61 protein-coding genes (2 of these 61 cut by a window edge) are annotated in these 53363 nt (G+C 72.0%); 32 read left to right on the top strand and 29 right to left on the bottom strand.

The window, feature by feature from the left end:
• A protein-coding gene (locus IE97_RS0125200) for an NAD(P)/FAD-dependent oxidoreductase (protein ID WP_030244865.1) crosses the window boundary here: on the top strand, positions 1-844 show its 3' portion. It extends 527 nt beyond the left edge of the window; the window shows 844 of its 1371 coding nt (coding positions 528-1371); its start codon lies off the left edge, out of view; its stop codon occupies positions 842-844.
• A gap of 84 nt (positions 845-928) precedes the next feature.
• Complete coding sequence (locus IE97_RS0125195) at positions 929-3166, top strand: FUSC family protein (RefSeq protein WP_030244863.1); 2238 nt, start codon at positions 929-931, stop codon at positions 3164-3166.
• A gap of 25 nt (positions 3167-3191) precedes the next feature.
• Here the strand turns inward: IE97_RS0125195 and IE97_RS0125190 are convergent, their stop codons facing one another.
• The 5 genes from IE97_RS0125190 to IE97_RS0125170 form a co-directional block, all read right to left on the bottom strand.
• Positions 3192-3626: a hypothetical protein gene (locus IE97_RS0125190; RefSeq protein WP_030244861.1), complete on the bottom strand. Its 435-nt coding sequence runs from the start codon at positions 3624-3626 to the stop codon at positions 3192-3194.
• A gap of 28 nt (positions 3627-3654) precedes the next feature.
• A complete protein-coding gene (locus IE97_RS0125185) occupies positions 3655-4494 on the bottom strand; it encodes a DUF1206 domain-containing protein (protein WP_030244858.1) in 840 nt (279 codons plus the stop codon).
• Between the two features lie 288 nt (positions 4495-4782).
• Positions 4783-5049, bottom strand: coding sequence for a DUF5133 domain-containing protein (locus IE97_RS0125180; RefSeq protein ID WP_030244855.1), 267 nt, complete (start codon positions 5047-5049; stop codon positions 4783-4785).
• 29 nt (positions 5050-5078) lie between these two features.
• Positions 5079-5942 (bottom strand): SigB/SigF/SigG family RNA polymerase sigma factor, encoded by an 864-nt coding sequence (locus tag IE97_RS0125175; protein WP_030244852.1) that lies wholly within the window; start codon positions 5940-5942, stop codon positions 5079-5081.
• Between the two features lie 201 nt (positions 5943-6143).
• Positions 6144-6578 carry an ATP-binding protein gene (locus IE97_RS0125170; protein WP_030244851.1) on the bottom strand — a complete coding sequence of 145 codons (435 nt, stop codon included), beginning with the start codon at positions 6576-6578 and terminating at the stop codon, positions 6144-6146.
• Positions 6579-6857: 279 nt separating this feature from the next.
• Here IE97_RS0125170 and IE97_RS0125165 point away from each other — a divergent pair, with 279 nt between their 5' ends.
• The 3 genes from IE97_RS0125165 to IE97_RS0125155 all read left to right on the top strand — a co-directional run bounded on the left by IE97_RS0125165 (position 6858) and on the right by IE97_RS0125155 (position 9343).
• Complete coding sequence (locus tag IE97_RS0125165; RefSeq protein WP_030244847.1) at positions 6858-7079, top strand: hypothetical protein; 222 nt, start codon at positions 6858-6860, stop codon at positions 7077-7079.
• 69 nt (positions 7080-7148) lie between these two features.
• Positions 7149-8627, top strand: a complete 1479-nt coding sequence (locus tag IE97_RS0125160; RefSeq protein ID WP_030244844.1) for an aminotransferase class I/II-fold pyridoxal phosphate-dependent enzyme — start codon at positions 7149-7151, stop codon at positions 8625-8627.
• Positions 8628-8887: 260 nt separating this feature from the next.
• Positions 8888-9343, top strand: coding sequence for a cyclic nucleotide-binding domain-containing protein (locus IE97_RS0125155; protein ID WP_030244840.1), 456 nt, complete (start codon positions 8888-8890; stop codon positions 9341-9343).
• A gap of 53 nt (positions 9344-9396) precedes the next feature.
• Here the strand turns inward: IE97_RS0125155 and IE97_RS0125150 are convergent, their stop codons facing one another.
• Complete coding sequence (locus tag IE97_RS0125150; RefSeq protein WP_030244837.1) at positions 9397-10014, bottom strand: LysE/ArgO family amino acid transporter; 618 nt, start codon at positions 10012-10014, stop codon at positions 9397-9399.
• 70 nt (positions 10015-10084) lie between these two features.
• Between IE97_RS0125150 and IE97_RS0125145 the strand changes: the two genes are divergently transcribed.
• Positions 10085-10984 carry a LysR family transcriptional regulator ArgP gene (locus IE97_RS0125145; protein WP_030244833.1) on the top strand — a complete coding sequence of 300 codons (900 nt, stop codon included), beginning with the start codon at positions 10085-10087 and terminating at the stop codon, positions 10982-10984.
• Here the strand turns inward: IE97_RS0125145 and IE97_RS0125140 are convergent.
• Positions 10973-11695 (bottom strand): TetR/AcrR family transcriptional regulator, encoded by a 723-nt coding sequence (locus IE97_RS0125140; protein WP_030244831.1) that lies wholly within the window; start codon positions 11693-11695, stop codon positions 10973-10975. The two genes, IE97_RS0125145 and IE97_RS0125140, sit on opposite strands and share 12 nt — an antisense overlap.
• A gap of 103 nt (positions 11696-11798) precedes the next feature.
• Here IE97_RS0125140 and IE97_RS0125135 point away from each other — a divergent pair, with 103 nt between their 5' ends.
• Both IE97_RS0125135 and IE97_RS0125130 read left to right on the top strand, forming a co-directional pair.
• Positions 11799-13016, top strand: coding sequence for a saccharopine dehydrogenase family protein (locus tag IE97_RS0125135; RefSeq protein WP_030244829.1), 1218 nt, complete (start codon positions 11799-11801; stop codon positions 13014-13016).
• A 103-nt stretch (positions 13017-13119) separates the two neighbouring features.
• Complete coding sequence (locus tag IE97_RS0125130; RefSeq protein WP_030244825.1) at positions 13120-13371, top strand: WhiB family transcriptional regulator; 252 nt, start codon at positions 13120-13122, stop codon at positions 13369-13371.
• 21 nt (positions 13372-13392) lie between these two features.
• Here IE97_RS0125130 and IE97_RS0125125 read toward each other — a convergent pair whose 3' ends face one another.
• Positions 13393-13836: a DUF6098 family protein gene (locus IE97_RS0125125; protein ID WP_030244823.1), complete on the bottom strand. Its 444-nt coding sequence runs from the start codon at positions 13834-13836 to the stop codon at positions 13393-13395.
• 160 nt (positions 13837-13996) lie between these two features.
• Here IE97_RS0125125 and IE97_RS0125120 point away from each other — a divergent pair, with 160 nt between their 5' ends.
• Entirely contained in the window at positions 13997-14347 is a 351-nt protein-coding gene (locus IE97_RS0125120) for a DUF488 domain-containing protein (RefSeq protein ID WP_030244820.1), read from the top strand.
• A gap of 22 nt (positions 14348-14369) precedes the next feature.
• Here IE97_RS0125120 and IE97_RS0125115 read toward each other — a convergent pair whose 3' ends face one another.
• The gene (locus tag IE97_RS0125115) at positions 14370-16043 is read right to left on the bottom strand and encodes an FAD-binding dehydrogenase (RefSeq protein WP_030244818.1); all 1674 of its coding nucleotides are present in this window, start codon (positions 16041-16043) and stop codon (positions 14370-14372) included.
• A 17-nt stretch (positions 16044-16060) separates the two neighbouring features.
• Positions 16061-16699: a TetR/AcrR family transcriptional regulator gene (locus IE97_RS0125110; RefSeq protein ID WP_030244815.1), complete on the bottom strand. Its 639-nt coding sequence runs from the start codon at positions 16697-16699 to the stop codon at positions 16061-16063.
• Positions 16700-16800: 101 nt separating this feature from the next.
• Here IE97_RS0125110 and IE97_RS0125105 point away from each other — a divergent pair, with 101 nt between their 5' ends.
• Together IE97_RS0125105 and IE97_RS0125100 are read left to right on the top strand one after the other, a co-directional pair.
• Positions 16801-17424 (top strand): alpha-ketoglutarate-dependent dioxygenase AlkB, encoded by a 624-nt coding sequence (locus IE97_RS0125105; protein ID WP_030244813.1) that lies wholly within the window; start codon positions 16801-16803, stop codon positions 17422-17424.
• 103 nt (positions 17425-17527) lie between these two features.
• Positions 17528-18499, top strand: coding sequence for an alpha/beta fold hydrolase (locus tag IE97_RS0125100; protein ID WP_030244811.1), 972 nt, complete (start codon positions 17528-17530; stop codon positions 18497-18499).
• Positions 18500-18570: 71 nt separating this feature from the next.
• Here the strand turns inward: IE97_RS0125100 and IE97_RS0125095 are convergent, their stop codons facing one another.
• The 9 genes from IE97_RS0125095 to IE97_RS0125055 all read right to left on the bottom strand — a co-directional run bounded on the left by IE97_RS0125095 (position 18571) and on the right by IE97_RS0125055 (position 25639).
• Positions 18571-18945, bottom strand: coding sequence for a hypothetical protein (locus IE97_RS0125095; protein WP_030244809.1), 375 nt, complete (start codon positions 18943-18945; stop codon positions 18571-18573).
• Between the two features lie 87 nt (positions 18946-19032).
• Entirely contained in the window at positions 19033-19554 is a 522-nt protein-coding gene (locus tag IE97_RS0125090) for a roadblock/LC7 domain-containing protein (protein WP_030244806.1), read from the bottom strand.
• Positions 19555-19592: 38 nt separating this feature from the next.
• A complete protein-coding gene (locus tag IE97_RS0125085) occupies positions 19593-20390 on the bottom strand; it encodes a hypothetical protein (RefSeq protein ID WP_051705097.1) in 798 nt (265 codons plus the stop codon).
• Positions 20387-20791 carry a hypothetical protein gene (locus IE97_RS0125080; protein ID WP_030244801.1) on the bottom strand — a complete coding sequence of 135 codons (405 nt, stop codon included), beginning with the start codon at positions 20789-20791 and terminating at the stop codon, positions 20387-20389. Before IE97_RS0125080 ends, IE97_RS0125085 begins: the two co-directional genes overlap by 4 nt.
• Positions 20792-20943: 152 nt before the next feature.
• Positions 20944-22002: a threonine aldolase family protein gene (locus IE97_RS0125075; RefSeq protein WP_030244799.1), complete on the bottom strand. Its 1059-nt coding sequence runs from the start codon at positions 22000-22002 to the stop codon at positions 20944-20946.
• Positions 22003-22258: 256 nt separating this feature from the next.
• The gene (locus tag IE97_RS0125070; RefSeq protein WP_051705096.1) at positions 22259-22933 is read right to left on the bottom strand and encodes a TetR/AcrR family transcriptional regulator; all 675 of its coding nucleotides are present in this window, start codon (positions 22931-22933) and stop codon (positions 22259-22261) included.
• Positions 22934-23012: 79 nt separating this feature from the next.
• Positions 23013-24170 (bottom strand): acetyl-CoA C-acetyltransferase, encoded by a 1158-nt coding sequence (locus IE97_RS0125065; RefSeq protein WP_030244792.1) that lies wholly within the window; start codon positions 24168-24170, stop codon positions 23013-23015.
• Positions 24171-24208: 38 nt separating this feature from the next.
• A complete protein-coding gene (locus IE97_RS0125060; RefSeq protein ID WP_030244789.1) occupies positions 24209-24835 on the bottom strand; it encodes a TetR/AcrR family transcriptional regulator in 627 nt (208 codons plus the stop codon).
• 15 nt (positions 24836-24850) lie between these two features.
• Positions 24851-25639: an SDR family oxidoreductase gene (locus IE97_RS0125055; protein ID WP_030244785.1), complete on the bottom strand. Its 789-nt coding sequence runs from the start codon at positions 25637-25639 to the stop codon at positions 24851-24853.
• Positions 25640-25753: 114 nt separating this feature from the next.
• Here IE97_RS0125055 and IE97_RS0125050 point away from each other — a divergent pair, with 114 nt between their 5' ends.
• Both IE97_RS0125050 and IE97_RS0125045 read left to right on the top strand, forming a co-directional pair.
• Positions 25754-26923, top strand: a complete 1170-nt coding sequence (locus IE97_RS0125050) for an acyl-CoA dehydrogenase family protein (RefSeq protein ID WP_030244780.1) — start codon at positions 25754-25756, stop codon at positions 26921-26923.
• Positions 26923-27981 (top strand): acyl-CoA dehydrogenase family protein, encoded by a 1059-nt coding sequence (locus IE97_RS0125045; protein ID WP_078603367.1) that lies wholly within the window; start codon positions 26923-26925, stop codon positions 27979-27981. Before IE97_RS0125050 ends, IE97_RS0125045 begins: the two co-directional genes overlap by 1 nt.
• On the opposite strand, the gene IE97_RS0125040 is transcribed toward IE97_RS0125045, so the two are convergent.
• From IE97_RS0125040 to IE97_RS0125025, 4 genes are read right to left on the bottom strand one after another with little or no spacing between them, the layout of a single operon-like run.
• On the bottom strand, positions 27932-28996 hold the full coding sequence (locus IE97_RS0125040; protein WP_030244774.1) for an NAD(P)H-dependent flavin oxidoreductase: 1065 nt from the start codon (positions 28994-28996) through the stop codon (positions 27932-27934). The two genes, IE97_RS0125045 and IE97_RS0125040, sit on opposite strands and share 50 nt — an antisense overlap.
• The gene (locus IE97_RS0125035; RefSeq protein ID WP_030244772.1) at positions 28993-29766 is read right to left on the bottom strand and encodes a CoA-transferase subunit beta; all 774 of its coding nucleotides are present in this window, start codon (positions 29764-29766) and stop codon (positions 28993-28995) included. Before IE97_RS0125035 ends, IE97_RS0125040 begins: the two co-directional genes overlap by 4 nt.
• Positions 29763-30632, bottom strand: a complete 870-nt coding sequence (locus IE97_RS0125030) for a CoA transferase subunit A (RefSeq protein ID WP_030244769.1) — start codon at positions 30630-30632, stop codon at positions 29763-29765. The genes IE97_RS0125035 and IE97_RS0125030 overlap by 4 nt, the downstream gene beginning before the upstream one ends.
• Positions 30629-31396 carry an enoyl-CoA hydratase family protein gene (locus IE97_RS0125025; RefSeq protein ID WP_030244766.1) on the bottom strand — a complete coding sequence of 256 codons (768 nt, stop codon included), beginning with the start codon at positions 31394-31396 and terminating at the stop codon, positions 30629-30631. The genes IE97_RS0125030 and IE97_RS0125025 overlap by 4 nt, the downstream gene beginning before the upstream one ends.
• Positions 31397-31474: 78 nt before the next feature.
• On the opposite strand from IE97_RS0125025, the gene IE97_RS0125020 reads away from it, so the two are divergent.
• The 3 genes from IE97_RS0125020 (at position 31475) to IE97_RS0125010 (ending at position 35115) form a co-directional block, all read left to right on the top strand.
• Positions 31475-32251, top strand: a complete 777-nt coding sequence (locus IE97_RS0125020) for an SDR family oxidoreductase (RefSeq protein ID WP_030244763.1) — start codon at positions 31475-31477, stop codon at positions 32249-32251.
• Positions 32252-32339: 88 nt separating this feature from the next.
• Entirely contained in the window at positions 32340-33248 is a 909-nt protein-coding gene (locus tag IE97_RS0125015) for an SDR family oxidoreductase (protein WP_030244760.1), read from the top strand.
• A gap of 247 nt (positions 33249-33495) precedes the next feature.
• Positions 33496-35115 (top strand): glycoside hydrolase 43 family protein, encoded by a 1620-nt coding sequence (locus tag IE97_RS0125010; RefSeq protein ID WP_037836277.1) that lies wholly within the window; start codon positions 33496-33498, stop codon positions 35113-35115.
• Positions 35116-35152: 37 nt separating this feature from the next.
• On the opposite strand, the gene IE97_RS0125005 is transcribed toward IE97_RS0125010, so the two are convergent.
• Entirely contained in the window at positions 35153-35704 is a 552-nt protein-coding gene (locus IE97_RS0125005) for a DUF488 family protein (RefSeq protein WP_051705098.1), read from the bottom strand.
• A 124-nt stretch (positions 35705-35828) separates the two neighbouring features.
• Here IE97_RS0125005 and IE97_RS0125000 point away from each other — a divergent pair, with 124 nt between their 5' ends.
• The 4 genes from IE97_RS0125000 (at position 35829) to IE97_RS0124985 (ending at position 39086) form a co-directional block, all read left to right on the top strand.
• The gene (locus tag IE97_RS0125000) at positions 35829-36923 is read left to right on the top strand and encodes a carboxylate-amine ligase (RefSeq protein ID WP_030244752.1); all 1095 of its coding nucleotides are present in this window, start codon (positions 35829-35831) and stop codon (positions 36921-36923) included.
• Positions 36924-37022: 99 nt separating this feature from the next.
• Positions 37023-37436 carry an SRPBCC family protein gene (locus IE97_RS0124995; protein WP_030244750.1) on the top strand — a complete coding sequence of 138 codons (414 nt, stop codon included), beginning with the start codon at positions 37023-37025 and terminating at the stop codon, positions 37434-37436.
• A 15-nt stretch (positions 37437-37451) separates the two neighbouring features.
• A complete protein-coding gene (locus IE97_RS0124990; protein ID WP_030244748.1) occupies positions 37452-37760 on the top strand; it encodes a hypothetical protein in 309 nt (102 codons plus the stop codon).
• 54 nt (positions 37761-37814) lie between these two features.
• A complete protein-coding gene (locus IE97_RS0124985; protein WP_030244746.1) occupies positions 37815-39086 on the top strand; it encodes a cytochrome P450 in 1272 nt (423 codons plus the stop codon).
• Between the two features lie 83 nt (positions 39087-39169).
• On the opposite strand, the gene IE97_RS0124980 is transcribed toward IE97_RS0124985, so the two are convergent.
• Positions 39170-40159, bottom strand: a complete 990-nt coding sequence (locus IE97_RS0124980; RefSeq protein ID WP_030244744.1) for an SDR family oxidoreductase — start codon at positions 40157-40159, stop codon at positions 39170-39172.
• 359 nt (positions 40160-40518) lie between these two features.
• Here IE97_RS0124980 and IE97_RS0124975 point away from each other — a divergent pair, with 359 nt between their 5' ends.
• The 4 genes from IE97_RS0124975 (at position 40519) to tgmB (ending at position 43960) form a co-directional block, all read left to right on the top strand.
• Entirely contained in the window at positions 40519-41634 is a 1116-nt protein-coding gene (locus IE97_RS0124975; RefSeq protein WP_030244741.1) for a hypothetical protein, read from the top strand.
• A gap of 691 nt (positions 41635-42325) precedes the next feature.
• A complete protein-coding gene (locus IE97_RS38665) occupies positions 42326-42637 on the top strand; it encodes a YkvA family protein (protein ID WP_037836274.1) in 312 nt (103 codons plus the stop codon).
• Between the two features lie 132 nt (positions 42638-42769).
• Entirely contained in the window at positions 42770-42961 is a 192-nt protein-coding gene (gene tgmA, locus IE97_RS0124960; protein WP_030244739.1) for a putative ATP-grasp-modified RiPP, read from the top strand.
• Positions 42962-42976: 15 nt separating this feature from the next.
• On the top strand, positions 42977-43960 hold the full coding sequence (tgmB, locus tag IE97_RS0124955; protein WP_030244738.1) for an ATP-grasp ribosomal peptide maturase: 984 nt from the start codon (positions 42977-42979) through the stop codon (positions 43958-43960).
• 11 nt (positions 43961-43971) lie between these two features.
• On the opposite strand, the gene IE97_RS0124950 is transcribed toward tgmB, so the two are convergent.
• Together IE97_RS0124950 and IE97_RS0124945 are read right to left on the bottom strand one after the other, a co-directional pair.
• Entirely contained in the window at positions 43972-44175 is a 204-nt protein-coding gene (locus IE97_RS0124950; protein WP_030244736.1) for a hypothetical protein, read from the bottom strand.
• A gap of 139 nt (positions 44176-44314) precedes the next feature.
• Positions 44315-44788, bottom strand: a complete 474-nt coding sequence (locus IE97_RS0124945) for a membrane protein (protein WP_030244728.1) — start codon at positions 44786-44788, stop codon at positions 44315-44317.
• 186 nt (positions 44789-44974) lie between these two features.
• On the opposite strand from IE97_RS0124945, the gene IE97_RS0124940 reads away from it, so the two are divergent.
• Positions 44975-45946 carry a GlxA family transcriptional regulator gene (locus IE97_RS0124940; RefSeq protein WP_030244726.1) on the top strand — a complete coding sequence of 324 codons (972 nt, stop codon included), beginning with the start codon at positions 44975-44977 and terminating at the stop codon, positions 45944-45946.
• A gap of 41 nt (positions 45947-45987) precedes the next feature.
• On the opposite strand, the gene IE97_RS0124935 is transcribed toward IE97_RS0124940, so the two are convergent.
• Positions 45988-46239 (bottom strand): DUF5133 domain-containing protein, encoded by a 252-nt coding sequence (locus IE97_RS0124935; RefSeq protein ID WP_030244724.1) that lies wholly within the window; start codon positions 46237-46239, stop codon positions 45988-45990.
• Positions 46240-46534: 295 nt separating this feature from the next.
• On the opposite strand from IE97_RS0124935, the gene IE97_RS41640 reads away from it, so the two are divergent.
• From IE97_RS41640 to IE97_RS0124910, 6 genes are all read left to right on the top strand, one after another.
• On the top strand, positions 46535-46666 hold the full coding sequence (locus IE97_RS41640) for a hypothetical protein (RefSeq protein ID WP_420706137.1): 132 nt from the start codon (positions 46535-46537) through the stop codon (positions 46664-46666).
• 122 nt (positions 46667-46788) lie between these two features.
• Positions 46789-48009, top strand: a complete 1221-nt coding sequence (locus tag IE97_RS0124930; RefSeq protein ID WP_030244722.1) for a PucR family transcriptional regulator — start codon at positions 46789-46791, stop codon at positions 48007-48009.
• Positions 48010-48148: 139 nt separating this feature from the next.
• Positions 48149-48790, top strand: coding sequence for a cutinase family protein (locus IE97_RS0124925; RefSeq protein ID WP_030244720.1), 642 nt, complete (start codon positions 48149-48151; stop codon positions 48788-48790).
• Between the two features lie 262 nt (positions 48791-49052).
• On the top strand, positions 49053-49283 hold the full coding sequence (locus tag IE97_RS0124920; RefSeq protein WP_030244717.1) for a hypothetical protein: 231 nt from the start codon (positions 49053-49055) through the stop codon (positions 49281-49283).
• 100 nt (positions 49284-49383) lie between these two features.
• Positions 49384-49800 carry a VOC family protein gene (locus IE97_RS0124915; RefSeq protein WP_030244715.1) on the top strand — a complete coding sequence of 139 codons (417 nt, stop codon included), beginning with the start codon at positions 49384-49386 and terminating at the stop codon, positions 49798-49800.
• A gap of 289 nt (positions 49801-50089) precedes the next feature.
• Complete coding sequence (locus IE97_RS0124910) at positions 50090-51094, top strand: sugar ABC transporter substrate-binding protein (RefSeq protein ID WP_030244713.1); 1005 nt, start codon at positions 50090-50092, stop codon at positions 51092-51094.
• Positions 51095-51133: 39 nt separating this feature from the next.
• Here IE97_RS0124910 and IE97_RS0124905 read toward each other — a convergent pair whose 3' ends face one another.
• The gene (locus IE97_RS0124905) at positions 51134-52141 is read right to left on the bottom strand and encodes a LacI family DNA-binding transcriptional regulator (protein ID WP_030244710.1); all 1008 of its coding nucleotides are present in this window, start codon (positions 52139-52141) and stop codon (positions 51134-51136) included.
• A 405-nt stretch (positions 52142-52546) separates the two neighbouring features.
• On the opposite strand from IE97_RS0124905, the gene IE97_RS0124900 reads away from it, so the two are divergent.
• Positions 52547-53363: the 5' portion of a sugar porter family MFS transporter gene (locus tag IE97_RS0124900; protein WP_030244708.1), read on the top strand. It continues 623 nt past the right edge of the window; only the first 817 of its 1440 coding nucleotides appear in the window; the start codon lies at positions 52547-52549; its stop codon lies off the right edge, out of view.

The following is a 53363-nucleotide window of genomic DNA, read 5'->3' as shown; positions in this document are numbered from 1 at the left end:
GGGCACCGAGACCGCGGCGTGCCTGCAGCGGCTGACGCATGCCGCCGTCAAGCGTTACCCCCGGCTGGACCCGGGGCTGATCAAGTGGCATCTGATCGACATCGCGCCGAAGCTGATGCCGGAGCTGGGCGAGAAGCTCGGCAGCAGCGCGCAGGAGATCCTGCGCCGGCGCGGTATCGAGATCTCCCTGGGCACCTCCATCGCCAAGGCGGGCCCCGAGGAGGTCACCTTCACGGACGGGCGGGTGGTGCCGACCCGCACGCTCATCTGGACCGCCGGGGTCGTCGCCAGCCCCCTCATCGCCACGCTCGGCGCGGAGACGGTCAAGGGCCGGCTCGCGGTCGCCCCCGAGATGAACCTGCCGGGCGACGACGGAGTGTTCGCGCTCGGCGACTCGGCGGCCGTGCCCGACCTGGCCAAGGGAGACGGGGCCATGTGCCCGCCCACGGCACAGCACGCGCTGCGGCAGGGCAGGCACGTCGCCGACAACGTCATCGCCTCGCTGCGGGGCGCGGCGATGAAGCCGTACGTCCACAAGGACCTCGGGCTCGTCGTCGACCTCGGCGGGACCGACGCGGTCTCCAAGCCGCTGGGCATCGAGCTGCGGGGGCTGCCCGCGCAGGCCGTCGCCCGTGGCTACCACTGGTCGGCGCTGCGCACCAACGTCGCCAAGACGCGGGTGATGACGAACTGGCTCCTCAACGCCGTGGCCGGTGACGACTTCGTGCGGACCGGCTTCCAGGCCCGCAAGCCCGCCACGCTGAAGGACTTCGAGTACACGGACGCCTACCTGACGCCGGAACAGGTGCGGGAGCGCGTCGAGGGAGCCGGCCGGCGGGAGTAGGACCGGGCCGGACGGGAGCTTCCGCCGGCGGCATGACATGCTGAGACGCGGATCTTGGTGTGAGTCGGGAGAGAGTGCGGCGGCGTGAGGGCAGCGGGACGCTCGGTGCGGACACGACTGCGGGACCGGATCGCGGCGTCCGACCCCGGGCTGCTGCGCCTGACCGCCGGGCTGCGGACGGTGGGCGCCATCGCCCTCACCCTGGCCGTGCTCGCCCTGCTGCGGGTGGATGTGCACCTGTTGGTGGCGGGGGCCATGGCGGCGATGGTCGCCACTTTCGCCATCCGGGAGAAGCAGCTCGGCGCCCAGGCCGTGACGCTGGCGCTGGGCCTGCCGGTGGCGCTGGTCTCCGTCTCCCTGGGCGCGGTGCTCAACGCGCGTCTCGCCGGGGACGTCTTCTTCGTCGTCCTGATCTTCTGCGCGGTCTACGGCCGCCGGTTCGGCGACCGCGGCACCGCGCTGGGGATGATCGGCTTCCAGGTCTACTTCCTGTCCCTGTTCGTCGGCGCCACCGTCTCCTCGCTGCCCGCACTGTGCGGGGCCATCGCCCTGGCGTTCTGCTCCAGTGCCCTGCTGCGCTTCGCGGTCGTGCCCGCGACGCCCGCGCGCGTCCTGATGAGGCTGCGGCTGGCCTTCCGCGCCCGGCTGGCCCAGCTGGTGTCCGCGCAGCTCGACCTCCTCGACGCCGGCCCGGACGAGATGGACAAGGCCCTCGACGCCGTGCGGGAGGGCACCGCGCGGCTGCACGAGACGGCGATGATGATCCAGGGGCGGCTGGAGGAGGGCACCCCGGACGAGTCGGCGGCGCGGCTCGTGCAGCGCCGGATCGCGGACGCCGAGATCGCCGCCGAGCGGCTCGGTCTGCTGCTGCTGACCGCCCGCAGTGCCGAACGGGCCGACACGCTCACCCTGCACCTGCCGGGCGCCCCGGCGCCGTCGGTGGGACAGACGGCGGTGCCGGACGAGTCCACCGCCACGCTCCGCCGTGATCTGCAGGCGCTGCGCACCCTCGTGCTGCGGGCCGGAAGCGGGGATGCGGGGACCGCGCTGGCCCACGTGCGCAACCGGCTCCTCGGCTACCGGGACGAGGAGAACCTGCCGTCCGCGCCAGCCGCCGTCCAGGACGTCTTCCGCGGCATCGGCGAGTCCGCGCGGTCGGTGCTGGGGCTGCGGATCGCGCTGGACGGTCCGCAGGACGAGTCGGACGACACTCCCGCCACGGCACGCTCACGCGAGGAACTGGACGCCGAGGACGCCGCGATCGACGGCGGCGAGGAGTCGGAGCCGGAGGAGCAGACGGGGCTGCGGCGGCCCACCACCCGCGCGGCGGTGCAGGTGGCGGTCGGGTCGACGCTGGCCATCGTGGGTGGCGAGCTGCTGTCCACGCAGCGCTGGTACTGGGCGGTGCTGACGTGCTGGATCGTTTTCCTCAACACCGAGTCGACAGGCGAGATCCTGGTCAAGGGCTATCGCCGGCTGCTGGGCACGGTGTTCGGGGTGGTGGGCGGCATCATCCTGGCGGGCCTGGTCGGGCAGCACACCTGGACGGCGTTCGCGCTGGTTCTGGTGCTGATCTTCGCGATGTTCTACACGGCGCCGCTGTCGTACACGCTGATGTCGTTCTTCGTCACCGCGATGCTGGGGCTGCTGTACACGCTGTTGCACACCTACAGCCTCGAGGTGCTGCTGCTGCGGGTGGAGGAGACGGCGCTCGGTGCGGCCTGCGGCGTCGTCGCGGCGGCGCTGGTCCTGCCGGTGCAGACGGACCGCCGTACGAACGAGCTGCTGGGCACCGTGCTGGACCGTCTGGCCGACGTCACCGAGGCCGCCGTCGGACAGCTCAGCGGCGGGCCGGCGGACGAACTGCTGGACAAGTCGCGCGATCTGGACCAGGCGCTGGCCGATCTGCGGGCCGCGACGCAGCCGCTGACGCATCCGGTCACGCCGCTGCGGGCCCGGCGGAACACGGCCCGGTACGTGGTGGCGCTGCTGGAGACCTGCGCGTATCACGCGCGGACGCTGGCGGCGACCGCGGAGCTGCTGCCCACGCATCCCTCGATCGCGGCGGACCCGCGGCTGCGCGGCGCCGCGGCTCGCACCGTGCGCAACATCGAGACCATCGCGGCCCGGGTCGCGGACCAGCACGCCGCCGCGCGGGTGGAGACCGGGCCGAGCATCGCCTCGCTGCTGGGGTCCGACGCCGGCACACCGCGCTACGGCCGGATCACCGACCGCGTGCTGCGGCACCTGGAGCGGCTGGACGAGGCCGTGGTGGGTCTCGCCCGGCCGCTGGGCGTTCCGGTGGCGGGGCCCCGGGGGTGAGCGGGTCCGGAGAGCACGGGCCGCCTCAGAAGTCCGTGGGCAGTCCGCTCACCTCGGCGATGCCGCGCAGCTCTTCCGTCTGCCTGTTGCGCTCCTTGATGTAGTCGGCGATCTCACCGAGGCGGACCGGGTCGGACGCCGTGGTCGCGTCCGTGACGATCCTGACCGGGCCGGTGTCGTCGACGTCGAGTTCGATCACTTCGTTGTCCAGGCGGCCGGTGACCGCGGTGGCGATGACGAGGGCCACCTCATCACGGACCTCCTGGGGCAGCTCGTCATTGGCCCCGGAGTCGAGCGCGAAGTCGAGGCTGGACAGGCGCTCCTCGTCGATCGCCTCGAGGACCGGTTCCACCACACGCATCAGGAGGCGGTAGTCCTCCGTGTCCATCCGGATGCGCAGGAGCTCCAGGTACACGTCCACGGGACGGCCGTCGTCTTGCGGAATCTCGGAATCGCTCATTCGTCTCGTGTTCCCCGCGCGGAGCCGATCAGACCCGTCGCCAGCGGGCCATGGCGAACGAGAAGACCCCGAAGAGCACGAGCCCGGCCGCGACGCACACCAGCAGCCAGGGGCCCAGCGGAGTGTCGGCGAAGGTGCGCAGGGTGTCGTCGAGGCCCTTGGCCCGGTCGGGCTGGTAGTCGATCGCCGCGCGGACGGCGAAGACGCCGGCCACGGCGAACACCAGCCCGCGGGCGGCGCCGCCGACCACGCCGGTGACGTCCACCAGCTGCCGGGTCCGGGGGCTCATCTGCCCCATGCGCAGCTTGTCGTGGTACTTGCGCAGCACCGCCCGTACCCCGATCCAGCCGCCGGCCGCGACGATCGCGATCCCGGCCGCGCCGACCAGCCACTGACCGGCGGGTATCTCCAGTGCCCTGGCGGTGACGTCCCGGGACTGCCGGTCGCTGGATCCGCCGCCGCCCTGGTCCCGGCTCGCCGCGAACGACAGCACGGAGTAGGCGACGAAGACGTAGAACGCGAAGCGAACCGCCGCCAGCAGCCGCTTGCGGGCGCTACGGCCGTCCTGGCCGACGGAGCCGAAGAGCGCCTCGGAAAGCCGCCACAAGGCCATGCCGACGAGCCCGATGCCCAGCACCCACAACAGAACCGCGCCGAAGGGCTTCTGCGACAGCTCCGCGAGTGCGCCGCCGCGGTCGGCCTGCTCGCCCGTGTCGCCGAAGGCGATCTGCAGGGCCAGCGCACCGACGAGCAGGTAGATCACGCCTCGGGCGGCGAGCCCCGCCCGTGCCGCCCCCTCGGTCACCGAGCCCCGCGCCGCCCGCCGGGCCTGGAATCGTCCGGTACGTGCTATCGCACTCGTGTTCATGTAGACCTCCCGGAGTCCGGATGCCCCGGGTTCGTCGCCGCATACGCGGTGTAGCCGCCGGGCCGGCGCCTTCCGGTCGGTGTGGGGTCAGAACGGCTGGAAGCCGGAACCCCGGCCGGCCCCCCTGCCCGGGGTGGGCCGGCCGGCTGGATGTCGCCCATGCCGGTGCCGACGCTGAGGGAGCCGGGGGGAGGCTCCGGGCACGCAAGAGGGCCCGGCCACGGCTGTCGCCGTCGGCCGGGCCCTGATGTGCCACCCGTTCCCCGTCGTGTCACCCCGACACGTACGTCACGCGGGCTCCGGGGTCGCCAGGCGGTTCTCGGTGGCGGTGAGCGGGGCGGTCCCGCGGGCCGCTGCCGGGGTGCTCGCGAGCCACTGGTGGGCGCGCTCGAGGGCGCCCTCGACGTCCCGGGTGCCGGTGGACACGCACAGCGTGTACGCCAGGTCGCGGGTCCGTGCGCTCCGGCCGGCCGGTCCGCCTGCGGCCTCGGCGGCCGACAGGGCCTCGTACTCGTCGACGAGGCGGCGCAGCACGGCGGGGTTGGGCCTCAGCATGTCTGGGTCGCTCCTGGTGGGTCGGTTGGTCAGGCCGTGGTGGAGGTGCCGCCGGTGCCCCGGCCGGCCGCGCGCTCTCCGAGGACTTCGTCCCGCACACGGGCGCAGCTGCGGCTGATGAGGCGGGAGACGTGCATCTGGGAGATGCCCAGCCGGTCGGCGATGCGGCTCTGTGTCATGTCCTCGAAGAACCGCATGTAGAGGATGGCCCGTTCGCGTTCCGGCAGTCGGCGCAGGCCTTCCTTGGCGGACTCGCGGTCGACCACGACGTCGTAGGACGAGTCCGACGCGCCGAGGGTGTCCGCGAGGCTGTAGCCGTCGTCGTCGGCCGAGAGCTCGGCGTCCAGCGACAGGGTGCTGAAGCTTTCCAGGGCCTCGATACCGGCACCGACCTCCTCCTCGGTCAGGCCGGTGTGGGCGGCGATGTCCGCCACCGAGGGCTCGGGGCTGCCCGGGTTCTGGGTGAGTTCACGGCGGGCCACCCGCACCTTGTTGCGCAGTTCCTGCACGCGACGGGGGACCCGCAGGGCCCACATACGGTCCCGGAAGTGCCGCTTGACCTCGCCGGTGATGGTCGGGACGGCGTAGCTCTCGAAGGCGCCCCGGCTCACGTCGAAGCGGTCGATGGCCTTGACCAGGCCCAGGGCGGCCACCTGCCGGAGGTCCTCGATCGACTCTCCGCGGTCGCGGAAGCGGCCGGCGATGCGGTGGGCCATGGGCAGCCACAGCGTGACGAGTTCGTCGCGAACGGCTTCCCGCTCGGGACCTTCCTCCAGCTCCGCCATCCGGGCGAAGAGCTCGGCGGTGTCCGGAGCGTCGTCGTGCCGCCGCCGGGTGGCGGTGGTCGCCGTTTCGGGCGTGCCGGGACGGTTCGTGGGCGTATCGATGAGCATGCGGATTCGCTCCTGAACAACGGGGGTTTCAGGGATTACCGCGGGAACGTCGCCGCCCGGATCGCCTGGAGGGCCTCCGGGGCAGCCATACCGCTCCCGCTGGCGCGCCTCCGGTCCGAAGCACGAAACTGCGACTGCCCTGGCCCCGGTGGAACAAACTCCACTTTGCAATGCAATCTGCCGGGAACCCTCACACGCTCTTCAGGAGAGGGGGACGACGGCGGTGATGCACTTGCCGCCGGCGGGCAGGTCGGACACGCGGACGTCGCGCGCCAGCCTGCAGACGATGGGCCATCCGTGACCGCCGTGCCGCATCCGTCCGTGCGGGTCGGCGGGCGGCGCGGTCACGGGCAGCTCGTCGCTGCCGTCACTCACCGAGACGCGCACGCCGGGACCGTCGATGTCGACCTGGAAGTCGGTGACGCCGCCGCCGTGCAGGATCGCGTTGGTCGTCAGCTCCGACGCGACCAGCAGCGCGTCGGACAGGGCGTCCACGTCACACGGGGTGTGGGTAGCCCGGCAGCGTTCGGCGACCACCCGCTCCACCGCCCGGCGCGCCTCGGCGGGTTTGCGCGGCCGGACACGGCCCGCACCGGGCGGCTCGAATACCGATTCGATCATGTGCTCCTCGCACATCCTTCAGCTCCCTGGTCGGTCAGGACGAAACCGGGTCCGACGCGTACCGTGGCCGCAGCACGGGCAGACCTCAGCTCACGGACCCGCTGTTTCCTTCCACCGCCCACGGCGTTGAGGGCGCACACCGCGCGAGCGCCGCGGGTTCTTTCTCTTCGGCTCACCTGTCGCCGCACCTGCAAACCTTCGGTTCGCCCGAAAAGCCCCCGGAAATGCGGCGGAAGGCCCCGGACGATCGCGAGTCGGTGCCATCCCCGGGCGTTGCGGGGGTACGCGTTCCGCATGACCGATGTGGTGGATTCTGATGAGCTCCTGCGGCGCATCCAGCGTGCGAGGGCGTGCGCGGTGCGCGAGGAGCGGGCATGGCGGAACAGGAGCGAGGAGCTGGGCGCGACCGACCCACAGGAGGCCAGGGACGCGACCGTACGGCAGATGTCCTACGAGGCGGTGCTCAGGGTGCTCGACGAGATCCTGACACCGGGCAAACACACAGCCGGGGGCTGACCGGGTGAGCCCGTGCCCGGTGCCGGGCACGGGCTGATTGCGGGGGCGGGTGCCGGGAACCCGGTGCGCATGACAGTCGACCACTCCCGCGCACCGGTTCTGGAAGCCCTGGACGAGTACCGCCGTAAGGGGCGGCTGTCCTTCACGCCGCCGGGACACAAGCAGGCCCGCGGTGCCGACCCGGCGGCGCGGGAGATCCTCGGCGACGCCGTCTTCCATGGCGACGTGCTGGCCTCGGGCGGTCTGGACGACCGGCTCACCCGGGGCCGGGTGCTCCAGCGGGCGCAGGAGCTGATGGCTGACGCGGTGCACGCCGAGCACACCTTCTTCAGCACGTGCGGCAGCTCCCTGTCGGTGAAGGCGGCGATGCTGTCGGTCGCGGGGCCGCACGAGAAGCTGCTGATCGGGCGGGACGCCCACAAGTCGGTGGTGGCGGGGCTGATCATCTCCGGGATCGAGCCCGTGTGGGTCGATCCCCGGTGGGACGCCGAGCGGCACTTGGCCCATCCGCCGTCCGCCGAGGAGTTCGACCGGGCCTTCGACGCCCATCCGGACGCCCGCGGCGCGCTGGTCACGAGCCCGACGCCGTACGGCGGCTGTGCGGACCTGCGGGCGATCGCCGACGTGTGCCACCGGCGTTCGCGACCGCTGATCGTGGACGAGGCCTGGGGCGCGCATCTGCCGTTCCATCCCGGGCTGCCGTCCTGGGCGATGGACGCGGGCGCGGACATCTGCGTGACCAGCATCCACAAGATGGGCAGCGGCCTGGAACAGGGTTCCGTCTTCCATCTCCAGGGCGACCTGGTCCCGCCGGCGCTGCTGGGGATGCGTGCGGACCTGCTGGGCACCACCAGCCCATCGGTGCTGATCTTCGCGGGTCTCGACGGCTGGCGGCGGCAGATGGCACTGCACGGCAAGGAGCTGATGGGCGGCGCGCTGGACCTCGCGGCCGAGGTCCGGGCCGCCATCGAGGAGATCGACGGGCTGCACGTCAACGGCCGGGACGACTTCTGCGGACCCGGCCTGTCCGACGACCTCGACCCGCTGCCCGGGGTCATCGATCTCGGCGGGCTCGGGATCACGGGCTTCCAGGCGGCGGACTGGCTGCGCGAGCACCGGCACATCGACGCGCACCTGGTGGACCACCGGCGTATCGGCGCGCAGATCACTCACGGCGACGACCGTGAGACGACCGGGCAGCTGCTCGACGCGCTGCGTGACCTCGCCGCGACCGCGCGGGACCTGCCCCGGGCGCCGCGCGTGGAGGTGCCCTCGCCCGCGGGGCTGCGGATGGAGCAGGCCGTGCTGCCCCGCGACGCCTTCTTCGGCCCGGCCGAGGACGTGCCTGTGGCCGAGGCGGCCGGGCGGGTCGCGGCCGAGATGATCACTCCGTACCCGCCGGGCATCCCGGCCGTCCTTCCGGGGGAGCTCCTCACCGAGCCGGTGCTGGCGTACCTGCGGACGGGACTGGCCGCGGGTATGCACCTGCCCGACCCCACGGATCCGGAGCTGGAGACGGTCCGGGTCCTCGCCGAGGACGCGCGGTGAAGTGAAACGGGTCACGAGGCCCGGTCCTGATGACGCGCGGGCACCGTAGATGGTTTATCGTTCATTCATACGTGGTGACGGAGTCGACCCACCGTCCTCCGTGCACCACCGCTTACGGCCCTGGCTGGTCTCCCCCGTCCAGCCAGGGCTTTCTCATGCGCGGAGAAAGTTCCGCACGCCGAGGTGCCCAGGGCCCCGCCAGCGGCTGAAATGGGCGTAGGCAACAGCACCGGATGTCGACCGCCGGCGAGGAGCTCCGCATGACCAAAGCGATCAAACTGCTGAACGCCCTGCCTCCGCCCCAGCGGCAGCGTCTGATGACGCTCGCGCGGGAGGTGTCCTTCCCCGAGGACGCACGGATCTTCGAGGCGGGCGGCACGGCCGACCGCTTCTGGGTCATACGCTCCGGCGCGGTCTCCCTGGACCAGCAGGTGAACTCCCTGCAGCGGGTGACGGTGGCCAGCCTCGGCGCGGGCGACCTGCTCGGCTGGTCCTGGCTGTTCCCTCCGCACACGTGGGACTTCGGGGCGGTGGCGTTCAGCCCCGTACGCGCCTACGAGTTCGACGCCGGGGCCGTGCTGCGGCTGTGCGAGGAGGATCCCGAGCTCGGGATGACCCTGGTGCGCTCGGTCGCCGAGGTGCTCGCGCACCGGCTGGAGATGACCCGGGGCAAGCTGATGGAGCAGTACACCCTGCACCGGCGGGGGGCCCTGTGAGACGTCGGACGCGGTAGCGCCGCCCCAGCCGCCGGGTGCTTCGCGGCCGGGTCTCAGCTTCCCGCGATGAGCAGGGCACCGAGCACGATCATGGTGGCGGCGACCAGGCCGTCCAGCACGCGCCAGGCGGCCGGCTTGGCGAGGAAGCGGCTGAGCATGCGGGCGCCGAAGCCGAGGGCGGTGAACCAGCACAGGCTCGCCAGCACCGCGCCGAGGCCGAACGTCCAGCGCAGCGGACCGTGGTCGGCGGCGACCGAGCCCAGCAGGAAGACGGTGTCGAGGTAGACGTGCGGATTGAGCCACGTCATCGCCAGGCAGGTGAGCACCGCCCGGCGGCGCGATCCGGCCGCTTCCCCCTCCGCCCGCAGCGCGCCACCGTCGGGCCGGAACACCCGGCGGGCGGCCAGGGCGCCGTAGCACAGCAGGAACGCCCCGCCGATCCAGCCGACGGCCGCCAGCGCGCCCGGCCACATCACCACCACCGCGCCCACCCCGCCCACCCCGAGCGTGATGAGGGCGGCGTCGGACAGGGCGCAGATGCCGACCACGGCGAGGACGGCGTCGCGGCGGATCCCCTGACGCAGGACGAAGGCGTTCTGGGCGCCGATGGCGACGATGAGTGACAGGCCGGTGCCGAATCCCGCGGCTGCGGCGGTGAGGGTGCTGGTCATGGCGTCGACGCTACGGACGGGACCCGATCCGGGTCCAGCTAAAGATTCTTACCTATCATTAGCTCACATGATGATGACCGATCTTCCCCTGGACCAGGTGCGGACCCTCCTCGCGGTCGTGGACGAGGGGACGTTCGACGCGGCGGCGGCCGCGCTGCACGTGACGCCGTCGGCGATCAGCCAGCGGGTGAAGGCGCTGGAGCAGCGCACCGGACGGGTCCTGCTGCTGCGGACCAAGCCGGTGCGGCCGACCGAGTCGGGCGAGGTGCTGGTGCGGCTGGCCCGCCAGGTGGCGCGGCTGGAGCACGACGCGTACGCGGAGCTCGGGCTGAGCGGGGCGGGGGAACCGATCCGGGTGTCGGTGGCCGTGAACGCCGACTCGCTCGCCACCTGGTTCCTCCCGGTGCTCACGCGCGTACCGGAGGAGTTGCGGCTCTGCTTCGAACTGCGCCGCGAGGACGAGGACCACACGGCGGCGCTGCTGCGCGAGGGCGTGGTGATGGCCGCGGTGACCTCGTCACCGGATCCCGTGCCGGGCTGTTCCGTACGGTCTCTGGGGCGGATGCGCTACCTCCCGGTGGCGGCGCCCGACTTCGCCGCCCGCAGGCTGGACGGCCCCTTGGAGCAGGTGCTGCTCGAAGCGCCCGTGGTGACCTTCGACCGGCGGGACGACCTCCAGGACGGCTTCGTCCGCCGGCTCACCCGGGGCCGGAGCGGCGCGAGCGCGCTGCGGCACTATGTGCCGACCTCCGAGGGCTTCGTCGATGCCGTCGCCGCGGGACTGGGCTGGGGCCTGGTGCCCGAGGCCCAGGCGGAGCCCCGCCTGCGCAGCGGCCGGCTCGTCCCACTCGCCGAGGGACGGGCCACCGACGTGCCGCTGTACTGGCAGCAGTGGAAGCTCGACTCCCCCGCACTGGCGCGGGTGGCGGAGACGGTGACGGCGACAGCGGCGGAAGCACTACGTGTCTGAGACCGGCTCCCTGGTGCCGTCCAGCCGTGCCGTCGCGCTGTCCAGCAGCATCTCCAGCGCCGTCGGGTAAGCGCTGGTGACCATGCGGGTGGCGAGCAGCGGTGCCGCCTCCGCGATGCGGGGGTGGGTGGTGGCGGGCAGGCGGGCGTACGCCGAACGCCACATCTCCTCGTCGGCCTGGAGTGATTGCCTCGGCAGGGCCAGCGAGGCGGCGTCGAGAGCGGCGATGCCGAGAGTGGTGTCGATGAAGGCGTGGTAGATGCGCACCGCGTCCGGCAGCGGGAAGCCCGCCGTGCGCAGGATGTCCAGGACGGCCTCGTCGGCCGCGAGTTCGTTGGCCCGGCCCGAGACCCGGCTGGCGGTGAGCACCGCCGCCTGCGGATGGGCCACGTAGGCGGCGTGGATGCGCAGCCCGACGGACCGCAGGTCCGCCCGCCACTCCCCCGTCGGCGCCCAGCCGCCGAGCGCCTGCCCGATCAGCGCGTCGCCGATGGCGAGCGTGAGGTCGTCCATGCCCCGGAAATACCGGTAGAGCGTGCTCGGATCGGCGTCCAGGGCCAGGCCCAGTCTGCGGGCGGACAGGCCGGCACTGCCGTGTTCGGCCAGCATGCGCAGCGCGGTCTCGACGATCAGTTCCTCCGACAGCACGGTGCCGCTCTTGGTGGGCCTGCGCCGGCGGCGTTTCTCCTCGGGCACCACGGGCTTCGGCACGGCAGCTCCCTCCTTATGCCAACGCCATTGACCTTAAGACACGGCGCGGCGTTGTATCTCCCCAAGGGCGCGCCACGTTCTTCGCAAATAGGGAGTTTCTGTCATGCGTGTACTGCTCGTGGGTGCCGGCGGTGTGGGCGGGGCGATCACCCGGATCGCGGCTCGGCGACGGTTCTTCGAGGCGATGGTGGTGGCCGACTACGACCCGGTCCGGGCCGAGGCGGCGGTCGCGGCGCTCGACGGTGACGCGCGGTTCACCGCCGAGCGGGTGGACGCGGGCGACGAGGCGGCGGTGGCCCGTCTGCTCGCGCGGCACCGCTGCGACGTGCTCCTCAACGCCACCGACCCTCGCTTCGTGATGCCCCTGTTCCGCGCGGCCCGCGCAGCGGGAACCACGTACGTCGACATGGCGGTGTCCCTGTCCCGCCCGCATGCCGAGCGGCCGTACCGGGAGTGCGGGGTCAAGCTGGGCGACGAGCAGTTCGCCCAGGCGGCCGACTGGGAGAAGGAGGGCGTGCTGGCCCTCGTCGGCATGGGCGTGGAGCCGGGCCTGTCGGACGTCTTCGCGCGGTACGCCGCCGATGAACTCTTCGACGAGATCGAGGAGATCGGCGTCCGCGACGGCGCGAACCTCACCGTCGACGGCTACGACTTCGCGCCCTCGTTCAGCATCTGGACCACCATCGAGGAATGCCTCAACCCTCCGGTCGTCTACGAGACCGGCCGGGGCTGGTTCACCACCGAACCCTTCAGCGAGCCCGAGGTCTTCGACTTCCCCGAGGGCATCGGCCCGGTGGAGTGCGTGAACGTGGAGCACGAGGAGGTGCTTCTCGTCCCGCGCTGGGTCGACGCGCGCCGGGTCACCTTCAAGTACGGCCTGGGGCGCGAGTTCATCGAGACGCTGAAGACACTGCGCCTGCTGGGCCTGGACCGCACGGAACCGGTCACCGTGCCGGGGCCGGACGGCCCGGTGGCCGTCTCGCCGCGGGACGTGGTCGCCTCCTGCCTGCCCGACCCCGCGACGCTGGGCGAGCGGATGCACGGCAAGACCTGCGCGGGCACGTGGGTGCGGGGCGTCAGGGACGGGGCGCCGCGCGAGGTGTACCTCTACCACGTGGTCGACAACCAGTGGTCGATGGCGGAGTACGGCTCACAGGCCGTGGTGTGGCAGACCGCCGTCAACCCCGTCGTCGCGCTCGAACTCCTCGCCGCCGGCGCGTGGTCCGGCGCGGGCGTGCTCGGCCCGGAGGCGTTCCCGGCCCGCCCGTTCCTGGACATGCTGGCGGCCTACGGCTCCCCGTGGGGCATGCGGGAGCAGTGACCGGATGTCCGAGGAACCGCTGTTTCACAAGGGATCGACAGGTGACCCGAAGAGGAGTAATCATCCCAACGGGCACGTTTCTACTGTGATGCAGGTGACTTCGATGGACAACTGGCGAGACCACGCTGCCTGCCGGCACGAGGACCCCGAACTCTTCTTCCCGATCGGCACCTCGGGCCCGGCCCTGCTGCAGACAGAGCAGGCCAAGGCGGTGTGCCGGCGCTGCCCCGTCCAGGACCAGTGCCTGGAATGGGCCATGGACACGGGGCAGTCCATCGGCGTGTGGGGTGGCACCAGCGAGACGGAACGGCGTGCGCTGAAGCGGCGCGCGGCCGCCCGGCGCCGCTCCGGCTGAGGTCCGACATCCCCTGGGGGATCAGCTGCGGCGCAGCGTCCCCCAGGGGTTTTCCTGCCGGGACACCTCTGCCTGCGCCTCGTCGATCACCTGCTGGTCGATCCAGCTCATCGGCCGGGCGTCGGTGACCAGCGGTTCGTTGTCGGGTCCGCGGCCCGTCTCCCGGCCCGTGAGCACCCAGGGCCGGACGCCCGGCCCCTTCTCGTGCGGCAGATGGGCGTAGTCGTGCAGGCGGCGGGCCACCCACACCCGGACGGGCCGGTCCTCCCACCACTCCTCGACGTCGAGCGGGTTGGCGGACAGGCCCGGCATGGCGACGCCCGTCAGCTCGTCCGTGCTGGACACTTCGCGGAGATCGGCCCCCGGGCCGCGCGACCAGCGGACGTACAGGCCCTGGTGCCGTTCGACGAGCTCGGTGAGTTCGTCGAGTGTGCGCACGACCGGCAGGTCGTCCGGTCCACTCATGTCGTGACCTCCTCCCTCGGCGCTGTCAGGCGGACGGAGTACCCGCCCGGCGCGAGCGGAATCGGCCGTTCGGCACGGCGCGCCGACGACACCGGGCCGGGGTTGAGCCGGGCCGGGGTTAAGGTCGCGGCAAATCCGTCCGTCGCCGAAGGGGCCGACCATGAGCGTTCGCGTGCGCCGCGTCTATGAACCGCCCGAGCCGGAGGACGGGGTGCGCGTGCTGGTCGACCGGCTGTGGCCGCGGGGACTGGCCAAGGACGCGGCGCGGGTGGACGAGTGGCCGAAGGCGATCACCCCGTCGACGGAACTGCGCCGCTGGTACCACTCCGGCGAGGCCTCGTACGAGACGTTCGCGGAGCGGTACGAGGCGGAGCTCGCCACCGACGAGGCGACCGAGGCGCTCGGACGGGTGCGTGACCTGGTCCGGGAGGGCGAGGTGACGCTGCTGACCGCGTCGAAGACGCCGGAGCGGAGCCATGCCACGGTGCTGGCCCGCCTCCTCGAGGGGTGAGACGGGCCGTCCCGTACGGTCGTCAGGCGGTCTGCTTCGCCGCCGCGCGGCCCGCCGCCCGCCCCGAGAAGAGGCAGCCGCCGAGGAAGGTGCCCTCCAGGGCGTTGTAGCCGTGGACACCGCCGCCGCCGAACCCGGCGACCTCACCTGCGGCGTACAACCCCTCCAGCGGCTTGCCGTCGGCTCCCAGGGCGCGGGAGTCGAGGTCGGTCTGGATGCCGCCGAGCGTCTTGCGGGTGAGGATGTGCAGCTTGACGCCGATGAGGGGGCCGGCCGCCGGGTCGAGGATGCGGTGCGGGGTGGCGACCCGGCCGAGGCGGTCGCCGATGTAGCGGCGGGCGTTGCGGATGCCCTGCACCTGGGCGTCCTTGGCGTAGGGGTTGGCGATCTGGAGGTCGCGGGCCTCGATCTGGCGCTTGATCTCGGCCGCGTCGAGGAGCGGTTTGTCGGTGAGCTCGTTCATCTTCGCGACGAGTTGTTCGACGCCGGGCGCGGTCACGAAGTCGGCGCCCTTGCGCAGGAACGCGTCGACCGGCCCCGGAGCGCCCTTGCCGAGGATGCGTTCCTTGAGGAACCCGGCCCGGTCCTTGGCGGTGATGTCGGGGTTCTGCTCCGAGCCCGACAGCGCGAACTCCTTCTCGATGATCTTCTGGCTGAGGATGAACCAGGAGTGGTCGTACCCGGCGATGTCCTCGGTGGTGCGCAGGTGCTTCAGGGTGCCGAGGGTGTCGTAGCCGGGCAGGTACGGCCCGGGCAGGCGGCGGCCGAGGGCGTCGAACCACATCGAGGACGGTCCGGGCAGGATGCGGATGCCGTGACCGGGCCAGATCGGGTCCCAGTTCTGCAGGCCCTCGGTGTAGTGCCACATGCGGTCCCGGTTGACCAGCCGCACACCCGCCTCGGCGCTGATGTCGAGCATCCGGCCGTCGACGTAGGCGGGGACGCCGGTGACCATCTCCTTCGGCGGGGTGCCGAGGCGCTCGGGCCAGTAGCGGCGGACGATGTCGTGGTTGGCGCCGATGCCGCCGCTGGTGACGATGACGGCCTGGGCGGTGAGCTCGAACTCGCCGATGGGGTCGCGGTTGGAGGCGACACCGCGGGGTGAGCGGTCCTCGGCCAGGACCGTGCCGCGCACGCCGCGGGCGGTGCCGTCGTCGACGACCAGGGCGTCGACGCGGTGGCGGTGATGGAAGGTGAGCAGGCCGTCGCGCGCGGCCTGCCTGGCGTACCGGACGAAGGGTTCGACGACGCCGGTGCCGGTGCCCCAGGCGATGTGGAAGCGGGGCACGGTGTTGCCGTGCCCGTGGGCGGTGAGGTCGCCGCGCTCGGCCCAGCCGACGGTGGGCAGGAACGTGATGCCGTGCCCGTTCAGCCAGGACCGCTTCTCCCCGGCCGCGAACTCGACATAGGCGCGTGCCCAGCGCACGGCCCAGGTGTCCTCGTCGTCGAGCCGGTCGAAGCCCGCGCTGCCCCGCCAGTCGCTCCAGGCGAGGTCGAAGGAGTCCGTGATGCCCAGGCGGCGCTGCTCCGGTGAGTCGACGAGGAACAGCCCGCCGAAGGACCAGAAGGCCTGTCCGCCGAGGTTGGCGGCGTTCTCCTGGTCGACGAGGGCGACCCTCCGGCCCCTGCTGGTCAGTTCGTGTGCCGCGACCAGGCCGGCGAGGCCCGCTCCGACGACGATGACGTCGGCATCCATGGCGACCGTTCCCTTCTTCAGTTCTCGGAGTGATCGGGGGTGCCGCTGCCGTCGGTCAGCAGGGCCGTGAGGAGTTGCTTCAGCCAGGAGCGGGCGCGACGGACGTCCCGGTCCAGCAGCAGTTGGGTGGTGACGCCGTCGTAGGCCGCGACCACGGCGTGGGCAGCGGCGTCGGTGTCACCGAGCACGGCGGGCAGCGCGGTGTGTCCCCGGGCGCGGGCGAGCCGGTCGGCGATGGCCTGCCGCAGCCGAGCGCGGTGTTCCAGCAGGCTCTGCGCCACCTCCGGGTCACGGGCGGCGTACACCAGGAAGTCCGTCTTCACCAGGAGCCAGTCACGGTCGAGGAGCAGCACCTCCGTGACGCGGTCGACGGCGGCCGGCACGTCGAGGCCGGGCCCGTCGAGGGAGAGGGCGTCGGAGACCTGCTCCGCGATCAGGTCGGCACGCTCGCGGTAGAGAGCGAAGAACAGCTCGTCGAGGCTGGAGAAGTTGGAGTAGAAAGCGCCCCTGCTGTAGCCGGCGGCCTCGCAGACCTCTTCGATCGAGACGCGCCCGAAGCCCTTGGCTGCGAACACGGAGAACGCCGCCTGGAGGAGCTTGGCGCGGGTGTGGACACGGCGCCTGGTCACCCGCCCGGTGCTTTCCTCCGCGGCCATGTCCGACCCCCTTTCGATACACGACTGTATTCGATACAGCGATGCATCGAAAGCGCGCCTCTCCATGGAACGTGTTTTCGATTAATGGGTACGCTGAACGCATGCACCTCCAGGGCTCCCTCTTCGACCAGGCCGACGAGCTGCGCCTCGGCCCTCTCGACGAGACCAGCCGTACCCACCTGGGTTTCGGCGCCTGGCTCGACGTCCTGCCCGGGTGGCTCCACGGTTCCGACGCACTGTTCGAACAGCTGGCCGCCGAGGTTCCGTGGCGGGCGGAGCGGCGGAAGATGTACGACCAGGTCGTCGACGTGCCCCGGCTGCTCGCCTTCTACGGCGCCGAGGACCGTTTGCCGCACCCGGTGCTCACCGACGCGCGGGACGCGCTGAGCGCGCACTACGGCGAGGAACTGGGCGAGCCGTTCACCACGGCCGGGCTCTGCTACTACCGGGACGGCCGGGACAGTGTGGCCTGGCACGGCGACCGGATCGGGCGCGGTGCGCGCGAGGACACGATGGTCGCGATCCTGTCCCTCGGAGCGCCGCGTGATCTGCTGCTGCGCCCGATGCGGGGCGGTCGCGACACGGTGCGCCGCCCGCTGGGCCACGGCGACCTCGTTGTGATGGGCGGCTCCTGCCAGCGCACCTGGGAGCACTCGATACCCAAGAGCACGCGTGCCACGGGCCCACGGATCAGCGTCCAGTTCCGGCCGCACGGCGTGCACTGAGACGGGACGTGCTTGCCGAAGCGGCAAAAGGCTTGGCGTTTGTCGCCGTGGGCGTCGGACGATCGCTGGACCGAGCGCCTCATTCCTGACCGCGGGAGGATCCATGCCGCAGATGTCCGCCGTCGACCGCACCCATCGCCTGGTGCCTTCACCGGCCGGCCGCCTCCACCTCGTCGAGCAGGGTGACGGGCCACTGGTACTGCTTCTGCACGGGTTTCCCGAATCCTGGTACGCGTGGCGGCACCAGTTGCCGGCCCTGGCCGCGGCCGGCTGTCGCGCGGTGGCCGTCGACGTACGCGGCTACGGACGCTCCTCCCGGCCCGCGGCCGTGGAGGCCTACCGGATGCTGGAGCTGGTGGAGGACAACGTCGCCGTGGTGGAGGCGCTGGGCGAACGGTCCGCGGTCGTCGTCGGGCACGACTGGGGTGCCACGATCGCCGCGACCTCCGCGCTGGTCCGGCCCGACGTGTTCCGCGCGGTGGGGCTGCTGAGCGTGCCCTACACACCGCCCGGCGGCCCCAGGCCCAGTGAGGTCTTCGCGCGGATGGGCGGCGAGGAGGAGTTCTACGTCTCCTACTTCCAGCGGCCCGGGCGGGCCGAGGCGGAGGTCGAACCCGACGTACGCGGCTGGCTCGCGGGCTTCTACGCCGCCCTGTCCGCCGACACGACGCCCGTGGCCGATCCGCACTTCGTGGCGCGCGGGGGGAGGCTGCGCGACCGGTTCCCCGCCGACCGGCTGCCGCACTGGCTGAGCGAGGCCGACCTGGACGTCTTCGCCGGGGAGTTCGAACGGACGGGGATGACCGGCGCCCTGAACCGGTACCGGAACATGGACCGGGACTGGGAGGACCTGGCGGACTTCGCCGGGGCCCCGATCAGACAGCCTTCGCTGTTCATCGGCGGCGGCCTGGACGCCTCCACGACCTGGCTGGCGGCGGCGATCGAGTCGTTCCCGGCCACCCTCCCCGGACTGACGGCCTCTCACATCCTCGACGGCTGCGGGCACTTCGTCCAGCAGGAACGTGCGGCGGAGACCAACCGGCTCCTGATCGACTGGCTCGCTGGTCTTCCCTGACCGCGGGCCGGGGCCCTCCGCGCCGCTCGCGAAGGGCCCCGACGGTGTCCTGCCGGCACGATGGAGCCGGCTCAGACCTCCAGGTCGGCCTCGATCCGGCGGAGCTGGTGGCGGGCCATCGCCAGGTTGGCCCGGCTTCCGTCGAGCACGAGGTAGAGGAACAGCCCGCTGCCGCCGCGCCCCTTGAGCAGGCGGATGAGGTGGTACTGCGTGTTCAGGGTGATCAGGATGTCCTCGATCTCCTCCTTCAGACCCAGGTGTTCCATGGTGCGCAGCTTGGCCCGTACGACGTCGGTGTTGCCGGCCGCGGCGACTTCCAGGTCGAAGTCCTTGCTGCCGCCGAGGGTGCCGAGGGCCATGCCGCTGGTGTAGTCGACGAGGGCGGCGGCCGTCGCTCCGTCGATGGAGCTCAGGCATTCCTTCAGCGCGGTCTCCGTGTTCGCCATCAGTCGGTTCCTTTCGTTCGCTGTTGCTTCGTTCGGTGTTCGGTGTTCGGTGTTCGTTCGGTCGGTCGGTCCGGAGGTTCCGGCGGCTCAGGTCCCGGTCTGCGGGCGCGGCTGGTGAGTGGGCCGCTGCGGGGTGCGTACCGGGAGGGTGCCGATGGGGCGGGCCGTGGCCGGGGGCGCCGTGGCGAGGTGTTCGGCGGGCGCGGGCCGGTCGGCGTGGCGGCCGGTGCCTGGGCCTACCCGGGTGGCCAGCAGGTCGGCGATCCGGGCGCCGCTGCGCCGGCCCTCCAGGTGCAGGCGGCCGACGTTGACCCGGTCTTCGGCGAGGAGGGTGAGGACGGCGGTCGTTCCGGCCGCGTACGTGGCGACGTAGCCCCGGGAGCCGCGCACCAGCAGTTCACGGAACTCGCCGCGGCCGGCGGCGTCGGTCATGCGGTAGGCGACGCCGAGGGCGGCGGCGGTGAGGGCCGCGAGTCCCTCCGGTTCGGTCTCCGGCACGTCGTGGGCGAGGACCAGTCCGTCGACGGTGGCCGCGAGGGAGCCCGTCAGCCGGGGTACGCGGGTGCGGAGCCGCCGCAGTTCGTCCAGGACGTCGGTCTCGACGGCCATGAGCTGTCTCCTTTCGGCACGCTGTCGTCGCGCGCGGATCACAGTGCCTCCAAGGCGTGCAGGAGCCGTCGCAGCAGTGCGGTGTCGGGCTCGTCCGACGGGGCAGGACGAGGGGCGGGTCCCGGTGCGGCGGACGCGGGGGCGGGGGCAGGGGCGGGAGTTACGGGGACGACCAGCCCGGCGGCGGCCAGGCGGCGGAGTTCGACGAGGGTGTGGAAGGTGCGGCAGGCGAGGGCCGTTGCGATCTGGGCGGCGGTCCGGACACCGTCCACCTGGGCGAGGGTGCGACTGCGGCGGGCCGGCAGGTCCACGGTGCCTCCCTGCACTACCCGGGCGAGCGGGGCGAGGTCGATGGCGGGGTCCGGCCATATGCGGTGCAGCAGTTCACGGCGGCGTCTCGACTCGCGCAGCACCGTGTCCACCGCTACGGGGCGGACCGCGCCCAGCCAGTGCGCGACTCCGGGGCGGAAGCGGAGGGCCGGCGCGTCGTGGGCGAGGACGAAGTACGCCGCGTCGAAGAGGGCGCCCAGGTGGCACAGCTCCAGCGCACCGGCGGCGAGGTGGCCGCTGTCCACCAGTTGACGGCCCACGCGGCAGCCGCGTCCGGCCTGGTCGATCGCCTGCCACCAGCCGTCGGGGGCGAGCGCGCCGCTGTGGGTGAGCAGGTCGCCGAGGTCGGGAGTGAGGGCGGACTCGACGTGGACGACGTGTCCCGCCGCGAGGTAGACGATCCCCGACTCGGTGGACAGGGCGCCGCTCGCGCGCTCCACGGCCAGGGTGCCGAGCAGGGACGAGGCCGGTTCGTCCGTGCGTGGGGTCAGAGCCGATGTGATCATCCGAGCACCAGTCTGTCCGCCATGTCGGCCAGCCGGATGCGGGCCAGGGCGAGATTGCCCTCGGCGCGGTCGAGCCACAGGTGCACGAACACGGTGCTGTCGAAGGTGGTGCTGACGAACCTGAGCAGGTGGTACGAGTCGGCGTTCGTGATGATCAGGTCCTGCACGGGTGGTTCCTTGCCGGACGGCCCGCCCGGGTCGCCGCCGACCGGGGCGAGGGCGCCGCTCTCGGTGGCGAGACGGGCGAGTTCGGCGGCCTCCGCGGCCGCGGCCTCCACGTCTCCCCCCGGTGCGTCGCCCACGGCGCCCAGGGCAAGACCGCTGATCCAGTCGACCACCGATGCCCCTCGCGCGCCGGGCAACCGCATGGCTTCCAGCAGACTCTCGTCGATTCCGGGCACGCCGGATCCCCTCCCCCTGCACGGCCGTTCCCGCGAACGTGAGCACGACACTACGGTGTGTGCTCGGCCCAGGTGAACGCTTTGGCATTTTCCAACGGCATTGTGCAAAAACGGGTGGTAGGGCGAACGAGGTCGGACCAAAGCGAGCAGTGTCAGGCGGCGTGGCGGACGACGGCCCGAACCAGGTGGTCGACGTCGTGTTCCGTGGTGGCGAAGGAGGTCACGAAGCGGACGACTCCCGGCTCCCAGCGGTCGTGGTAGAAGGCGTAATTTTCGGCCAGCAGCCCCTCGGTGATCTGCTGAGGGAGGCGGCAGAAGAGGATGTTGGCGTCGGCGGCGCCGAGCAGTTCCACCCCGGGTACCGCCTTGAGGCCCGCCTGGAGGCGAGCGGCCATGGCGTTGGCGTGGGCCGCGTTGCGCAGCCACAGATCGTCGCGCAGGTAGGCGTCCAGCTGGGCGGCCTGGAAGCGCATTTTGGACGTGAGCTGACCGGCCCGCTTGGCGCGGAAGGCGAGTTCGGACGTGAGCGAGCGGTCGAAGACGACGATCGCGTCGGCTGTCATCGTGCCGTTCTTGGTGGCGCCGAAGGACAGCAGGTCCACACCCGCCCGCCAGGTCAGCTCGGCGGGGGTGCAGCCGAGTGCGGCCACGGCTCCCGCGAAACGCGCACCGTCCATGTGCAGGCGCAGTCCGGCCTCCTCGGCGATGGACCCGAGGGTGCGGATCTCGTCGAGGGTGTAGACGGCTCCGGTCTCGGTGGCCTGGGTGACGCTCACGACGGACGGTTCCACGCTGTGCACGTCACCGGCCTTGTGCCGGGCGGCTGTCCGCAACTGCTCCGGGTCGATCCTGGCGTCGTCGCCGCCGAGCGGGACGAGTTTCGCGCCGGCCGTGTAGAACTCGGGCGCACCGCACTCGTCGTTGTTGACGTGGCTGTCGCGGTGGCACAGCACGCTGCCCCAGGGCGGGGTCAGCGCCGCCAGGCTCAGCGCGTTCGCCGCGGTCCCCGTGGAGACGAGCAGGACATCGACGTCACGCTCGAATATCTCGCTCAGCCTGCGCTCGACCGCGGCCGTGGTGTCGTCCGTCCCGTAGGGCAGGGCCGGGCCGGTGGCGACCGCGGCCATCGCTTCGACGATCTCCGGCGAGCCGCCGGCGACGTTGTCGCTGCTGAAGATGCGTGCCGTCGGGGTGGTCGTGGTGGCGCTCATGGTGAAGGTCCTCAGCGATCTCGTTCGGGCCGTCTGGCGGCGGTGGAGGTTGGCGGTCGCCGGGCTGCCGGATCAGGTGCCGCGGCGGTCCACAGGTGGGGCGGACGGCAGTGCCGGGACAGGTGCCGCGGCGGTCCACCGGTGGGGCGGACGACCGTGCCGGGACAGGTGCCGCGACCGTCCACCGGTGAGGCAGGCGGCCGTGCCGGGACAGATGCCGCGGCCGTCCACCGGTGGGGCAGGCGGCCGTGCCGGGTCAGGTGCCGCGGCCGTCCGCCGGTGGGGCGGGCGGCCGTGCCGGGTCCGCCGCGGCGATGAGCTGACGCAGCGCGCCGTAGTAGACCTCGTCGTCGGTGACGGCGGGCACGATCGCGGCCAGGTGGCCGGTCAGTGTGGGGAAGTCCTCCGGGTCGAGCGCGGCGAGGGCGGCTCGGGTGGCGCCCTGGGCGGCCTTGACGTCGTGGTGGTCCACGAAGCCGGCGCTGCCGAGGGTGAGCAGGTACATCCGCCGGTAGGCGGTGATCGCCTCCTCGGGCGTCATGCCCGCGGCGAGACTGTCGGCGAGCTGCGGCTCGACCAGGCGGGCCAGCAGGTGTGGCCCGAGCCAGGGCCGTGTACCGCGCAGGGCGAGCAGCCCCGGACGGTCCGCCAGCAGCCGGTGGAGCGCGGTGAACCGGGCCTCGGTGGCGGCGGCCCAGTCGGCGTGCGGCGCCGCTTCGGGCAACTGGGCGGCCAGGTGGTCGAGGCACAGGTCCAGCAGTCCGGCCAGGTCGACGCACCGACGCTGCAGCGAGGCGAGGGAGATCCCCAGCCGCGCCGCCAGGGCACGGAAGGTCAGAGCCTCGGGGCCGCCCTCGTCGATCAGCAGGAGGGCCGTTTCGGCGATGCGGTCCGGGGTCGCGCGATCCAGGGAGGGAGAGTGGCGAGGCATGCGAGTCAGCGTACGATACAACGTACCGAACAGCCAGGGCGGGTCGCCCTCGACAGGGCAACCGCCCCCCTGGCATCCCTCAAAGGCGTTCGATGATGGTGACGTTGGCCTGGCCGCCGCCCTCGCACATGGTCTGCAGGCCGTAGCGGCCGCCGGTGCGTTCCAGCTCGTGCAGGAGCGTGATCATCAGCCGGGTTCCGGTGGCTCCGAGCGGGTGGCCGAGGGCGATGGCGCCCCCGTTGACGTTGACCTTCCCGGGGTCGGCGCCGGTCTCCCTCAGCCAGGCCAGCACCACCGGGGCGAAGGCCTCGTTGATCTCGACCAGGTCGATGTCGTCGAGCGTCATCCCGGCCTTCTTCAGGGCGTACGCGGTGGCGGGGATCGGGGCGGAGAGCATGCGGATCGGATCCTCACCGCGCACCGAGAGGTGGTGGACGCGGGCCCTGGGGGTCAGCCCGTGCTCTCGCACCGCCCGCTCGGACGCCACGAGCACGGCCGAGGCACCGTCGGAGATCTGCGAGGAGAGCGCGGCGGTCAGCCGGCCGCCCTCCACGAGCGGTTTCAGTCCCGCCATCTTCTCCTTGCTGGTGTCGCGGCGCGGTCCCTCGTCGTGGGTCACGTCGCCGTACGCGACGGTCTCCCGGTCGAAGCGGCCCTCGTCGATGGCCCGGATCGCCCGCTGGTGGGAGCGCAGCGCGAACTCCTCCATGGCCTCCCGCGAGATGTCCCACTTCCGGGCGATCTCCTCGGCGCCGAGGAACTGGTTGACCGGCCGGTCGCCGTAGCGGGCCCGCCAGCCCGCCGAGCCGGCGAACGGGCCTTCGGTCAGACCCAGCGGTTCGGCGGCCTGGCGGGTGGCGAAGGCGATGGGCACCTGCGACATGTTCTGCACACCGCCCGCCACGACCAGGTCCTGGGTGCCGGAGAGGACGCCCTGCGCGGCGAAGTGCAGGGCCTGCTGCGAGGAGCCGCACTGGCGGTCGACCGTCACACCGGGCACCTCTTCGGGCAGTCCGGCGGCCAGCCAGCAGGTGCGGGCGATGTCCCCGGCCTGCGGGCCGACGGTGTCGAGGCAGCCGAGGACGACGTCCTCGACGGCGGCCGGGTCGACACCGGAGCGCTCCATCAGCGCGGTCAGCGCGTGCGCGCCGAGGTCGGCCGGGTGGACGGCGGACAGTCCGCCGCCACGCCGTCCGACCGGGGTGCGCACCGCTTCGACGATGTAGGCCTCGGCCATGGCGTCTCCTTCTGCGTGTCGGCGCTCTGCGGGTCTGCCTATGAGTCGTGCGGTGCGATGCCCTCCAGCACCATCGACAGGTACTGCCGGGCGATTTCCTCGGGGCTGTGCCGGCCGCCGGGCCGGTACCAGGACGCGGCGACCCAGACGGTGTCGCGCAGGAAGCGGTAGGTGAGCCGTGGGTCCAGATCGGCGCGGAAGACCTTGGCGGTCACTCCGCGCTCCAGCGTGCCCAGCCACACCTTCTCGAACTTCTGCTGCGACTCGACGAGGTAGGCGAAGTGCGGCTGGGTTCCGAGGTGTCTGGACTCCTTCTGGTAGATGGCCACCGCGGCATGGTGCCGGTCGATCTCCCGGAAGGACTCGGTCACCAGGGCCTCCAGCGTCTCCCTGGGGCCCAGCCCGGCGGAGAGCACGGCGTCGTACCGGGCCCAGAGTTCGTCCAGGAAGGTGGAGAGGATCTCGTCCAGCATCGACTCCTTGGAGTCGAAGTGGTAGTAGAGGCTGCCCGCCAGCATCCCCGCCGCGTCCGCGATCTTGCGGACGGTGGTGGCGCTGTAGCCCTGCTCGGCGAACACCCGGGCGGCGATGGCCAGGAGTTCCTCGCGCCGCTCGGGCGGGCTCACCGTGGTCTTCTTGCGGTCGCTGCTGCTGCTTTTCGGCACCGGACCATTCTCGCCTCACGGGTGCTGGCTGCTGACCGACAGGACCTCGCCGGTCAGGTACGACGAGTAGCCGCTGGCCAGGAACACGATCACGTTGGCCACCTCCCAGGGTTCGGCGTGGCGCCCGAAGGCCTCACGGCTGGTCAGTTCCTCCAGCAGTTCGGGGGTGGTGACCTTGGCGAGGTGCGGGTGCATGGCCAGGCTCGGGGAGACGGCGTTCACTCGCACGCCGTACGCGGCGGCCTCCACTGCGGCGCACCGGGTGAGGGCCATGACTCCGGCCTTCGCGGCGGCGTAGTGGGCCTGCCCCTGCTGTGCGCGCCAGCCGATCACCGAGGCGTTGTTGACGACGACACCACCGGCGCCCGCGGCCTTCATGCGGCGCAGTGCGGCGCGAGTGCAGCGGAAGGTGCCGTTGAGGGTGACGTCGAGGACCTTGCTCCACTGCTCGTCGGTCATGTCGACGAGGTCGGCGGTGCCGCCGAGGCCGGCGTTGTTGACGACGATGTCCAGGCGTCCGTGCTGTTTCTCGGCGTGGTCGAACAGCGCTTTGACCTGGTACTCGTCCGTGACGTCGCAAGGCAGCGCGGTGACGCGGTCCGCGCCGAACTCGGCGGCCAGTTCCGCCTCGGACTCCTTCAGGCGGCGGGTGTGTGCGTCGGAGACCACGATCCGGGCGCCCTCCTCCAGCAGCCGCCGGGCGGTCGCGCCGCCGATCCCGGCGCCCGCGGCGGCGGTGATGACCGCACTGCGGCCGGCCAGCAGGCCGTGGCCGGGCACGTACGGCGGTGGAGCCGGGGTCATGGGCGTACCTCCATGTGGAGCTACAGCCGCTGCCGGCGTCGGCAGTGGATGACGGTTCTCGACGGCTGACGCCGAGCAGGTTAATCTACCAAACACTTGTTAGGAAGGAGGGTGATGGACCTCGACTTCACCGCCGCCGAGGACGCCTTCCGCGCCGAGGCCCGGGGCTGGCTCGCCTCCCATGTGCCGTCGGTCCCGCTGCCGTCGCTGGAGACCGCCGAGGGCTTCGCGGCCCACCGGGAGTGGGAGCGCGTGCTGTTCGCCGGACGCTGGTCGGTGGTCTCCTGGCCGGAGGAGTACGGTGGCCGGGGCTCCACCCTCCTGGAGTGGCTGATCTTCGAGGAGGAGTACTACAGGGCGGGGGCGCCCGGCCGGGTCTCCCAGAACGGCATCAGCCTCCTCGCCCCGACCCTCTGCGAGTACGGCACCGAGGAGCAGCGTGCGCGGGTGCTGCCGCCGATGGCGAGCGGTGAGGTGATCTGGGCGCAGGCCTGGTCCGAACCGGAGGCGGGTTCCGATCTGGCCTCGCTGCGGTCCACCGCGGTGCGGACGGAGGGCGGCTGGCGCATCAGCGGCCAGAAGACCTGGTCGTCCCGGGCGGCCTTCGCGGACCGCGCGTTCGGCCTGTTCCGCAGCGATCCGGACGCGGACCGGCCGCACAAGGGGCTGACATACCTGATGTTCCCGCTGGACGCGGACGGGGTGACCGTGCGGCCCATCGGGCGGCTGGACGGCAAGCCCGCCTTCGCCGAGCTCTTCCTCGACGACGTCTTCGTGCCGGACGAGGACGTCATCGGCGAGCCGGGACAGGGCTGGCGGGTCGCGATGAGCACCACCGGCAACGAGCGCGGGCTGACCCTGCGCAGCCCCGGCCGCTTCACCGCCGCCGCCGACCGGCTGGCCGCCCTGTGGTGCTCGGCCGGCGGGCCCGGCGGCACCGCGCTGCGGGACCGGGTCGCCGACGCGGTGATCGGCGCCCGCGCCTACCAGCTGTTCACCTACGCCCAAGCCTCACGGATCGCCGCCGGCGGGTCGGTCGGCGCCGAGTCCAGCCTCAACAAGGTCTTCTGGTCCGAGTTCGACATCGCCCTGCACGAGACCGCCCTCGATCTGCTCGGTCCGTCGGGCGAGCTGTCCGACGAGGCCACGGAGGCACCAGGACACGGAAGTTGGGCGGAGGGGTACACGTTCTCGCTGGCCGGGCCCATCTACGCCGGCACCAACGAGATCCAGCGCGACATCATCGCCGAGCGGCTGCTCGGGCTGCCGAAGGGACGCCGGTGATGCGGTTCCTCCCCGACGACGAGCAGCGGGAGTTCGCCCGCACGCTGGACCGCATGCTGGGATCCGCCGGCACACCGGGCGTCGTACGGTCCTGGGCATCCGGCGACCACGGCCCCGGACGCGCCCTGTGGGCACGACTCGCCGAGGCCGGCGTCTTCGCCCTCGCCGTGCCCGAGGAGCACGAGGGTCTGGGGCTCCTCCCCGTGGAACTGACCGTCGCCTTCGGCGTGCTGGGCCGCCATGCCGTGCCCGGTCCGGTGGCGGAGACGGCCGCCGCCGGTGCTCTCCTCGGCCGGCTCGGGGGTGACCCGGCCCGCCTCTGGCTGCCCCGGATCGCGTCGGGCAAGGCCGTGGCGTCCCTGTGCGTGCTGTCGCCCGGAGGCAGCCCGTACGCCCTGGACGCCGACATCGCCGACGCGCTGTTCGTCGTGGACCACGACACCGTACGCCTCGCGGAATCGCACGGTCCGGTGCAGCCGTCGGCCGACCCGGCGCGGAGGCTGGCCCGTCCGCTCGGCGGAACCGTGCTGGCGCGGGGGCCGCAGGTGGCGGCGGCCGCCGCGCACGCCGCGGATGTCGCGGCCCTGGCCACGGCCGCCCAGGCCCTCGGGCTGGGACGCGCGCTGCTTAAACGCACCGTGGAGTACGTCCGGCGGCGCACCCAGTTCGGTGTGGCCGTCGGCTCGTTCCAGGCGGTCAAGCACCGTCTGGCCGACACCCTCATCGCCCTGGAGTTCGCCCAGCCCCTGGTTCACGCGGCGGCCCTGGCCCTGGCGGCAGGCGATCCGGGGTCCGTTCGCGGGGTCGCCGCGGCGAAAGTGGCGGCCGGTGAGGCGGCCCACGCGTCGGCGCGTACGGCCCTGCAGCTCCACGGCGCCCTCGGCTACACCGATGAACCGGATCTGTCCCTGTGGATCCGCAAGGCCCGCCCGTTGCGCACCGCCTGGGGTGATCCGGCCGCGTGCCGGGCCCGCGTGCTCGCGGCGGCGTCGGCCGGCCCTGGCGGTCTCACGGGGTGGTCCGCAGCCGCCCCAGGGTGGCGTACGCCTCGGTCATGATCCTGTCGACGAGTTCGGCGCAGGACGGCAGGTCGTCTATGAGTCCGCCGACCTGGCCGCAGGCCATCACCCCCAGGTCGGTGCGGCCGTCGACCATCGCGGCCCTGAGGAACATCGGGGTGCCGGCCGCGAGCAGGACCTGACTCCACGTCAGTTCCCGGCCCCGCTTCATGGCCAGGCCGTCGCGCGCCAGACCGGCCCAGCTCATGCCGGATTCCCGCTTGAAGGCGGAGACGTGCCGCAGCGCGCGCAGCAGGGACGCCGCGCGGCCGGAGCGCTCCAGCGTGTCCACGAGGTCGGTGCGCAGCATCCGGTGCGGCAGGCCGTCGACCCTGGTGGTGACGGTGATGTCCTGGACGCCCGCTGCCAGGTAGCGGGCCTTGACGGCGTCGGGGACGGTGCTGTCGGAGGTGAGCAGGAAGCGGGTGCCCATGGCGATGCCGGCGGCGCCGTAGGCCAGTGCGGCCACCAGTCCGCGTCCGTCGCGGAATCCGCCGGCGGCGATCACCGGGATGTCCACGGCGTCCACGACCTGCGGCAGCAGGACGCTCGTGGCGACGCTGCCGGTGTGGCCGCCGCCCTCTCCGCCCTGCACGAGTACGGCGTCGGCGCCCCAGGCCGCGACCTTCTCCGCGTGCCGCCGGGCACCCACGGACGGAATCACGACGACCCCGGCGTCCTTCAGACGGTCCATCAGTTCTCGCCGTGGCGCGAGCGCGAACGAGGCCACTCGCACACCCTCGTCGATGATGATCCGCACCCGCTCCCCCGCGTCCGAGGCGTCGGCCCGCAGGTTGACGCCGAAGGGCGCGTCCGTGCGGGACTTGACCTCGCGCACCGCCGAGCGGAGCTGGTCCGGGGTCATGGTGGCGGACGCGAGGATCCCCAGGGCGCCGGCGCCGGCGACCGCGGAGACCAGTCGGGGGCCCGCCACCCAGCCCATACCGGTCTGGACGAGGGGGGTCCGCACTCCGACCAGCGCGGTGAGGGCGGTGGCGATCGTGGTGTCGCTCATGCGGGCACCTCTCGGGCGCGGGCGCCCTTCGGATCGATGATCTCCCGGATCAGGCGCAGCTCCTCGGCGGTGGGCTCCCGGGTGCGGGGCACCTCGTCCGGGACGGTGAGCGCGAAGCCGGTGGCCTCCGCGACCTGTTCGACCGTGACGCCCGGGTGCAGCGCGCGCAGTCGCATGGTGCGGTCCGGGGTGGCGAAGTCGAAGACGCCCAGGTCGCTGACGACCTCCCGGATGTCGTGGAAGCGGGTGGCCGACGGGCCGGCCTCGGCGGCACGGTCGTAGCCGACTCCGCACACCATGTCGACCCGCTCGACGAAGACCCGTGGGGAGTGCCTCGGCACCCAGTAACTCGTGGGGTTGTTGAGGGTGTTGACTGGTGCGCCCCGTACGCCCAGGAGCTGCCGGGCGGGACGGGCCCAGTCACCGACGCAGGAGATGTTCTGGTTGCCGTGGCGGTCGATCTGGGCCGCGCCCATCATCACGTGCCGCCGTCCCGTGGCGACCAGGGCGAGGTGCTGGCGGTAGGGCAGCCAGCCCTCCACCACCCCGGCGCGCTCACCGACCGCCGGGACGTCGCCGGTCAGCAGCGCCTCGCCGTCGGTCAGCAGCAGGTCGGGTGCGAAGGTGAGCTTCGCCAGCCGGGCGCCGATGGTGGGGACGGTGCCCATGGGGCCGGCCAGAACCTCCCCGGCATGGCGCCAGGCCTCCGCACAGGCGACCACACAGTACTCGGCTCGTGTCACCTCGGTCGTCGCGGTCCACCTGCTCATTCCTGCCGCTCCTCGTGAAAGGCCGTCACCGCGGTCTGGTAGTCCTGTTCGTCGCCGGACAGGAACCGCTCGCTGAACGCACGCCAGGCCTCCGGGTCGCGGGCGGCCCGGGCGTAGGCACGCTGGAACTCCTCGTCACGGTCGTGGTCCGGGACGCAGGAGGTGAAGTGCGCGCCGTTCGGGGTCTGCACGACGCCGGTCACGAAGGCGCGTTTGACCAGCAGCGTCTGCGGGCCCGCCGTCTTGAGCAGGTCGGCGGTGTCCACGATCCGCTCGCAGGCGACGTAGGCCGTGTCGGCGGCCTGGCAGAAGAGGTCGTCGAAGTACGGGTCGGGGCCGAGGTACTGGGCGTTGCCGTGCACGTCCGCCCGGTTGAGGTGGACGAGCGCGGCGTCCAGACGCAGGGCTGGGACCGCGACGAGCTCCTCGCCGTCCTCGTACGGTGAGGTGACGGTGCGCAGGTGCGGATTGACCCGCAGCACGTCCGAGCCGAGGCCGGCGCGGATCGGCAGGAAGGGCAGTCGCTGGGCGGCGGCGGTCAGGCCCCACATGAACATCGCCTCGTCCAGTTCGACCAGTTCGAAGCCGGCGCGCTGCCGAGCGGCGGTGAAGTGGGGTTCCAGCGCAATGGAGTCGAGGGTGACGAAGGGGGCGACGAGAGCGCGGATCCGCCCCGCCGCGGCGAGGAGACCGACGTCCGGGCCGCCGCAGGACACCACGGTGAGGTCCGTGATGCCGGAGCGCAGCAGTGCGCGGATCAGCGCCATCGGCTTGCGGCGCGATCCCCAGCCGCCGATCCCGAGGGTCATGCCGGAGCGGAGCCGGCCGACGACCTCCTCGGCTGTCATCACCTTGTTCCTGCTCATGGGTGCTGCCCCTGGCCGGCGGGCCGGTCCGTGCCGAACGCGGCGCGGACCCGGTCGGCGACGCCGCTGAGGTTGGCCTCGAAGGTGAATCCCTGCTCGAAGCGGTAGCTGCGGCGGACGTCCACCGGGTCGATGCCGTTGATCGCGGCCTTGGCGAGGCGGATCAGCGAGCTGTCCTTGGCGGCGATCTCCCCGGCCAGCTCCAGCGCCGCCGCACGCAGCCGCTCGCGCGGGACGACCCGCCACACCGAGCCGTGACGGTGCAGTTCCTCGGCGGCGGCGGTACGGGAGGTGTAGTAGAGCGCTCGCATCAGGTGCTGCGGTACCAGCCGGGCGAGGTGGGTGGCGGCGCCGAGCGCGCCCCGGTCCAGCTCGGGCAGGCCGAAGGTCGCGTCCTCACTGGCCACGATCGCGTCGGCGTTGCCGACGAGGCCGATGCCGCCGCCCAGGCAGAAGCCGTGTACCGCGGCGACGACCGGGACCTCGCAGTCGTAGACCGCCGCGAAGGCCTCGTAGCAGCCGCGATTGGCGCCGATCAGGGCATCATGGCCGGCCGATCGCCGCACTTCCTTGATGTCGACGCCGGCGTTGAATCCGCGGCCCGTCGCGGTGAGGACGACACAGCGCACGCCGGGATCGGAACCCGCGGCGTGCACGGCGGTGGCGAGGTCGTACCAGCCCTGCACGGGAAGGGCGTTGACCGGTGGGTAGTCCACGGTGACGACGGCCACGCCCTCCTGGGGCCTTGCGGTGGAGACACCCATGAGCGGATCAGCTACCTTTCCACCAAACGTTTGTTAGGCACGAAGGTAGCAGCGGAGCGCGCGCCCCGGGAGGCCCTCATGGCGACGATCACCGATCTGACCGGACGGGTGGCGGTGGTCACCGGCGGCACCCGGGGCGTGGGCGCGGGCATCACCCGGGCCTTGCTGGAGGCCGGCGCCGAGGTGGTGACCTGCGCCCGGCGCCCGGCCGGCAATCCCGCCGAAGCGGCCGGACGCACCGCCCGGTTCCTCCCTCTCGACCTGCGCGACACGGACGCCGTCGGCCCCTTCTTCGAGCGGTTACGCGCCGAGTACGGCAGGCTGGACATCCTCGTCAACAACGCCGGGGGCACGCCGTACCGGCTGCTCGAGGAGGGCGGAGCCGGTCGGCATGCCCGGGTGGTCCAGTTGAACCTGCTGGCCCCGCTGAGCGCATCCCTCGCCGCCTACGAGCTGATGCGCTCTCAGCCGGGCGGCGGGTCGATCGTCATGATCGGCAGTGTCAGCGGCAGCCGTCCGTCGCCCGGCTCGGCGGCCTACGGCGCGGCAAAGGCGGGGCTGGAGCAGCTCGCTCGCAGCATGGCGGTGGAATGGGCGCCCCGGGTGCGGGTCAACACCCTGGTCCTCGGCATGGTCCGCACCGAGCTGTCGCATCTGCACTACGGCGACGAGAACGGCATCGCCGCCGTCGGCCGCACGGTGCCGCTCGGCCGGCTCGCCGACCCGGCGGAGGTGGGCGACGCCTGCGTCTTCCTCGCCTCCGACCGCGCGGCGTACATCAGCGGCGCGAGTCTGCTCGTCCACGGGGGCGGCGAACGCCCGGCCTTCCTCGACGCGGCCACGGCCGGCGACTGACCCGCGGCATCCCGGGCTTCAGACTCCCCCAGGCTTCAGACTTCCCAGGCTTCAGACTTCCCAGGCTTCGTCACGAGAGGACCCGATCATGGCCGGACTGTGCAGCGGACGCGTCGCCGTCGTCACCGGTGCGGGGCGCGGACTCGGCCGGGCGCACGCCCTCGCTCTCGCCGCCGAGGGGGCGAAGGTCGTCGTCAACGACCTCGGCACCGGCCTCGACGGCACCGGCGTCGAGGCCGCGCCCGCCCGGCTCGTCGTCGACGAGATCCGGGCACGCGGCGGACAGGCGGTCGCCCACGACGGGGACATCGCCACGACCGAGGGCGCGGCGTCGTTGGTCCGCACGGCCGTCGAGACCTACGGGCGCCTCGACACCCTGGTCAACAACGCCGGCTTCCTGCGCGACCGCATGCTGGTGAACCTCGACGAGGACGACTGGGACGCCGTCATGCGCGTTCACCTCAAAGGGCACTTCCTTCCGCTGAGGCACGCAGCGGCGTACTGGCGCGCCGAGGCCAAGGCCGGCCGGGTTCCGGCGGCCCGCGTCATCAACACCAGCAGCGGAGCGGGACTGCTGGGCAGCGTCGGCCAGGGCAACTACTCCGCGGCCAAGGCCGGGGTCGTCGGCCTGACCCTGGTCGCCGCCGCCGAACTGCGCCGCTACGGCGTTCTGGTCAACGCCATCGCCCCGGCGGCGCGTACGCGTATGACCGAAGCGGCGTTCGCCGGGGCCATGGCGGTCCCCGCGGAAGGCTTCGACGCCATGGCCCCGGAGAACGTGTCCCCGCTCGTCGTGTGGCTGGGCTCCGCCGCCTCCGCCGGGGTGACGGGGCGCGTCTTCGAGGCGGAGGGCGGCCGCATCACCGTCATGGAGGGCTGGCGCCCCGGCCCCACGGCGGACAAGGGCGCCCGCTGGTCCCCGGCCGAGGCCGGCGCGGCCGCGGTGAAGCTCCTCGCGGAGGCGACGTCGCCGGAGCCGGTGTACGGCGCCCAGTGACCGAGATGGTCACATCGGTGACGCCATCGGGATGATGACGGGGTGGAGCGAAACAATTCGACGCCGATGCCGAATGCTGCGAGGGCTATTGACGCCTCGTCAGGGGCTTCTATCATCCAAGACGTTCGACAGGGCAGTTGACGTTCGAGGTACTGAACGCACCTTCTCCCGCACGAGGTTCGGACCCAGCCCCGCACCATTCGCGCACCTCCTCCCTCGGCAGTCCCACCGAAAGGGCGGCACCCGCATGACATGGACAGGTCATAATCTGAGCCGTCGCAGGGCACTGGCCACCACCACCGGTCTGGCCGTCGGCGCCCTGCTGCCCGCCGATCCGGCGAGAGCGGCCGCCACGACGCCGGCCGCCACGTACCCGAACCCGGTGGTCTGGCAGGACTTCGCGGACATCGACATCATCCGCGTCGGGAACACCTACTACTGCTCCGCCTCGACGATGCACTACTCGCCGGGCGCCCCTGTCCTGCGCTCGTACGACCTGGTGAACTGGGAGATCGCCGGCCACTCGGTGCCGGTCCTCGACTTCGGCTCCAAGTACGACCTGAACGGCGGGCGTGGCTACGTCAGGGGCATCTGGGCGTCCTCGCTCGCCTACCGTCCCGCCGACAGGACGTTCTACTGGCTCGGCCAGATCGACTTCGCCGCGACCTACGTCTACACGGCCACGTCCGTCGAGGGGCCCTGGACCAGACACGCGGCCCTGCCGCACGTCTACTACGACGCGGGGCTGCTGGTGGACGACGACAACACCCTGTACGTGGCGTACGGCAACGGCACGATCCACGTGGCCCAGCTGTCCGCGGACGGACGCCGCCAGGTGCGGACGCAGCAGGTGTTCAGCACCCCGTCGAACATCGGCACCCTGGAGGGCTCCCGCTTCTACAAGATCAACGGAAGCTACTACATCTTCCTGACCCGCCCGGCCAACGGCCAGTACATCCTGAGGTCGACCAGCGGCCCCTTCGGCCCCTACACACTGCGGCAGGTCCTGCTCGACCTGCCCGGACCGATCTCCGGCGGAGGCGTGCCGCACCAGGGCGGGCTGGTGCGGACGCAGGGCGGGGCCTGGTACTACATGGCCTTCGTCGACGCCTATCCGGGCGGCCGCATGCCCGCCCTGGCTCCCGTCAGCTGGACTTCGGACGGCTGGCCGGTCGTCCAGCTCGTCAACGGCGCGTGGGGCAGGTCGTATCCCAGCCCGGTCGTCCCCCCACCGCCCCGGCAGGTCACTCCCCTGACCGGTGCCGACACCTTCGACGGTACGGCCCTCAAGCCCAGGTGGGAGTGGAACCACAACCCGGACAACGGCAAGTGGTCGGTGAACAACGGACTGACCCTGCGCACCGCGACCGTCACCAACGACCTCTACTGGGCCCGCAACACCCTCACTCACCGCATCCAGGGGCCGACCTCCACGGCGACGGTCCAGCTCGACCACTCCGCGATGCGGGACGGCGACCGGGCCGGGCTCGCGCTGCTGCGGGACTCCTCCGCGTGGATCGGGCTCAAGCGTGACGGCGGGACGACGCGTCTGGTCATGGTCGACGGGCTGACCATGGACGGCAGCTGGAACACCACCGGCACCGGGGTGGAGCGGGCGAGCGCGAGCCTGCCGGGCGGCGGCCGGCTCTGGCTGCGGGCGAACGCCGACATCCGTCCCGGAGCGTCCCGGCCCGGCACCTTCTCCTACAGCGCCGACGGGATCAACTTCACCCGCCTCGGTCCCGCTTTCGCCATGGGCAACGACTGGCGGTTCTTCATGGGCTACCGGTTCGCCCTCTTCAACCACGCGACACGGGCGCTGGGCGGCTCGGTCCGCGTGACGCGGTTCGAACTGTCCACCCCCTGAACGCCCGGCCTGACCACGACGGCACATACCACATCTTTCATGCCGTACGCTGCTGGGCCCCGGTCAGGTAGTCGTAGACGAGCAGGCCGTCCTCGCGAAGCCGGGCGCCCGGCGTCGGGACGTGGGCATGCTGCCGTCCGTCGTGCATCAGGTGGTGCACCGATACCCCTCGCGCGAGGACGGCGAAGTCGGCGATCAGGCGGCGGTGGCAGCGCCACCAGACCGATTCACTGCACATCACCGCAGGACGGGCCGCGCCGGCCTCGGCCAGCAGCCGTTCCATCGCGGCGACGAAGCCGGGCGTTCTGGTGTGTGCGGCGTAGCCGCGGAACGAGGTGTTGCGCCAGACGACGTCGGGACTGTCCGGAGGCGGCTTCCGGTACCCGCCCAGATCGGGCTCCCACCGATAGGTGATGCCTTCGGCCGGGAGCCATGCGCCCAGCCGTTGCCGGGCCAGGTCCGGATCGCGGCGGCTGCCCGGGGCGATGCGCACGTCGACCACGCCGGTGACGCCCGCGCCGCGCAGCAGCCGGGCGATCCGCGCTCGGTCGGCGGTGCCGTGTCCGAAGGTGATCAGCAGCGATTCCATGTCCGCGAGGTCGATCGGCGAGGTCGTCTTCGAGTTCACTATGTCTGGGTTTGCCCTGAAGTGACGGCGGCAACCCGGGTACCCGGGATCCGGCACGGGCAGCCGGGCGGAACAGAGGTGTCCGATGACGACTATGGGCGTGGAAGAGGAGTACCTGCTGCTCGACCCGGTCACCGGCCTGCCGGTGCCTCATGCGGACAAGGTCCGGACCGCGGCCGGCCTGGGGCGTCTCGTGGCCGATCAGGAGGTGCAGTACGAGCTGCTTCAGGCGCAGGTCGAGGTGGCCACCCCGGTGTGCCGCACTCTGGAGGAGGTCGGCGGACATCTGCTGCGCCTGCGGCACGCGATCGGCATGGCCGCCGAGGAGTACGGCTGCCGGATCGCGACCTGCGGGACGCCGCCGCTGCGGCACGGCCGCCCGATGGCCGTCACCGACCAGGCCCGGTACCGGGCCATGGTGACTCAGGCGCCGCAGCTGGTCGCCGAACAGCTGGTCAACGGCACGCACGTGCACGTCGGAGTGCCCGACCGGGAGGCGGGTGTGCAGGTCCTGAACCGGATCCGGGCCTGGTTGCCGACGCTGACGGCGATGTCGGCGAACTCCCCGATGTGGGACGGCGGTGACACCGGCTTCGCGAGCTGGCGCACGGTGATCTTCGGCCGCTGGCCGGTCAGCGGCATGCCACCCCACTTCCACGATGTCGCCGACTACGACCGGCGGGTGCAGCGGCTGCTGGACGCGGGTCTGATCTCCGACATCGGTCAGCTGTACTGGCAGGCGCGCCTCTCCTCCCGCTACCCCACCGTCGAGGTGCGCTGCCTCGACGTCCAGTTGAGCGCCGACGAGGCCGTGATGCTCGCCGCCGTCACCCGGGCCCTTGTGGACACCGCTCTGGCGGAGACCGCCGCAGGGGTGCCCGTGCCCGAGTCGGCCCCGGAGCTGCTCCAGGCGGCCATGTGGCATGCCGCCCGCCATGGGCTCGACGACACGCTGGTCAGCCCGGGCGGCGCCGCGCACCGTGCCGGTGACGTGCTGTACGAGTTCCTGCGGCATGTCTCGCCGGCGCTCGAGGCATCCGGCGACAGCCGTCAGGCGACGTCCTTGGTCCACCGTCTCCTCCAGAGCGGAACCGGCGCGGACCGGCAACGCGCCGCCTTCGCGGAGGGTGGCCTCCGGGCGGTCACCGACCTGGTCAGCGGCCAGGGCCCGACGTCGTGACGCTTGCGATGGCCGGCTCCGGCGGGCCGGCGAGGGTTACCGCGGGGCAGGCTGGGAACGCGGTGCGGTCCACGACCCCAGGCGAGATTCGGTGGCGCGATGACCGAGTACGAACGCTCACGCACGATGCCCGCACAGCCCGAGCACGTTTTCGATCAGGCGGCGAACGTGGGTCAGCTGGACACCTGGCTGCCGGAGGCCCTGCACGTGCGGGCCGAGGGCCTGCCCGCCGTCACCGTGCACGAGGACCGCACCGACGAGGACACCTCCGCCTTGCTGCGCGCCCGGCCCGACCGGATGCGGCTCGAGTGGGGCACCCGCGACCAGGGCAGCTACACGGGGTGGCTCCAGGTCGCCGGCATCGGCGGGGGAGCCAGTGAGGTGACAGTGCACCTGTCGTTCTTCGACGACAGCCACGACCCGGGCGGGGCGACGGTGCGCGACGCCTTGGACACCAGCCTCCGGCGCCTGGAGCAGCAGGTGCGGCTGCGCGTCGACCACGCGGCCGGCTGACAGGGGCCGTACGCCATGGCACGCGTCAAGCAGTACGCCGTCGCCGCGTCGGCGCAGTGGACCGACGAGGAGGAGGGCCGGCGCCGTCTGCCCGCCGGTGAGGTGCACGCCTGGGAGCCGGGCCTGAACCAGACCGTCTGCGGGCTGTCTCTCAGCCGCTCCGAGCTCGTCCGTTTCCCGCATGTCGCATGGCCGGACACCTTCCGGGAGTCCGGAGGTGCGGCGGACCGGGTGCGGCGCCAGTGCCCGCGCTGCGCCTCGGTGGCCGGACGCCGTGATCATGACACGCGTCCCCGCTGGCGTCGCGTGAACCCGCGGCCCTGAACGCCACCCATCCGGCCGCGTTTCCGATCCGGCCCGACGGGCACTCGCCGCGCCATGAATCAGAGTCGTCGTCCACCGATCGCCGACAGCTCTCTCGCCCTGCTCACCAAGGGGTACACCTGGCTCCCCGACCGGCGGCGCCGCACCACCGCCCCCCTCGTGCGCGCCCGGCTCATGGGCCAGCACGCCGTCGCCCTGCACGGCCCGGAGGCGGTGCGGTTCTTCTACGACGAGCGGCATGTGGAGCGCGGAACGGCGCTTCCCGGCCCGGTGCTGAGCACCCTGTTCGGACACGGAGCCGTGCACACCCTGGACGGGCGGGACCATCGTGTCCGCAAGGAGATGTTCCTGTCGCTGCTCACCGGTGCGGAGGCGGTCGCCGGTCTGGTGGACCGCGTGGGCCTGGTCTGGGACGAGGCGGTTCAGTCGTGGTCCGGCCGCCGGATCGTGCTCTTCGACGAGGCGAGCCGGGTGCTCACCCGAGGCGTGTGCCACTGGGCCGGCGTCCCGCTCGACGACGCCGGCCCCCTGGCCCGGGACATGGTCGCCATGGTCGACGGTTTCGCCACCCCGGGGCCGCGCCACTGGCGAGCCCGCCGCGCTCGTGCGCGCAGTGAGGCATGGCTGGGACAGCTGGTCGAGGAGGTACGGGCGGGATCCGTCACCGCGCCGGCCGGGTCGGCACTGGACGCGGTGGTCCGGCACCGGGACGCCGACAGCCGGCTCCTCGACCCGCACACCGCCGCCGTCGAACTGATCAACGTCATCCGCCCGACCGTCGCGGTCGCCTGGTTCGTCAGCTACGCAGGCCACGCGTTGCGCTCGAGGCCCGGCATCCGGGAGCGCCTGAAGGGTGACGACCTCTCCTACGCCGTGGCGTTCGCGCACGAACTGCGGCGCTTCTACCCGTTCGCTCCCTTCGTCGGCGGCCGGGCCGTCACCGACCTCGAGTGGCAGGGGGAGCCGATTCCGTCCGGCACGATGGTGCTGCTCGACGTGTTCGGACAGAACCACGATCCCGCCCTCTACGACGACCCGTACTCCTTCGAACCGCGTCGTTTCCTTGAGCGGCCACCCGCACGTGACGAGTTGATTCCGCAGGGCGGCGGCGACCGCGCCGCCGGTCACCGCTGTCCTGGCGAGGACGTGACGATCGCGCTGCTGCGGGCCCTCGGGCCACGGCTGGCCCGGCTGGAGTACGACATGCCCGAGCAGGACCTGCGGATCCCGCTGAACCGCATGCCGACACGCGTACGCAGCGGATTCGTCATCGAGGGCGTCCGCGCTCCCGCGCCCGCCCCCAGGGTGGGGCAGGCGGCGTCCTGAACCCCTGCTGAACCCTCGGGGCCAGCGGGGCGACGGCACCGTGTGCGGGCGGGGCGTCCGTGTACGGTGCCGTCGCCCCGGCGTCAGGAACCCACCGGACTCCGCACCAGGCGACGCCCGGCGGTCACGGCCGCTCCCGCGAGTGCGGCGGCGACAGCTGTCCTGCGCATCGCGGTGCGCCGTCGCCCGCCCCAGCCGCCGTGCACCGCACCCTCTCCCTGAGCCGGTACGTGCAGCGCTCCGTGCGTGGCCGGAGCCTCCTCGTCGTGCGACAGGTGACTCTTGTCGGTCTGCCGGGCCATCGCCCGCTCCGCGAGTGCCGGCGCCATCCGGGACTGGCGTACCAGCGCCCGGCCGGCGGGGCCGACGACCACTTCCCGGCGCGGGCGGTGGACGAGACCCACGATCGCCCGGGCCACCCGTTCGGGGGTGTAGACGGGCGGCATGGCCACCACCTTGCGTCCGGTGTAGTTGGCCGCCTGCTGGAAGTGCGGTGTGTCGATGGTCGCCGGCAGCACCGTGCACACGTGGATGTCCTTCACGCCCTCGACCCTCAGCTGCTGCCGGAGGCTCGACCCGAGGCCCCTGACCGCGTACTTGGACATGCCGTACGGGTGACTGTACGGCTGAGCGACGGCACCGACGATGGACGAGACGTTGATCAACGTGCCGGTGCCCTGCTCCCGCATCACCGGCAGTGCCGCCCGGGCCCCGTACACGTAACCCATCACGTTGACGTCCAGGACCTTGCGGAAGTCCTCCAGCGGTACGTCCTCGAAACGGCCGAAGGCGTTGACGGCCGCGTTGTTGACCCAGACGTCGATCCGGCCGAGCTCCTCCACCGCACGCCGCGCCAGGTCCTCGACCGCCTTGACGTCCGTCGTGTCGGTCGGCACGACCAGGGTCCGTGCCCCACGGTGCTTGGCGCACTCCCGTGCCGTGGCCTCCAGTGCCTCCTCGCGTCGCGCGGCCAGCACCACGGCGCATCCCTTGCGAGCGAACTCCTCGGCCGTGGCCCGTCCGATTCCACTGGACGCCCCGGTCACCACCACCACATGGTTCCGCAGTCGCATCCGCACCTCCTCGCATCTGCCCGAGCCGGGCACCTCGTGCCCGCTTCCGCTGCGGACGGGTACCCGGCGCCCGCCAAGGTCACCTCGGACCGGAGGAGCAGCGCACGCGAGCAGGACCCGCCCCGATGCGGATGGTGGGCGGGTCCTGCTCGCGCGGACCATTGTCGGAATTCGGCGCCGCTGTGGCCACGAGTGAGACTCGCCGATGCGCGCGCGGCGCGCACACCCCGTGTGCGGGGCGGCGCTTCCCGCGCTCTGAGCGCTTCCCCTGGCGCCTCCGGGTGCGACCCCGGGTTATCCCCACCGGCCTGCGGCGACGATACTGGCATGCGCCCCTGCTCCCGCTCGTGAATGGACTCATGCCGACCTCCGCCACCGCCCGTCCCATGACTCCCGCCACGGTGTGGCCGGCTCGCGGCCGCCACACCCGAGGCGCCGCGGAAGACGTTCTCCGGCGCTCGCTGGAGCAGCGCAAGCGCAGTCGGGACATCGACGACTTCCTGGAACTGCCCGAGGCCGACGCCGCTCCCGCCGAGCGGGTTTTCGAAGCGCGCTGGCGAGTGGACGAAACGGTGACCGTCCGCGCCCGGCTGAGCCTGACGTCCGGTTCGGGCGAGGGGCAGGACTGGGTCCTGATCGCCGAGGCCGAGCAGCCGTGGAGACAGGAGTGGCCCTCCCCCGTCGGCCTGTTCTGGCCGGACGAGCCGGACGCCGGCTGGGACCGGGTCGCCACGGCCGATCTGTCGCTGCGGGAGATCAACCCGCTCCCCCGGGATGACAGGGAGACCCGGCGCCTGCTCCGGAGCGCCGTGCGCGGCGGGTGGCACATCCATGTCGTCGTCCATGAGGCGATGACCCCGGACGAGCGCGGCCGGATGCCCGTGGCGCGGTGGCTGCCGCCGGGTCTGCGGGACCGTGTGGTGGAGCACCGGGCGGCGCCGCAGCAACTGCGGGGCGTCAACTGGGCCCTTCGGGAGTCCGGCGTCCAGGTGCCGCGCGGCGGTGCCGTGGTGCTGCCCGGCAGCCCGGCCCCGGATGGCTACGACGTGGAGGACTTCTCCGTCCGCGCGGTCTTCCTCGACGGTTCGGAGCCGACCGACCTCGTCGCCGCGGTGACGCGGTTCGCCGCGCTGCCGAGGCCCCTGCCCGACGGCGCGCAGGACGCCCTCACGGCGCTGCGGGAGGACTGGCATCTGCTGACTCTTCAGGAGGAGCTGGAACGGCAGCGCGGTCTGGTGGCCATGTACGCCGAGGCGCTCGAGGCCATGACGAAGTCCCGCGACCTTTACCGGGAGGCGGCCGAGCGCGCCCACGAGGCCCTGGTCGCTTACCAGGAGTCGGCCGGGGCCGCTCCGGCACCGCGGCAGGCCTCCGGTGTGTCCGCGGCTTCTCCGCTCCAGCAGATCACACGCACGTTCGAACGTTTCAAGGGCAAGTCGACGCGTCCCACTGCCCCCGCCGGGGAGAAGGAGTAGGCGCCTGCCCGTCGGGGCGCACGTGTCAGCCGTGCCCTTCCGGATTCGCGGTCCGTACGGCAGTACGATCCGCCCGGGAAGGTCCGCCCCGACATGGGCAACCACCAGCACTCGGAGACGACGCTCCGCTCAACGGCAAGCCCTGCGCGGTCACCCACCGTCGACCACCGGCGGGTCCTGCCGGACCTCCTGCGGGAGGACCCGGACCTCACGGGCGCCACGTGCGCCGCGCCGCACGGATCAACCCGATGGGCAGCAAGGGGATCGGGAAGATCGGCGTCGTCGGGACAGCCGCGGCGATCGGCAACGCCGTCCACCACGCCAGCGGGACAGCGGTGAGCGGATCCGGTCCGGTGCCGCGCCCGTAGCGGTCCCTCCGCCGTGCGGCGCGCCCCGGGCGCCGGCGCCAGGCATGATGGCGAAAAGGAACTCCTGTACGCCTGCATCCTCGCCGGTGTGGAGGCGCGGACACGGCCGCTCCCGCACCCCCGTCGGGGACGAGCGACGTTACGCTGACCACTGGTCGTCGCCTGCGTCACACCGTGCCACTCGGGTAACCCACGGGGTGACCACCCGCACGGGAAAATCCGCCGACTCGCCGACATGTCCGGCTCCAGCCGCAATACAGCCGCCGGAAACGGGAATCCACGTAGTGACACCCCGTGTCGCGGCACGCCAGGGAGGGCAGCCCGTGGATACGACCACAACGGTGATCACCGTGGCCGCGATTCTCGCGGTCATCGTCCTCGTCCTCGCCGTCACCGTTCTCGTGCGGCTGGTACGGACCCGGCGCGACCTGCGGCGCGCGGGGCTGCCCACCGGCCCGCGCTGGGTCTTCTGGGGCGCGGTCCTCTATTTCGTGCTGCCCGCCGACCTGCTGCCCGACCCGCTGTACCTGGACGACATCGGCGTTCTGCTGCTCGCTCTGCGCACCGTCCGCGGCTCCCTCGGCGAGCGGGAGCGCAGTACGACACGCCGGCCGGACCACCAACCGGCGCGATGACTACGGAAAGTAAGGAAACCAACCACCCGTTCGATTCGTATAAGTCTCTGGAAGCCGAAACGAGCCGACGGACCGGGTGGCCGTGCCCCTGGACCCCCGCTTGATCGGCGCAGCACCGACGAGGGAGAGACGATGCAACCGTTCGCGCTCAACTACGCGCGCCCGGCAGTGGAGTTGGAAGCTGTCATTCCGTACGTGTACGACGCCGGACTGCAGCTGAACGTACTCCTGGACGGCCGGGTCGCCGCCTGCGACTTCGCCCTGTTGCGAGAAGTCGGCACCACGACGTCCACCGCCGGCTCCAAGACGCACTTCGACGACTGAACGCGGCCGCCGAAGATGACCGTACTGATCCTCACCTGTGAGGAGGACGTGACCGCGGACATGGTGGTCGTGCACCTCAACGCCTCCGGGATCCCGGTGGTCCGGGTCGACCCCGCCGACCTGACCGGCGGTGTCGCGCTGTCCGGGGAGTACGTCCACGGCCGTTTCCGTGGCCATCTGTCCGCCGGGGGGCGGCTGGTGAGCATCGGCGGGCTGCGATCGGTCTGGGTGCGCCGGCCCGGCACACCGGCCGGCCGGGCGGCCCAGCCGTCCGCGTGGCTGACGGAGGAGGCCGCCCAAGCGCTCTACGGCATGCTGCGGGGCTCGGACGCGCGGTGGATGAACCATCCGGACGCCGCGCGCCGTGCCCGGCACAAGCCGTGGCAGTTGCGTCTTGGCCAGCAGTGCGGCCTGCCCGTGCCGGCGACGCTGATCACGACCTTCCCGCGGGCTGCCCGCGAATTCGCCGAGCGCTACCCGGATCTGGTGGTCAAGCCGGTGTCGGGCGCGCATCCGCAGGACCCGCCCAGGGCGGTGCCGACCAGCCGGGTCGCGCCGGACACGGACTTCTCCGCCGTGGCGTTCGGGCCGACGCTGCTGCAGCGGCGGATCGCCAAGCGGGCCGACATCCGTCTCACCGTGGTGGGTGAGCGGATGCTGGCCGCCCGCAAGGCGACCGCCGAGGACACGGACGCCGACGAGGTCGACGTGCGCTTCGCGGCGCCCGGTTCACCGTGGCGCCCCACCGACGTGCCGTCGCGCATCGCGCCAGGTGTCCAGGCCTACCTGCGGGAGGCGGAACTGGCGTACGGCGCCTTCGACTTCGTCGAGGACGCCGACGGGACCTGGTGGTTCCTGGAGTGCAACCAGTCCGGGCAGTTCGGGTTCGTCGAGGTGGAGACGGGGCAGCCGATCGCACGCACCATCGCCGAGTGGTTAGCCCGTCCCGTTCCGGATGGGCAGGCGCACGTCAAGCGCTGGAACACGAGCGTCCGTTGAGAGGCAAAGGCTCACTGCGCCTGCGGGCCGGGCAGCATGGCCGTGCGCTGCCAGCCCGTGCCCGGGGAGTGCGGGCGGTCGTAGCCGGGGGACTGCGCGGGCCGCATGGCCAGCTCCAGTTCCCTGCTCACGCGTTCGGCCTCGCGGCGAACCTGTGCGGGCACATCGCCGCACTCCGCGATGAGTCGGTCGTAGATGGGGGAATCCTGGAACACCCGTCAACGTGCCTTTCTGCTCGTCGACCCCGTTCGGGGGCGAGAGTGCGAGTCTAGGCGGCCCGGTGCCCCGGAGTGTGAATTCCCTGGGGGGACTTGACCCAGACCGGACATCCGTGGCAAGCGGACGAGCGAGGGGTCAGGCTCCGGTCGTGGAACCCGGCCGGACGATCATCAGAACGGTGACCGTCGCCCACAGGAGATTGAAGACGCCCGTGAACATGGCGAGTTGCACGGTGTCGCGGTGGTCGACGGCCTGTTCGCCCTCGAGTTGGCCGACGAGTTCCTCCTGGCGCGGCAGGACGAAGGCGACCAGGACGCCGGCGGCGGCCGCCGTCAGTGCGATGGAGGTCACGAGCCATCCGCTGCCCAGGACACCCATCGCGGCAGCGGTGGCGAACCCGAGGACCGGGACGGTCAGTCCGACACCGGCGTAGACGCGGCAGATGCGGTGCAGCAGCGCGACCGTGCCGACGGCCGAAGCGTCGGGGGCATCGCCGCTCACGGGGACGGCGCGCCGCGCCGCCGGCGGGAACATGCTGGCCGCGACGGTCACGGGACCGATGGCGACGATGGCGGCCAGGACGTGGAGGGACAGCAGGATTTTGGTCACCGGACTCTTTCCGTGATGCGATCGACGTTGCCGGACTCACGTTAGGAAGCCGGGGAATGATCGCCCAGAGGCTGAAACGACAGCTTCCAACGGATTCCCGCCAACTCCCTGACCTGCGCCCTCGTCACGCGGGCCGCCCCGTCCCCGCCTCGTCCCGCCGGCGGGAACGGGCCTAGGGTGGCGCTCATGCACACCGTGGCGATCCTGGTCCTCGATCAAGTGGTGCCGTTCGACATGGCGGCGCCCCAGCAGACGTTCGCCTGGACCCATCTGCCGGACGGGCGGCCCGCCTACCGGGTCCGGTTGTGCGCCGAGTCGCCGGAGGTGCGCGCGGACGGCGGTTTCACCCTGCGCGTGGACCGGGGGCTCGAGGCACTGGCGGAGGCCGACACGATCATCGTGCCGGGCTGCTCCCCCGAGGCCGCACCGCCGTCCGCGCGGGTACTGGCGGCCCTGCGGCAGGCGGCGGAGGCCGGCACCCGGATCGCGTCCGTCTGTGTGGGCGCCTTCGTGCTGGCCGAAGCCGGGCTGCTGGACGGGCTGCGCGCCACCACTCACTGGGTTGCGGCCGGCGAGCTGGCCCGTCGTTTCCCGCGGATCGAGGTGCAGCCGGACGTGCTGTACGTCGACAACGGGCAGATCCTCACCTCGGCCGGTGCGGCCGCCGCGCTGGACCTGTGCCTGCACATGATCCGGCGGGATCTGGGATCGGCCGTCGCGGCGAACATCGCCCGGATGTCGGTCGTGCCCCTGGAACGCGAGGGCGGACAGGCCCAGTTCATCGTGCACGAGCACCCGCCGGTGCCCCGCGGGTCGGCGCTCGAGCCGTTGCTCGAGTGGATCGAGGACAACCTGGCGCACGAGGTGACGCTCGGCGTGCTTGCGGAGCGCGCCGGAATGAGCGAGCGGACCTTCAGCCGCCGCTTCCGCGAACAGACCGGCACCACGCCACTGCAGTGGTTACTGCTGGCGCGGGTGCGGCGCGCTCAGTACCTGCTGGAGAACACCGACCACTCCGTCGAACGGATCGCGCGGCAGGCGGGATTCGGCTCACCGACGGCGTTCCGGGAGCGGTTCCGCAAGGTGGTGGGCACCACGCCGTACGCGTACCGTACGGCGTTCCACGGAAAGGCGGCGGCCTCGGCGGGCCGTCCCTAGGCCACCGAGGCCGCACCCGGTCACGCCGGGCTCTTGCGATGTCAGCCCACCAACGTCAGACCGTTCTCCCCGTCCGCGTCCGCCCCCTCCGGGGCCCTCTTCGTGAGCAACAGCGCGTCCGCCTTGGCGATCGCCTCATGGATGGCGGATGTTCCCATCATCACGCACAGCGTGTAGCTGACGTCCTCCAGCTCGCGTGCCGCCGTCGGCATGTGCCTCTCCGCCTGAGCGATCCTCAGCGACGCGTACCGCGTGAGCAGCTCTCTGACGGCTTTCCGGTCCGGTACGAGCACGTAGCGCCCCTCTCTGTGTTTTCGCTGCGTATGCCCGAACCACGCGGAAACATTCACATGTCTTTCTCACCAGTGGCGGAATTGACGAGAAATGATCGCCTGCTGACGAAGGGGCAGGTCGGGTCACGTACTCGGGCAGCTCCATGCGCCCGGCACCGGAGCTGTCTTGTCACACGGGGATGAAACCCCGCGGCGGAGGACTCAACTCCCCCACACAGAACGACGATCCGCCCGGCGCTTCCCCGTCTCACTGCCATAGTCGGGGACCACTTCGGAGGTGGTTGTGAGCACAGAGGTGACAGCATCCGGCCCGGGGGAAGCGACGACGTACCTCTACCCAGGAGGAGGACACGACTGGCCTTACCGGGAGCGGGAGTTCACCGCCTCCTGGCCGGTGCTCGCCCATGCGCTGGGCGTGCCGGAGTGACGGGGGTGCCGTCGGGGCACGGAACGGAGCGGAAGGGACGTCCGTCCAACACGGGACTTCCCACTCGTCCCACCGGCAACGGTGCTCGGGTGAGCCGCTTCCGGTCGAAAGGAGTGTCCGTGATGGCTGTGCCCGCCCCGCACGGAGTGCCGGACCGCCCCGGCCTGCCGCCGGTTCCGCCCGAACTGGCGAAGCTGCTGCGCGCGCAGCTGGCGGCCGTCGCCGACGCCGTGGAGGAGGAGGTCCGGCGTCAGGTCCCCGACTACGCGCGGCCCGCCGACGGGGCGTACCGCAGGAACCTGCGGGCCGGGGTGGTGCAGGCGCTGACCCTGTTCGTCGACCACATCGCCGACCCGCGCGACGACGGACGCGCTATCGCGGCCACGTACTACGAACTCGGGCGCGGCGAGGCCCTTGAGGGCCGCAGCCTGGACGCGTTGCAGTCCGCGCTGCGGGTCGGCGGGCTGCACGCCTGGCGGCTGATGGGTCATACGGCGGAGGAGCTCGGGCTTGACTCCACGGTCGTCGCGGCGCTGGGCGAGCTGGCGTTCCGTACGGTGCACGAGGTCGCCGAGGCGGCCGCGGCCGGCTACGCGGAGGCCCGGCTGCGCAGCTCGGACGAGCTGGAGCGGCGCCGCAGGCGGCTGCTCGACCTGCTCCTGGAGGACGGCCCGGTGGCGCTGGAGGCAGTCCAGGACCTGGCGCACAGCGCGCGCTGGCCGGTGCCCCGTACGGTCGCCGTGGTGGCGCTGGCCGCGACGCCGGACCGGCGGGAGGAGGACCGGCCGCTGGCGGCGGCGGGCGCGCTGGTGGACATGGAGTCGCGGCCGCCCCGCATGCTGGTGCCCGACCCGGACGGCTCCGGGAGCTTCGGCGGCCGGGCGTTCACGCTCGCTCTGCGCGGCCGGCCGGCCGCGATCGGCCCGGCGGTCGCGGTCACCGAGGCCGCGCAGTCACTGCGTCTCGCCACCCGGGCGCTCGGGCTGATGGGGCGTGGCATCCTGCCCCGGCAGGGCGTCGTGCGGTGCTCCGACCATCTGTCGACCCTGCTGCTGTACGGCGACGAGCCACTGCTCGGACAGCTCCGGACGCGGGTCCTCGCGCCGCTCGACGCGGTCTCGGCGGGGCAGCGCGAGCGGCTGGCCGAGACGCTGCTCGCGTGGCTGCTCAGCGGCAGCCACGTGCCGGACGTCGCCGTGCGGCTGCACGTCCACCCGCAGACGGTCCGCTACCGCCTGCGGCAGCTGGAGAAGCTGTTCGGCGACGCCCTGCACGATCCGGAAAGCCGCCTCGACCTCATTCTGGCGTTGCGCGCGGAGTCCCCGCACACGCAGCAGGAATGATTTCCGGTACTCAACTGACAACAAAAAACCGCGGCGATTCCATAATCCCGTCCATAACACTGGGCGGGACACAGCGAATACGTTCGGGCCGTCCTTTTTCGCAGGCGCTGACATGCGCCTCTCCCGCGGAGGATCCCCCATGCGTATCCGTGTGTGTCTCGCCGCGCTCTCGCTGGTCGGCGGGGCCGGACTTGCCACCCTCTCGGCTCCCCAGGCCACCGCCGCGGCCTGCTCGGACGTCGAACTGGTCTCGGCCCGCGGCACCTTCGAGCCGGGCAGGCTCGGATTCATCGTCGGCGACCCGGTGTATTCCGCGCTGCAGAAGAAAGCGACGGGCAAAAGCCTGTCCAGCTACAAGGTGAACTATCCCGCCGACCTCTCTCCGACGTCCGCGGCACAGGGCAACCTGGACCTCGTGAACCATGTGCGGGGCCAGGCCGCCGCCTGCCCGGATCAGAAGTTCGTTCTCGTCGGCTATTCGCAGGGCGCGAACGTCGTCGACAACTCGATCGGCATCAGCAGCGCGGGCGCGGCGGTCGGCAGCCCCATCGTGGCGACGCTGCCCGCCGCGGTCGAGCCGAAGGTCGCCGCGGTGCTGCTGTTCGGCAACCCGATCCGGGCGATCGGCAAGAGCGTCACCGGCACCTACCAGAGCCGCACCCTGGACATCTGCGCCAAGGGCGACCCCGTCTGCGAGAGCGGTGGAGGCGATGCCGGGGCGCACCTCGGCTACCGGGACGACGCCGACGCGGCGGCCACGTTCGCCGCCGGCAGGCTCTGACCGCAGGCGCGCACGAAGGGGCCCGGGAGGAGACCTCCCGGGCCCCGGGCGTGCCGGCGGTCAGCACGTCGAGGTGCTGGTAGCCGTCGGTGACCAGGGGGAGGCGGAAGGGTTCTCAGGGGGTACTGATGAGAACTCAGCTTCCGGGACGCGGCTCGTCACCGGCGCACAGGGCGCGGGACCGGCGGACCGGTCCGGGCCTCGTCCCGCTTCTGGTCGTGGCCAAGCTGCGGACCGGCGGTTTCGGGCGCATGGTGGGGCTATGGACGGTCAACCCCCTGTGGTCGTGGAGCCGCCCGCGTCGGACGGCGGACGGCTGGTGACCATCCACGGCGAGCGCAAGGGTGTCGCCTACAGCCTGTTCGACGTGCTGGACCTCCTGCACGGCGAGGGCCTGCCCACCGCCGACACGGCCGTCGACGACACCGAGCTGATCGAGTGGCAGGGCGGCGGACCCTACGACTGGAACGACGGGGCGTCCGACGAGGCATGAGCCGCACGCCCGAGCGCGGTCCGCGCCGGCGAGCCGGTGTCAGCGCCCGGAGTCACGCTGCGCACACATGACCCCTGCCCCCCTTTTTCCGGAGGTTCTCATGGTCTCGCGTCTCAACCCGTACCTCACCTTCAACGGTGACGCCCGGCAGGCGATGGAGTTCTACCAGGAGGTCTTCGGCGGTTCCCTGCGCCTCAACACCTACGGCGACTTCGGCCAGGCGGACGCCCCGAACGCCGACAAGATCATGCACGGCATGCTGGAGACCACCAGCGGCTTCACCCTGATGGGCGCCGACAACCCGCCGGGGATGGAGTCCGAGCAGGGCGGCCAGCCCTTCTCCGTGAGCCTGAGCGGGGATGACGACGCCGAGCTGCGCGGCTACTGGGAGAAGCTGTCCGAGGGGGGCTCGGTGTCCGTGCCGCTGGAGACGCAGATGTGGGGCGACGTGTTCGGCATGTGCACGGACCGCTTCGGCGTCCCGTGGATGGTGAACATCGGCAGTCCGGCGGGCTGAGCGTCACCGCCGAGACGGCCCCGGGGTCCCCTCCACCCCGAGCCGCCCGCACCCGCCGTTCACCGTCGGCGCGTGCGGGCGGCTCCGCCGTGCCGGGGCCGCGCACATTCCCGCGCGCTCGCCGCCTCCGTTTTGTTGGTACGTCCTGACAAACCTGTTGACATCCCCCTTGGGCGCCCGCATAGTACCTGCCACTAGAGCGCGCTAGTACCGCGCTCCAGTCACCTTCCCGGAGACGCGGCCCCCCTTTGCCAGCGCCTCTTTGCCAGCACAGTGAGGTGCACCCGACATGCGCAGACACCACAGATCCGCCGCCCTGACCACCGCCGTCCTCGCCGGCGTCCTGCTCGCCGCCGGCTGCTCCAGCGGCTCCGGCGGGAAGAAGTCCGAGAGCGGCGGCACCGACGCCGCCGGGGGCAAGGCGACCACCCCGCGCATGACCGTGGCGATGGTGACCCACGCGGCGCCCGGCGACACCTTCTGGGACCTGATCCGCAAGGGCGCCCAGGCCGCCGCCGCCAAGGACAACATCAAGCTCGTCTACTCCAGCGACCCCGTGGCCGGAAACCAGGCCAACCTGGTGCAGAACGCCATCGACCAGAAGGTCGACGGCATCGCTCTCACCGCCGCCAAGCCCGACGCCGTGAAGGAGGTGGTGGCCCAGGCCAAGGCGGCCGGCATACCCGTCGTCGGCTTCAACTCCGGCCTGGACGACTGGAAGGAGCTCGGCATGCTCGAGTACTTCGGCCAGGACGAGAACATCGCCGGCCAGGCCTTCGGCGAGCGCCTCAACCAGCAGGGCGCCAAGCACGCCGTCTGCGTGATCCAGGAGCAGGGACAGGTCGCGCTGGAGGCGCGCTGCGCCGGCCTGAAGAAGGGCTTCAAGGGCACCACGGAGAACGTGTACGTCAACGGCACCGACATGCCCTCCGTGAAGTCGACCCTGACCGCCAAGCTGCAGAAGGACTCGACCATCGACCGGGTGGTCACGCTCGGCGCCCCGATCGCCCTGACCGCCGTGCAGTCGGTCAGGGACGCGGGCAGCAAGGCCGAGGTCGCCACCTTCGACCTCAACAGGGACCTCGTCGGCGCCATCCAGGGCGGCGACATCCAGTTCGCCGTCGACCAGCAGCCCTACCTCCAGGGCTACCTCTCCGTGGACGCGCTGTGGCTGTACCGGACGAACGGCAACGTCAGCGGCGGCGGCACCGCTCCGGTGCTCACCGGACCGGCCTTCGTCACCAAGGACAACGTCGACACCGTCGCCGAGTTCGCCAAGAAGGGCACGCGCTAGCCCGACCTGCTGCGGCCCGGCGCCGCGCGGGCGAGCGGGTCAGGCCTGTCCCGGTTCCTCCGGGGCCGGACCGCTGGTGCCCCGCACCACCAGCTTCGGGCCCAGCACCGCCTCCCTCGGCTGCAGTTCCTCGTTCTCCAGCCGTTCGACGGCGAAGCGGACGGCGTGCTCGGCCATGAGGACCGCGTCCTGGCGGACGGTGGTCAGGCCGATCGGCATCAGGTGGGAGAGGTGACTGTCGTCGTAGCCGACGACGGACAGGTCGCGCGGCACCTCGACGCCCGCCCGGGTGAGGGCCATCAGCAGGCCCATCGCGCAGCGGTCGTTGCCGGCGAGCACCGCCGTCGGCAACGGCCGCCCGCCGTCGCGTTCGGCCAGGAGCATCCGGCCCGTCTCGATTCCGGAGTCCTCGGTGTGGTGACCGGGGATCACCCGTGCCTCGGCCTCCAGCCCGTGACGGCGCATCGCCGCACGGTAGGCGCGCCGCCGCTCCGCCGAGCCGGGGCCGCGTCCGCCGTCGATGTGCACGATCCGGCGGTGCCCCAGCTCCACCAGGTGGTCCATGGCCTGCCGGACGCCTTTGCCCTCGGCGGTGTGCACGAAGTCGACCCGGGCCTGGGGCACCCGGCGGCTGACGGAGACGGCGACCGTGCGCTGCCCGAGCGCGTCCAGGTAGGCGGGGTCGGCGTCCGGTCCGAGGAGGATCACCGCCTCACAGCGGTGGCTGAGCAGCGCCTCGACCGCCTTCGTCTCGCTGCGGCCGGATGTGGCCCCGGAGAGCAGCACGTCGTAGCCGAGCCGCTCGGCCTCGGGGTAGATGGCTGTGATGAGGTCGGTGTGGAAGGTCTGGTGCACGGTGAACATCACGCCGAGCGTACGGCTGCGGCCGCGGGCCAGCAGCCGGGCGGCGCTGTCGGGCCGGTAGCCGATCTCGTCGGCCACCCGCAGGACCCGTTCCCGGGTCTCCCGGCTCGCTCCCGCCTGGTTGCGGAAGACGATCGAGACGAGCGCGCGGGAGACGCCCGCCTTCTCGGCGACATCCGCCATCGTGGGCCGCTGCCTGCCCGATGCATCCACCTGTGAACCCACCCTCCGACGCCGACCACCATAAGGGGCGCCCCGTCCCGTGCCTCCGCGCAGGGCTGCTGCAATCTCCCGGCAACAAGCTATTGACATGACATTTGGACAGGGGCCATCGTACTCGAACTAGAGCGCGCTAGTAGAGCGCGTCAGGCCCATCGAGCTTGTCCCTCCCCTCAAAGGACACCCACCATGGCAACGGCGCCTTCCCCTCTCCGCACCACCGTCGGCAACCTGTGTCCCGGCTCCGCCCCCGACTGCCGGGGCGTCTGGTTCCCCGAGGACGAACGCCCGGTGCCGGTGCCGAATCCCCTGGCCGATTGCGGCCTTTCGGGTACCCGGCGCCCGACTCTCGACAGGTAAGGAGCGCCCATGGACGTCAGGGACGACACGACACCGGCCCCCACCCCCTCCCCGGCCACGGCCGTCGTGGACGACGCTCCTGTGGCGGTCAGTCGGCGACTGCGGCTGATCACGATCATCGCCACGTTCGGTGGTCTGCTCTTCGGCTACGACACGGGCGTCATCAACGGCGCCCTGCCCTACATGACCGACGACCTCGGCCTGACCCCGGTCACCGAGGGGTTGGTCACCAGCTCGCTGCTGCTGGGCGCCGCGCTGGGCGCGGTGACCGGCGGCCGGTTGTCGGACGCGCGGGGCAGGCGGCGCAGCATCCTGCTGCTGGCCGTGCTGTTCTTCGCCGGCGCTCTCGGCTGCACGCTCGCCCCGACGACCGAGGTGATGATCGTGGCGCGCTTCGTGCTCGGTCTCGCGGTCGGTGGCGCCTCGGTGACCGTGCCGGTCTACCTCGCGGAGGTGTCGCCCGCCGAGCGGCGCGGTGCCCTCGTCACCCGCAACGAACTGATGATCGTCACCGGTCAGTTGCTGGCGTTCACGTCCAACGCGATCATCGCCCGGGTCGGCGGCGAGTCCGGTGGCGTGTGGCGCTGGATGCTGGTCGTCGCCACGCTGCCGGCCGTGGTGCTGTGGTTCGGCATGCTGGTGATGCCGGAGAGCCCGCGGTGGCTGGCCTCCCGGAGCCGCTTCGGTGAGGCCCTCGAAGTACTGAAGCAGGTGCGCTCGCGGGCCCGGGCCGAGGCCGAGCTGAAGGAGGTCAGTGCCCTCGCCGTCAAGGACGAGCAGGAGAAGCTGGGCGGCTGGCAGGACATCAAGAGCACGCCGTGGGTGC

Origin of the sequence: Streptomyces sp. NRRL S-455 (assembly GCF_000717875.1) — a bacterium.
Taxonomy (GTDB): domain Bacteria; phylum Actinomycetota; class Actinomycetes; order Streptomycetales; family Streptomycetaceae; genus Streptomyces.
This window is presented reverse-complemented; position numbering and strand designations above follow the sequence as displayed.

Excerpts from the sequence above, each read along its gene's own strand:
- IE97_RS0125190 (WP_030244861.1), bottom strand. The coding sequence starts at position 3,626 with ATGAGCGATTCCGAGATTCCGCAAGACGACGGCCGTCCCGTGGACGTG.
- IE97_RS0125185 (WP_030244858.1), bottom strand. The coding sequence starts at position 4,494 with ATGAACACGAGTGCGATAGCACGTACCGGACGATTCCAGGCCCGGCGG.
- IE97_RS0125180 (WP_030244855.1), bottom strand. The coding sequence starts at position 5,049 with ATGCTGAGGCCCAACCCCGCCGTGCTGCGCCGCCTCGTCGACGAGTAC.
- IE97_RS0125175 (WP_030244852.1), bottom strand. The coding sequence starts at position 5,942 with ATGCTCATCGATACGCCCACGAACCGTCCCGGCACGCCCGAAACGGCG.
- IE97_RS0125170 (WP_030244851.1), bottom strand. The coding sequence starts at position 6,578 with ATGTGCGAGGAGCACATGATCGAATCGGTATTCGAGCCGCCCGGTGCG.
- IE97_RS0125165 (WP_030244847.1), top strand. The coding sequence starts at position 6,858 with ATGACCGATGTGGTGGATTCTGATGAGCTCCTGCGGCGCATCCAGCGT.
- IE97_RS0125160 (WP_030244844.1), top strand. The coding sequence starts at position 7,149 with ATGACAGTCGACCACTCCCGCGCACCGGTTCTGGAAGCCCTGGACGAG.
- IE97_RS0125155 (WP_030244840.1), top strand. The coding sequence starts at position 8,888 with ATGACCAAAGCGATCAAACTGCTGAACGCCCTGCCTCCGCCCCAGCGG.
- IE97_RS0125150 (WP_030244837.1), bottom strand. The coding sequence starts at position 10,014 with ATGACCAGCACCCTCACCGCCGCAGCCGCGGGATTCGGCACCGGCCTG.
- IE97_RS0125145 (WP_030244833.1), top strand. The coding sequence starts at position 10,085 with ATGATGACCGATCTTCCCCTGGACCAGGTGCGGACCCTCCTCGCGGTC.
- IE97_RS0125135 (WP_030244829.1), top strand. The coding sequence starts at position 11,799 with ATGCGTGTACTGCTCGTGGGTGCCGGCGGTGTGGGCGGGGCGATCACC.
- IE97_RS0125130 (WP_030244825.1), top strand. The coding sequence starts at position 13,120 with ATGGACAACTGGCGAGACCACGCTGCCTGCCGGCACGAGGACCCCGAA.
- IE97_RS0125125 (WP_030244823.1), bottom strand. The coding sequence starts at position 13,836 with ATGAGTGGACCGGACGACCTGCCGGTCGTGCGCACACTCGACGAACTC.
- IE97_RS0125120 (WP_030244820.1), top strand. The coding sequence starts at position 13,997 with ATGAGCGTTCGCGTGCGCCGCGTCTATGAACCGCCCGAGCCGGAGGAC.
- IE97_RS0125115 (WP_030244818.1), bottom strand. The coding sequence starts at position 16,043 with ATGGATGCCGACGTCATCGTCGTCGGAGCGGGCCTCGCCGGCCTGGTC.
- IE97_RS0125110 (WP_030244815.1), bottom strand. The coding sequence starts at position 16,699 with ATGGCCGCGGAGGAAAGCACCGGGCGGGTGACCAGGCGCCGTGTCCAC.
- IE97_RS0125105 (WP_030244813.1), top strand. The coding sequence starts at position 16,801 with ATGCACCTCCAGGGCTCCCTCTTCGACCAGGCCGACGAGCTGCGCCTC.
- IE97_RS0125100 (WP_030244811.1), top strand. The coding sequence starts at position 17,528 with ATGCCGCAGATGTCCGCCGTCGACCGCACCCATCGCCTGGTGCCTTCA.
- IE97_RS0125095 (WP_030244809.1), bottom strand. The coding sequence starts at position 18,945 with ATGGCGAACACGGAGACCGCGCTGAAGGAATGCCTGAGCTCCATCGAC.
- IE97_RS0125090 (WP_030244806.1), bottom strand. The coding sequence starts at position 19,554 with ATGGCCGTCGAGACCGACGTCCTGGACGAACTGCGGCGGCTCCGCACC.
- IE97_RS0125085 (WP_051705097.1), bottom strand. The coding sequence starts at position 20,390 with ATGATCACATCGGCTCTGACCCCACGCACGGACGAACCGGCCTCGTCC.
- IE97_RS0125075 (WP_030244799.1), bottom strand. The coding sequence starts at position 22,002 with ATGAGCGCCACCACGACCACCCCGACGGCACGCATCTTCAGCAGCGAC.
- IE97_RS0125070 (WP_051705096.1), bottom strand. The coding sequence starts at position 22,933 with ATGCCTCGCCACTCTCCCTCCCTGGATCGCGCGACCCCGGACCGCATC.
- IE97_RS0125065 (WP_030244792.1), bottom strand. The coding sequence starts at position 24,170 with ATGGCCGAGGCCTACATCGTCGAAGCGGTGCGCACCCCGGTCGGACGG.
- IE97_RS0125055 (WP_030244785.1), bottom strand. The coding sequence starts at position 25,639 with ATGACCCCGGCTCCACCGCCGTACGTGCCCGGCCACGGCCTGCTGGCC.
- IE97_RS0125050 (WP_030244780.1), top strand. The coding sequence starts at position 25,754 with ATGGACCTCGACTTCACCGCCGCCGAGGACGCCTTCCGCGCCGAGGCC.
- IE97_RS0125045 (WP_078603367.1), top strand. The coding sequence starts at position 26,923 with ATGCGGTTCCTCCCCGACGACGAGCAGCGGGAGTTCGCCCGCACGCTG.
- IE97_RS0125040 (WP_030244774.1), bottom strand. The coding sequence starts at position 28,996 with ATGAGCGACACCACGATCGCCACCGCCCTCACCGCGCTGGTCGGAGTG.
- IE97_RS0125035 (WP_030244772.1), bottom strand. The coding sequence starts at position 29,766 with ATGAGCAGGTGGACCGCGACGACCGAGGTGACACGAGCCGAGTACTGT.
- IE97_RS0125030 (WP_030244769.1), bottom strand. The coding sequence starts at position 30,632 with ATGAGCAGGAACAAGGTGATGACAGCCGAGGAGGTCGTCGGCCGGCTC.
- IE97_RS0125025 (WP_030244766.1), bottom strand. The coding sequence starts at position 31,396 with ATGGGTGTCTCCACCGCAAGGCCCCAGGAGGGCGTGGCCGTCGTCACC.
- IE97_RS0125020 (WP_030244763.1), top strand. The coding sequence starts at position 31,475 with ATGGCGACGATCACCGATCTGACCGGACGGGTGGCGGTGGTCACCGGC.
- IE97_RS0125015 (WP_030244760.1), top strand. The coding sequence starts at position 32,340 with ATGGCCGGACTGTGCAGCGGACGCGTCGCCGTCGTCACCGGTGCGGGG.
- IE97_RS0125010 (WP_037836277.1), top strand. The coding sequence starts at position 33,496 with ATGACATGGACAGGTCATAATCTGAGCCGTCGCAGGGCACTGGCCACC.
- IE97_RS0125005 (WP_051705098.1), bottom strand. The coding sequence starts at position 35,704 with ATGGAATCGCTGCTGATCACCTTCGGACACGGCACCGCCGACCGAGCG.
- IE97_RS0125000 (WP_030244752.1), top strand. The coding sequence starts at position 35,829 with ATGACGACTATGGGCGTGGAAGAGGAGTACCTGCTGCTCGACCCGGTC.
- IE97_RS0124995 (WP_030244750.1), top strand. The coding sequence starts at position 37,023 with ATGACCGAGTACGAACGCTCACGCACGATGCCCGCACAGCCCGAGCAC.
- IE97_RS0124990 (WP_030244748.1), top strand. The coding sequence starts at position 37,452 with ATGGCACGCGTCAAGCAGTACGCCGTCGCCGCGTCGGCGCAGTGGACC.
- IE97_RS0124985 (WP_030244746.1), top strand. The coding sequence starts at position 37,815 with ATGAATCAGAGTCGTCGTCCACCGATCGCCGACAGCTCTCTCGCCCTG.
- IE97_RS0124980 (WP_030244744.1), bottom strand. The coding sequence starts at position 40,159 with ATGCGACTGCGGAACCATGTGGTGGTGGTGACCGGGGCGTCCAGTGGA.
- IE97_RS0124975 (WP_030244741.1), top strand. The coding sequence starts at position 40,519 with ATGCCGACCTCCGCCACCGCCCGTCCCATGACTCCCGCCACGGTGTGG.
- tgmA (WP_030244739.1), top strand. The coding sequence starts at position 42,770 with ATGCAACCGTTCGCGCTCAACTACGCGCGCCCGGCAGTGGAGTTGGAA.
- tgmB (WP_030244738.1), top strand. The coding sequence starts at position 42,977 with ATGACCGTACTGATCCTCACCTGTGAGGAGGACGTGACCGCGGACATG.
- IE97_RS0124940 (WP_030244726.1), top strand. The coding sequence starts at position 44,975 with ATGCACACCGTGGCGATCCTGGTCCTCGATCAAGTGGTGCCGTTCGAC.
- IE97_RS0124930 (WP_030244722.1), top strand. The coding sequence starts at position 46,789 with ATGGCTGTGCCCGCCCCGCACGGAGTGCCGGACCGCCCCGGCCTGCCG.
- IE97_RS0124925 (WP_030244720.1), top strand. The coding sequence starts at position 48,149 with ATGCGTATCCGTGTGTGTCTCGCCGCGCTCTCGCTGGTCGGCGGGGCC.
- IE97_RS0124920 (WP_030244717.1), top strand. The coding sequence starts at position 49,053 with ATGGACGGTCAACCCCCTGTGGTCGTGGAGCCGCCCGCGTCGGACGGC.
- IE97_RS0124915 (WP_030244715.1), top strand. The coding sequence starts at position 49,384 with ATGGTCTCGCGTCTCAACCCGTACCTCACCTTCAACGGTGACGCCCGG.
- IE97_RS0124910 (WP_030244713.1), top strand. The coding sequence starts at position 50,090 with ATGCGCAGACACCACAGATCCGCCGCCCTGACCACCGCCGTCCTCGCC.
- IE97_RS0124905 (WP_030244710.1), bottom strand. The coding sequence starts at position 52,141 with ATGGCGGATGTCGCCGAGAAGGCGGGCGTCTCCCGCGCGCTCGTCTCG.